General features: G+C 69.3%; 46 protein-coding genes and 6 pseudogenes. 31 read left to right on the top strand and 21 right to left on the bottom strand.

The window, feature by feature from the left end; all coding sequences use genetic code 11:
• Positions 1–429: 429 nt before the first annotated feature.
• Positions 430–2604, bottom strand: a complete 2175-nt coding sequence (locus ACZ4WS_RS44615; protein ID WP_467989477.1) for an ATP-binding SpoIIE family protein phosphatase — start codon at positions 2602–2604, stop codon at positions 430–432.
• 186 nt (positions 2605–2790) lie between these two features.
• Positions 2791–3426: a TetR/AcrR family transcriptional regulator gene (locus tag ACZ4WS_RS44610; protein WP_467989475.1), complete on the bottom strand. Its 636-nt coding sequence runs from the start codon at positions 3424–3426 to the stop codon at positions 2791–2793.
• Between the two features lie 137 nt (positions 3427–3563).
• On the opposite strand from ACZ4WS_RS44610, the gene ACZ4WS_RS44605 reads away from it, so the two are divergent.
• From ACZ4WS_RS44605 to ACZ4WS_RS44585, 5 genes are all read left to right on the top strand, one after another.
• Positions 3564–4709, top strand: coding sequence for a VOC family protein (locus tag ACZ4WS_RS44605; protein WP_467989473.1), 1146 nt, complete (start codon positions 3564–3566; stop codon positions 4707–4709).
• Complete coding sequence (locus ACZ4WS_RS44600) at positions 4706–5644, top strand: fumarylacetoacetate hydrolase family protein (protein WP_467989472.1); 939 nt, start codon at positions 4706–4708, stop codon at positions 5642–5644. The genes ACZ4WS_RS44605 and ACZ4WS_RS44600 overlap by 4 nt, the downstream gene beginning before the upstream one ends.
• Entirely contained in the window at positions 5641–7257 is a 1617-nt protein-coding gene (gene mhpA / locus ACZ4WS_RS44595; RefSeq protein WP_467989470.1) for a bifunctional 3-(3-hydroxy-phenyl)propionate/3-hydroxycinnamic acid hydroxylase MhpA, read from the top strand. Before ACZ4WS_RS44600 ends, mhpA begins: the two co-directional genes overlap by 4 nt.
• A gap of 16 nt (positions 7258–7273) precedes the next feature.
• The gene (locus ACZ4WS_RS44590; RefSeq protein ID WP_467989468.1) at positions 7274–9292 is read left to right on the top strand and encodes an acetoacetate--CoA ligase; all 2019 of its coding nucleotides are present in this window, start codon (positions 7274–7276) and stop codon (positions 9290–9292) included.
• A 314-nt stretch (positions 9293–9606) separates the two neighbouring features.
• The gene (locus ACZ4WS_RS44585; RefSeq protein WP_467989466.1) at positions 9607–10230 is read left to right on the top strand and encodes a malonic semialdehyde reductase; all 624 of its coding nucleotides are present in this window, start codon (positions 9607–9609) and stop codon (positions 10228–10230) included.
• Positions 10231–10447: 217 nt separating this feature from the next.
• Here ACZ4WS_RS44585 and ACZ4WS_RS44580 read toward each other — a convergent pair.
• The 7 genes and pseudogenes from ACZ4WS_RS44580 to ACZ4WS_RS44550 all read right to left on the bottom strand — a co-directional run.
• A pseudogene (locus ACZ4WS_RS44580) lies at positions 10448–10624 on the bottom strand (HoxN/HupN/NixA family nickel/cobalt transporter); the annotation flags it as partial.
• A 467-nt stretch (positions 10625–11091) separates the two neighbouring features.
• Positions 11092–11535 (bottom strand): hypothetical protein, encoded by a 444-nt coding sequence (locus tag ACZ4WS_RS44575; RefSeq protein WP_467989464.1) that lies wholly within the window; start codon positions 11533–11535, stop codon positions 11092–11094.
• Between the two features lie 1259 nt (positions 11536–12794).
• Positions 12795–15020: a glycoside hydrolase family 6 protein gene (locus tag ACZ4WS_RS44570; RefSeq protein WP_467989462.1), complete on the bottom strand. Its 2226-nt coding sequence runs from the start codon at positions 15018–15020 to the stop codon at positions 12795–12797.
• A 93-nt stretch (positions 15021–15113) separates the two neighbouring features.
• The gene (locus tag ACZ4WS_RS44565; RefSeq protein ID WP_467989460.1) at positions 15114–17324 is read right to left on the bottom strand and encodes a glycoside hydrolase family 3 N-terminal domain-containing protein; all 2211 of its coding nucleotides are present in this window, start codon (positions 17322–17324) and stop codon (positions 15114–15116) included.
• Between the two features lie 112 nt (positions 17325–17436).
• Positions 17437–18561 carry a GH12 family glycosyl hydrolase domain-containing protein gene (locus ACZ4WS_RS44560; RefSeq protein ID WP_467989459.1) on the bottom strand — a complete coding sequence of 375 codons (1125 nt, stop codon included), beginning with the start codon at positions 18559–18561 and terminating at the stop codon, positions 17437–17439.
• Between the two features lie 248 nt (positions 18562–18809).
• Complete coding sequence (locus tag ACZ4WS_RS44555) at positions 18810–19832, bottom strand: LacI family DNA-binding transcriptional regulator (RefSeq protein ID WP_467989457.1); 1023 nt, start codon at positions 19830–19832, stop codon at positions 18810–18812.
• Between the two features lie 886 nt (positions 19833–20718).
• The gene (locus ACZ4WS_RS44550) at positions 20719–21528 is read right to left on the bottom strand and encodes a GntT/GntP/DsdX family permease (protein WP_467989455.1); all 810 of its coding nucleotides are present in this window, start codon (positions 21526–21528) and stop codon (positions 20719–20721) included.
• A gap of 145 nt (positions 21529–21673) precedes the next feature.
• Here ACZ4WS_RS44550 and ACZ4WS_RS44545 point away from each other — a divergent pair, with 145 nt between their 5' ends.
• Both ACZ4WS_RS44545 and ACZ4WS_RS44540 read left to right on the top strand, forming a co-directional pair.
• Positions 21674–22096: an SsgA family sporulation/cell division regulator gene (locus ACZ4WS_RS44545; protein ID WP_467989453.1), complete on the top strand. Its 423-nt coding sequence runs from the start codon at positions 21674–21676 to the stop codon at positions 22094–22096.
• Positions 22097–22196: 100 nt separating this feature from the next.
• Positions 22197–22901 carry a hypothetical protein gene (locus tag ACZ4WS_RS44540; protein WP_467989451.1) on the top strand — a complete coding sequence of 235 codons (705 nt, stop codon included), beginning with the start codon at positions 22197–22199 and terminating at the stop codon, positions 22899–22901.
• On the opposite strand, the gene ACZ4WS_RS44535 is transcribed toward ACZ4WS_RS44540, so the two are convergent.
• The 3 genes from ACZ4WS_RS44535 to ACZ4WS_RS44525 all read right to left on the bottom strand — a co-directional run bounded on the left by ACZ4WS_RS44535 (position 22898) and on the right by ACZ4WS_RS44525 (position 25145).
• On the bottom strand, positions 22898–23125 hold the full coding sequence (locus ACZ4WS_RS44535; protein WP_467989449.1) for a hypothetical protein: 228 nt from the start codon (positions 23123–23125) through the stop codon (positions 22898–22900). The genes ACZ4WS_RS44540 and ACZ4WS_RS44535 overlap by 4 nt on opposite strands.
• Before the next feature lie 697 nt (positions 23126–23822).
• The gene (locus ACZ4WS_RS44530) at positions 23823–24236 is read right to left on the bottom strand and encodes an SRPBCC family protein (protein ID WP_467989447.1); all 414 of its coding nucleotides are present in this window, start codon (positions 24234–24236) and stop codon (positions 23823–23825) included.
• A 309-nt stretch (positions 24237–24545) separates the two neighbouring features.
• On the bottom strand, positions 24546–25145 hold the full coding sequence (locus tag ACZ4WS_RS44525; protein ID WP_467989445.1) for a TetR/AcrR family transcriptional regulator: 600 nt from the start codon (positions 25143–25145) through the stop codon (positions 24546–24548).
• Positions 25146–26070: 925 nt separating this feature from the next.
• On the opposite strand from ACZ4WS_RS44525, the gene ACZ4WS_RS44520 reads away from it, so the two are divergent.
• Positions 26071–27084: a serine/threonine-protein kinase gene (locus tag ACZ4WS_RS44520; RefSeq protein WP_467989443.1), complete on the top strand. Its 1014-nt coding sequence runs from the start codon at positions 26071–26073 to the stop codon at positions 27082–27084.
• 821 nt (positions 27085–27905) lie between these two features.
• Here the strand turns inward: ACZ4WS_RS44520 and ACZ4WS_RS44515 are convergent.
• A complete protein-coding gene (locus tag ACZ4WS_RS44515; protein WP_467989441.1) occupies positions 27906–30335 on the bottom strand; it encodes a SpoIIE family protein phosphatase in 2430 nt (809 codons plus the stop codon).
• A gap of 668 nt (positions 30336–31003) precedes the next feature.
• Between ACZ4WS_RS44515 and ACZ4WS_RS44510 the strand changes: the two genes are divergently transcribed.
• Positions 31004–31234 (top strand): response regulator transcription factor, encoded by a 231-nt coding sequence (locus ACZ4WS_RS44510; protein WP_467989439.1) that lies wholly within the window; start codon positions 31004–31006, stop codon positions 31232–31234.
• A gap of 1299 nt (positions 31235–32533) precedes the next feature.
• Here ACZ4WS_RS44510 and ACZ4WS_RS44505 read toward each other — a convergent pair.
• Positions 32534–33241, bottom strand: coding sequence for a hypothetical protein (locus ACZ4WS_RS44505; RefSeq protein ID WP_467989437.1), 708 nt, complete (start codon positions 33239–33241; stop codon positions 32534–32536).
• A gap of 239 nt (positions 33242–33480) precedes the next feature.
• Here ACZ4WS_RS44505 and ACZ4WS_RS44500 point away from each other — a divergent pair.
• From ACZ4WS_RS44500 to ACZ4WS_RS44450, 11 genes and pseudogenes are all read left to right on the top strand, one after another.
• Positions 33481–33726, top strand: a pseudogene (locus ACZ4WS_RS44500) (hypothetical protein); the annotation flags it as partial.
• Between the two features lie 127 nt (positions 33727–33853).
• Positions 33854–33988: a hypothetical protein gene (locus ACZ4WS_RS44495; RefSeq protein WP_467989435.1), complete on the top strand. Its 135-nt coding sequence runs from the start codon at positions 33854–33856 to the stop codon at positions 33986–33988.
• Between the two features lie 10 nt (positions 33989–33998).
• Positions 33999–34832, top strand: a complete 834-nt coding sequence (locus tag ACZ4WS_RS44490) for an AfsR/SARP family transcriptional regulator (protein WP_467989433.1) — start codon at positions 33999–34001, stop codon at positions 34830–34832.
• Between the two features lie 114 nt (positions 34833–34946).
• Positions 34947–35426, top strand: coding sequence for a DUF4232 domain-containing protein (locus tag ACZ4WS_RS44485; RefSeq protein WP_467989508.1), 480 nt, complete (start codon positions 34947–34949; stop codon positions 35424–35426).
• Between the two features lie 557 nt (positions 35427–35983).
• Positions 35984–36850: a class I SAM-dependent methyltransferase gene (locus ACZ4WS_RS44480; RefSeq protein ID WP_467989432.1), complete on the top strand. Its 867-nt coding sequence runs from the start codon at positions 35984–35986 to the stop codon at positions 36848–36850.
• 222 nt (positions 36851–37072) lie between these two features.
• Positions 37073–37786, top strand: a complete 714-nt coding sequence (locus tag ACZ4WS_RS44475) for a transposase (RefSeq protein WP_467989431.1) — start codon at positions 37073–37075, stop codon at positions 37784–37786.
• A 541-nt stretch (positions 37787–38327) separates the two neighbouring features.
• Positions 38328–38924: a hypothetical protein gene (locus tag ACZ4WS_RS44470; protein WP_467989429.1), complete on the top strand. Its 597-nt coding sequence runs from the start codon at positions 38328–38330 to the stop codon at positions 38922–38924.
• Positions 38925–39081: 157 nt separating this feature from the next.
• Positions 39082–39540, top strand: coding sequence for a transposase (locus ACZ4WS_RS44465; protein ID WP_467989427.1), 459 nt, complete (start codon positions 39082–39084; stop codon positions 39538–39540).
• Between the two features lie 148 nt (positions 39541–39688).
• Complete coding sequence (locus ACZ4WS_RS44460; protein WP_467989425.1) at positions 39689–40276, top strand: hypothetical protein; 588 nt, start codon at positions 39689–39691, stop codon at positions 40274–40276.
• Between the two features lie 696 nt (positions 40277–40972).
• The gene (locus ACZ4WS_RS44455) at positions 40973–41419 is read left to right on the top strand and encodes a GNAT family N-acetyltransferase (RefSeq protein ID WP_467989423.1); all 447 of its coding nucleotides are present in this window, start codon (positions 40973–40975) and stop codon (positions 41417–41419) included.
• A 187-nt stretch (positions 41420–41606) separates the two neighbouring features.
• Positions 41607–41951 (top strand): annotated as a pseudogene (locus ACZ4WS_RS44450) (hypothetical protein); the annotation flags it as partial.
• A 63-nt stretch (positions 41952–42014) separates the two neighbouring features.
• Here the strand turns inward: ACZ4WS_RS44450 and istB are convergent.
• A complete protein-coding gene (istB, locus tag ACZ4WS_RS44445) occupies positions 42015–42785 on the bottom strand; it encodes an IS21-like element helper ATPase IstB (protein WP_138359593.1) in 771 nt (256 codons plus the stop codon).
• A complete protein-coding gene (gene istA, locus ACZ4WS_RS44440) occupies positions 42782–44134 on the bottom strand; it encodes an IS21 family transposase (RefSeq protein ID WP_467989422.1) in 1353 nt (450 codons plus the stop codon). The genes istB and istA overlap by 4 nt, the downstream gene beginning before the upstream one ends.
• A gap of 372 nt (positions 44135–44506) precedes the next feature.
• On the opposite strand from istA, the gene ACZ4WS_RS44435 reads away from it, so the two are divergent.
• The 3 genes from ACZ4WS_RS44435 to ACZ4WS_RS44425 all read left to right on the top strand — a co-directional run bounded on the left by ACZ4WS_RS44435 (position 44507) and on the right by ACZ4WS_RS44425 (position 47685).
• Complete coding sequence (locus ACZ4WS_RS44435; protein WP_467989420.1) at positions 44507–45472, top strand: transposase; 966 nt, start codon at positions 44507–44509, stop codon at positions 45470–45472.
• Position 45473: 1 nt separating this feature from the next.
• Entirely contained in the window at positions 45474–46031 is a 558-nt protein-coding gene (locus ACZ4WS_RS44430; RefSeq protein ID WP_467989418.1) for a DoxX family protein, read from the top strand.
• A 403-nt stretch (positions 46032–46434) separates the two neighbouring features.
• Positions 46435–47685, top strand: a complete 1251-nt coding sequence (locus ACZ4WS_RS44425; RefSeq protein WP_467989416.1) for an FAD-dependent oxidoreductase — start codon at positions 46435–46437, stop codon at positions 47683–47685.
• Here ACZ4WS_RS44425 and ACZ4WS_RS44420 read toward each other — a convergent pair.
• Positions 47593–48138, bottom strand: coding sequence for a P-loop nucleotide/nucleoside kinase family protein (locus tag ACZ4WS_RS44420; RefSeq protein ID WP_467989414.1), 546 nt, complete (start codon positions 48136–48138; stop codon positions 47593–47595). The two genes, ACZ4WS_RS44425 and ACZ4WS_RS44420, sit on opposite strands and share 93 nt — an antisense overlap.
• Before the next feature lie 100 nt (positions 48139–48238).
• Here ACZ4WS_RS44420 and ACZ4WS_RS44415 point away from each other — a divergent pair, with 100 nt between their 5' ends.
• The 6 genes and pseudogenes from ACZ4WS_RS44415 (at position 48239) to ACZ4WS_RS44390 (ending at position 51429) form a co-directional block, all read left to right on the top strand.
• Entirely contained in the window at positions 48239–48409 is a 171-nt protein-coding gene (locus ACZ4WS_RS44415; RefSeq protein WP_467989413.1) for a hypothetical protein, read from the top strand.
• A 27-nt stretch (positions 48410–48436) separates the two neighbouring features.
• A pseudogene (locus ACZ4WS_RS44410) lies at positions 48437–49034 on the top strand (transposase); the annotation flags it as partial.
• A gap of 152 nt (positions 49035–49186) precedes the next feature.
• A pseudogene (locus ACZ4WS_RS44405) lies at positions 49187–49531 on the top strand (helix-turn-helix domain-containing protein); the annotation flags it as partial.
• Between the two features lie 130 nt (positions 49532–49661).
• The gene (locus ACZ4WS_RS44400) at positions 49662–50135 is read left to right on the top strand and encodes a carboxymuconolactone decarboxylase family protein (protein ID WP_467989411.1); all 474 of its coding nucleotides are present in this window, start codon (positions 49662–49664) and stop codon (positions 50133–50135) included.
• 159 nt (positions 50136–50294) lie between these two features.
• Positions 50295–51218, top strand: a complete 924-nt coding sequence (locus ACZ4WS_RS44395) for an RNA polymerase sigma-70 factor (RefSeq protein WP_467989409.1) — start codon at positions 50295–50297, stop codon at positions 51216–51218.
• Between the two features lie 43 nt (positions 51219–51261).
• Positions 51262–51429, top strand: coding sequence for a hypothetical protein (locus ACZ4WS_RS44390; RefSeq protein ID WP_467989407.1), 168 nt, complete (start codon positions 51262–51264; stop codon positions 51427–51429).
• 699 nt (positions 51430–52128) lie between these two features.
• Here the strand turns inward: ACZ4WS_RS44390 and ACZ4WS_RS44385 are convergent.
• On the bottom strand, positions 52129–52719 hold the full coding sequence (locus tag ACZ4WS_RS44385; RefSeq protein ID WP_467989405.1) for a TetR/AcrR family transcriptional regulator: 591 nt from the start codon (positions 52717–52719) through the stop codon (positions 52129–52131).
• Between the two features lie 154 nt (positions 52720–52873).
• On the opposite strand from ACZ4WS_RS44385, the gene ACZ4WS_RS44380 reads away from it, so the two are divergent.
• Positions 52874–53893, top strand: a complete 1020-nt coding sequence (locus ACZ4WS_RS44380) for an aldo/keto reductase (RefSeq protein ID WP_467989403.1) — start codon at positions 52874–52876, stop codon at positions 53891–53893.
• Positions 53894–54158: 265 nt separating this feature from the next.
• Positions 54159–55034, top strand: coding sequence for an LLM class flavin-dependent oxidoreductase (locus ACZ4WS_RS44375; protein ID WP_467989401.1), 876 nt, complete (start codon positions 54159–54161; stop codon positions 55032–55034).
• Positions 55035–55241: 207 nt separating this feature from the next.
• Here ACZ4WS_RS44375 and ACZ4WS_RS44370 read toward each other — a convergent pair whose 3' ends face one another.
• From ACZ4WS_RS44370 to ACZ4WS_RS44360, 3 genes and pseudogenes are all read right to left on the bottom strand, one after another.
• Positions 55242–55679, bottom strand: coding sequence for a cytidine deaminase family protein (locus ACZ4WS_RS44370; protein WP_467989399.1), 438 nt, complete (start codon positions 55677–55679; stop codon positions 55242–55244).
• Positions 55591–56177: pseudogene (locus ACZ4WS_RS44365) on the bottom strand (helix-turn-helix domain-containing protein); the annotation flags it as partial. The gene ACZ4WS_RS44370 and the pseudogene ACZ4WS_RS44365, both read right to left, overlap by 89 nt.
• 33 nt (positions 56178–56210) lie before the next feature.
• On the bottom strand, positions 56211–56717 hold the full coding sequence (locus ACZ4WS_RS44360; RefSeq protein ID WP_467989397.1) for a GNAT family N-acetyltransferase: 507 nt from the start codon (positions 56715–56717) through the stop codon (positions 56211–56213).
• Positions 56718–57035 lie beyond the last annotated feature (318 nt).

Below are 57035 nucleotides of genomic sequence, written 5' to 3'. Positions count from 1 at the left end.
AGGGTCTTGGTGAGCGCGGAGCCGACAGGGCTGTTGGCCGCGCGGAGGAGGATGCAGCGGGCGGCGGCGTTTGCCGCGACGGCTGGACATCACCGGAGGGCGACAGCCGGGTCGCCCGCCGACGCGGGGGGCGTCGAAGGCAACCAGACAGTCCTTGCCGACGTGGCGAAGGTGCCGCTGAGTGACGACATGAGGCGTCGCGGGCAGAAGTTGCAGGGCCATGTGGTGGCGGATCGCGCGCGGCCCGACGGGGCGGGGCGACCGGGCAGACTGCCCACCGACAACCCGCAGCACATCAAGAACTGGGCACGTTTATCGGTACGTGAACCTGGGCGCGTTCAGGGGTACGCCGACAGGTGCTGCATCGTCAGCCGGTCGAAGCCCCCGAGGAACCTCGCGATCGACCCGGCGGGCCGGGCGAGATGGTGCTCATACGACCCCAGGAATACCCTCCACGTCCAGCGCTGCCGCGTCCGAGAAGAGCTCCGGCGCGGCCAGGGCGCACTCCGCCCAGACCGTCTTGCCACTTCGGGCATGGCGCGTTCCCCAGTGCTCGGTGAGTTGGGCGACGAGGAACAGACCTCGCCCGCCCTCGTCGAAGACACGGGCCCGGCGCAGGTGCGGAGTCGTGCTGCCGGCATCCGCGACCTCGCACATGAGGGTGCGATCGTGGATGAGACGCAGCTGGATGGGAGGCCGGCCGTAGCGGATGGCGTTGGTGACGAGTTCGCTGACGACCAGTTCGGTGGTGAAGTCGAGTTCCTCCAGTCCCCAGGTGGTCAGCTGCTCGGAGACGCTCGCTCTGGCCCGGGCGACCTCGGCCGGGTCGGCATCCACGTCCCAAGTGGCGACCTGACGGTCTCCGAGGGTGTGGGTGCGGGCCAGGAGGAGTGCCACGTCGTCGTGCGGTCGGTCTGCGGGCAGCAGCGCTTCGAGGACGGTGTCGCAGGTCGCCTCCAGGGAGGCGGAGGACTGCGCGAGGGCGTGGCACAGTCGGGTCAGGCCCGCCTCGACGTCGTGGTCGCGGGCCTCGATCAGGCCGTCGGTGTAGAGGGCGAGGAGGCTGCCCTCGGGCAGGTCGATCTCCGCCGCCTCGAACGGCAGGCCGCCCAGACCGAGTGGCGGGCCGGCGGGCAGCTCGAGGATGTCGGCGGTTCCGTCCCGGGTCATCACGACGGGCAGGACGTGGCCCGCGCGGGCGAGGGTGCAGCGGCCGGCGACGGGATCGTAGACGGCGTACAGGCAGGTGGCCCCGATGTCCCCAGCGGATTCGGTGTCCGTTTGGGCAGAGACTTCGGCAGACAGGCGGATGACGACGTCGTCCAGGTGGGTGAGGAGTTCGTCGGGCGGCAGGTCGATGTCGGCGAGGGTGCGTACGGCGGTCCGCAGCCGGCCCATGGTGGCGGCGGCGTGGATGCCGTGGCCGACCACGTCGCCCACCACGAGGGCGACCCGGGCACCGGACAGCGGGATGACGTCGTACCAGTCGCCGCCCACGCCGAGCTGGGCGGCAGCAGGCAGGTAGCGGCAGGCGACCTCCACGGCGGACTGCGCGGGTGTACCGCGCGGGAGGAGACTGCGCTGGAGGGCGAGGGCGGTGGCGCGCGCGTGCGTGTATCGGCGGGCGTTGTCGATGGCCACCGCCGCCCTGGCCGCGATCTCCTGGGCGAGGAGCAGGTCCTCGTCCCCGTACGCGTCGGGCTTGTGGTGGCGGAAGAACTGAGCGACACCCAGCGTGGTGCCACGGGCGCACAGCGGTACCAGCAGCATTGATGCGGACGGGCCGAGGTGGTGCCGTGAGGGTCGGCCGGTGACCAGGGCGCGAGCCGGTGGTGATCCGTCCGGATACCTGTGGAGCTGCTGCGGCCGAACCGACGATTCCCCGTAGATCGCTTCCAGGCTCGTCGTCTCGGGGTAACCGTCCGTCACCGACTGCTGGGCAACCCGGCGGACCACGAGTGTGCCCTTCGCGGGAGGGTCGTCTCCGAAAGGCGTTTCGAGGAGGTCGACGGTGCCGGCGTCGGCGAATCGCTCGGTGGCCAGGTCCGCCAACTCCTGGGCGGTACGGGCGATGTCCAGGGTCGTTCCGACGCGTGCGCTCGCCTCGTTCACCACCGACAGCCGCCACTGCACCCGGCGATCCCGCTCCTCCTGGAAGGCCAGGACGCCCGTCTCCGATATGCGGTCCATGTACTCGGTCGCCAGTGCGATCAGCTTGCGTGTCGCCGCGTTGATCGGCTCGGCATCGCTGGTGAGCCGGGGCAGCTCTCCGAGTAGCCGGTCGAGGACGAGGCCCTGCGCGAGCCGGAAGGCGCGCAGCATCGCTGTGACCGGCTTCCCGCGCTGAGCCAGCCGACGCGCGCGCTCTGCGTCGGCGGCCGGCGGATCGATCCGCCTTGGCTCGATGTCGTGCTCGATGCCGAAAAGTAGGGCGACTACGTGCTCGGCGACGTTCTCCCCCGTCATCTGTGCGATGTCCGGTTCGTCCCACAGTTCGGGGACCTCGCGCCGCAGGCATTGCTCTACGTCGTGGATCAGCTCGTCCGCTCGCGGGCTGAGTTCATGTGCGGCACGGGACAGAAGACTGTCCGCGGTGAAGTCCACTCTGACGACGTTACGCCGCCCTGGTGGACCGCGAAGCCTCAGCCGGCCGCATCTGGCTGCGCGGCGTCCGGGAGGAACCCGGTCTCACGGGCTGGGTGTGGTCGAGGGCAAGGGTCCGCGCGGCCACCGGCGGAGGCGCCCACGGCTTTCCGGTGTCCACGGGGCCTGGCGCAGCCGGTGCTCGGGTCAGTCGAGGTCGGGCAGCGGGCGCCGGGTCACCTGATGGGCGTCGTCCGGTGGGACGCCGAGCATGCGCAGGACCATCTCGGCCAGGTCGGAGGCGGACTCGTCGCCGTCGAGGTCGGGGCGGGCCAGCCGCAGCGCCACGAGGGACAGCAGGGTGCCGCCGAGGGCGGACAGGGCGGTGGTCGGGTTGGAGCAGGTGAAGCGGCCCGAGGCGATGCCGATGTCCAGGTCGCGCAGGGCTCGAGGGGCGAGGCCCCGGTCGGTGTGGATCTGGGCCAGACCGCGGTCACGCAGGATCCGCATGAGTTCAGGGTGCGAGTCGGCCATGCGGGCGGTGAGCCGGAAGCCCGCGGCGACGAGCTCGGCCGGGTCGTCGATTCCTTGTACGCGCTCGTCGATGACCTGCCCGAACTCGTCCAGGGCGTCTGTCACCGCGGCGTCGAACAGCTCCGTCTTGGACTCGAAGTGGTTGTAGAAGGAGCCGAAACCGACGTCCGCGCGCTCGGCGATGGCCTGGATGCTGGCGCTGGTGTCCCCGGTCTCCGCGAGGATCTGCCGGGCCGCACGGACGAGCGCCTGGCGGGTCTCGGCACGGCGCCGCTCGAAGCGGTTCTTGGGCGGGGCTGACGTCGGCATGCGCCGAGTGTAACAACCGGCGCGATGAGTCTGCCATTACTGATGAGATCATCAATTATTTGGGTCCACCCTATTGACGATGGGTAACGGCAAAGTTGATGATTTCCTCATTACAGCAGTGTTGCTTGGAGGACACCATGTCCCACACCCCCGTTAACAGGGCCGCTCCCCAGACGCCCCACCAAGACCTCCACAGTGAACAGGGCGCCCTGCGCGGAGAGCACCCCGGACGTTCCCGGAACCCCGTGATCAAGGCGGCGGACCTGGCCTGGCTCGAGTTCGAGAAGCCGGACCTGGACCGGGCCGAGGTCTTCGCGCGTGACTTCGGGTTCGCGATCGCCGCCCGCACCGAGGGGGAGCTGTGGCTGCGCGGTACCTTCGCGGGCTCACCCTGCATGGTCATCCGGCGGGGGCGTGCGTCCCGGTTCATCGGGCCGGCGTTCCGCGCGGCCGAGCGAGCCGACCTGGACCGGCTGGCCAGCGCCACCGGCAGTACCGTCCGGGACATCGGCGTACCGGGCGGTGGGCAGTCGGTCGCCCTGCTCGATCCTTCGGGCCTGCCGGTCCGGGTCGTGCACTGCGCCGAGCAGCTGCCCGCCCTGCCCGAGCAGGAGCCGCTGATCCTCAACTTCGGTACCGATCACCGTCGTACGAACGCCACCCAGCGTCCGCCCCGGGAGCCGTCCCGTATTCAGCGGCTGGGCCATGTGGTGCTGGAGACACGGGTGTTCGCCCGCACCCTGGACTGGTACCTGGACACCCTCGGGATGATCGTGTCCGACTTCCTGTTCCTGGACGGGCAGCGCGGGCGCGGGCCGACGATGGCGTTCATCCGGTGCGACCAGGGGAGCGTGGCCGTCGATCACCACACGCTGGCCCTGCACCTGGGGCCCGGAACCGGCTACGTCCACTCCGCCTACCAGGTCACCGACCTCGACACGATCGCCGCCGGTGGGGAGTACCTCGCCGAGCGCGGCTACAAGCGCAGCTGGGGCATCGGCCGGCACGTCCAGGGCAGCCAGCTGTTCGACTACTGGCGCGACCCCGACCACTTCATGCTGGAGCACTTCGCCGACGGCGACCTCTTCTCCTGCGACCTGGACCCCGGCTGGGCCCCGATGTCGGCGAGCGGCCTGGCCCAGTGGGGCCCGCCCGTCACCCGAGACTTCCTGGGCGCCAACCCGTCCCCCGCCAAGCTGCGCGAGGTCATGACGGCCCTGCGTGGCGACAACGAACTCGACCCCGCACGCCTGCTGGGCCTGATGAAAGCGATGAGCTCATGAGTACCAACATTCTGCGCACCACCGACGGCTGGTGGGTCGTCCGGGACGAACGCGCCGTCCGCGTCGAGACCAAGGCGGCCACCACCGCCGAACTGCTCGCCGACCGGGACGCCGTCCGCGAAGCCGCCGCCTCCACCGAGAGCGGCACGCCCGTCGCCGACCTGGTGGCGCTGCCTCCGGTCACCACCCCGTGCCGGGTGGTCGCCCAGATGGTCAACTACCGCAGCCACGCCAAGGATTCGGGCTTCACCGGCGACATCCCGCCCACCTTCTTCCGCAAGGCGTCCGGCTCGGTCAGCGGCCCCCATGACACGATCATCCGCCCCGCGCACGTGAAGTTCCTCGACTACGAGGTGGAACTCGGCCTCGTCATGGGCGCGACCCTGCCCGTGGGCACCGTCGTCGAGGAGCAGGACGTGCCGCGCTACGTCGCCGGCCTCGTCCTGACCAACGACGTCAGCGCCCGCGACGTCCAGCTGACCAAGACCCAGTTCTACGAGAGCAAGTCCTATCCGACCTTCACCCCGACAGGGCCGTACCTGACCCTGCTGGAGCCCGAGGACTTCGCCCATCTGCTGAACCTGCGGCTGCGGCTGTCGGTCAACGGCGTGTCGCGCCAGGACCGCACGCTGGCCGACATGATCGTACGCCCCGCACAGGCGCTCACCCTGCTCGCCCGCTTCCAGACCCTCGACTCGGGCGACCTGCTGCTGACCGGCACTCCCGGCGGCACGGCCCTGAAGGCCCCGCCCAAGGCGGCCGAGAAGATCGCTGCGCTGCTGCCGCCCGCCCTGAAGTGGAAGGCGTTCTTCAAGGGCCAGGCCAAGAACCCCAAGTACCTGCGCAACGGCGACCTCATCACCGCCACGATCGCCACCCCGGACGGACGGATCGACCTCGGCGAGCAGCGGACCCCCGTTACGGACGCAGCATGAAGGCCGCATCCCGGAGACCGGTGGTGATCATCGGTGGGGGACCCGTCGGGGTCATGGCCGCCCTGCTGCTCGCCCGGCACGGAACGCGCAGCTTGATCCTCGAACGCCACCGGGACATCTACCCCCTGCCGCGCGCCGTCGTCGTGGACGACGAGATCCGCCGGATCCTGCAGAGCGTCGGTGTCCACGAGGAGTTCGCCGCCCTCGCCCGCCCGGCGCCCGGGCTGCGGCTGCTGGACGCCCGGCGCCGCGTGATCACCGAATTCCCGCGGTCCCTGCACGGACTCCACGGCTTCCCGCAGCTGAGCATGTTCAACCAGCCCGAGCTGGAACGCCTGCTGCGTGACGCCTTGGCGCGCCGCCCGGAGTGCGAGCTGTGGAGCGGGGTGGAGGTCGTGTCCGTCACCCAGTGCGACACGCAGAACACCGACGCACCCGACGATCCGACGGGTCCGGTCCGGGTCACCTTCCGGCGCGACGGCAGCGACGAGGAGGAGCACCTGTGGGCCGATGCCGTCCTTGGCTGCGACGGTGCGGGCAGTCTCACCCGTGACGCCATCGGCACCGACTGGGAGGACCTGCACTTCCAGGAGAGCTGGCGGGTCATCGACGTGCGCACCAGCCGCCCGGTGCGTACCTGGGAAGGCGCCGAGCAGATCTGCTGCCCCACCCGGCCGGCCACCTTCATGCGCATCAGCGAGGACCGCTACCGCTGGGAGTTCCGGCTGGCCGACGACCAGAACCTGGACGGCCCGGACGGATGGGAGCGCCTGCGCGAGCTGGTCGCCCCCTGGGTGGACCTACCAGCCTCGCAGGGCGACGACTTCGAGGTGATACGGCAGGCGCAGTACACCTTCCAGGCCCGTCTCGCCGACCGGTGGCGCAGGGGGCGTGTCTTCCTGCTGGGCGACGCCGCCCACCTCACCCCGCCCTTCGTCGGGCAGGGTCTGTGCTCGGGCCTGCGCGACGCCCACAACCTCACCTGGAAGCTCGCCCGCGTGCTCCAACAGGGCGCACACGAGGGGCTGCTGGACACCTACGAACGCGAGCGCAAGCCACACGCCCGCCATGTGATCCGCGTGGCGGTCGCCGTCGGCTGGGCCATGACCGGCGGGCAGGACCGCGGTGCGGCGTTCCGCCGGGCCGTGGTGGGCGCGGTCTGTCGTATCCCTGGCGTGACCGAGGCGGTGAGCCGTGATCTCAGCCCCGCCCTGACCGCCGGTCCACTCGTACGGCGCCGCCCCAGGCTGACCGGCCGTGTGCTGGCCGGCACCTTCTGCCCGCAGCCCTGGGTGCGGCATGACGGCAGGCGAGTGCGCCTCGATGAGGTCCTCGGGGACTCCTTCGCCGTCCTGACCGCTGTGCCGCCCACGGCGCAGATGACGGCCGTGGCCACGGCACTGGGCGCCCAGACGATCCACGTCGACGACCTGGGCGACGACGGCACCGTGGCCGGCTGGCTGACCCGCGGCCGTGCCGGCGCCGTCCTGCTGCGCCCCGACCGCGTCGTGATGGACACCGTCCCGGCCGGCACCGGCGACTTCACGGACACCGTCGCCTGGGCCCCCCTGCTGCACACGGCCCGCCGTACCGCCGACGCCCGGCCCGCCTGACGAGGAGCACCACACCATGACCACCCCGCACCCCGCGCCGTATCCGGAACCCTTCTTCACTCCCGACCCCAGGTCGGCTGCCCACAGCCGCATCGCGGACTTCGCCCGATGGGCGGCCCGGAACCGGGGCGCAGGAGGGATCCAGGACCCCACGGACTACCGAGCCCTGCACCAGTGGTCCGTCACCGACCTCGAAGGGTTCTGGGCCGCGGTGTGGGAGTACTTCGACATCGACGCGACGACTCCGTACGAGCAGGTGCTGGCCGAGGAGACCATGCCCGGCGCCCGCTGGTTCCCGGGCGCCACCCTCAACTACGCCCATCACGCGCTGCGCAACCTGCAGCCGGACGCTCCCGCGATCACCGCCCTGGACGAGACCGGAGCCGGCTATGAGATCACGGGCCGGGAGCTGCGCGCCCAGGTCGCCTCCGTCGCTGCCAGCCTGCGCGACCTGGGCGTCGGACAGGGCGACCGGGTGGTGGGCTATCTGCCCAACACCCCCCACGCCATCGTCGCCTTCCTCGCCACCGCAAGCCTGGGCGCGGTGTGGTCGGTGTGCGGCCAGGACTACGCACCCAAGGCCGCCGCCGACCGTTTTGCCCAGCTCGAACCCACGGTGCTCATCACCGCGGACGGCTACCTGTTCAACGGCACCACCCACGATCGCCGCGCCGCCTCGCTCGAACTCGCCGCCGCCCTGCCGACGCTGAAGGCCACGGTGCTCGTGGACCACGTGGGCCTTGCCTGGCCCGAGGGCGGGAACTCGGGGCTGACGGTGCCCTGGGAGGACGCGGCCACCCGCGTCGAGTACCTCACCATCGCCCCGGTGCCGTTCGACCACCCGCTGTGGGTCGTCTTCTCCTCTGGCACCACCGGACTGCCCAAAGGCATCGTCCACGGGCACGGCGGGGTCCTGCTCGAACACCTCAAGATGCTCGGCCTGCACACCGATCTGGGCACCGGCGACCGCCTGCTGTGGTACACCACCACCCACTGGATGATGTGGAACCTGGTCGTCTCCACCCTGCTGACCGGTGCCACCACCTGCACCTACGACGGCAGCCCGGGACCGCAGGCGCGTGCGGACGTCCTGTGGGAGCTGGCGGCCCGTCACAGGGTCACCGTCTTCGGCACCAGTCCTCAGTACCTGCTGGCCATGGCCAAACTGGGCATCGAACCCTCCGTGCACGACCTGTCGGCCATCCGCGTCGTCGGCTGCACCGGCTCCGCTCTGCCCGCATCCGCCTACCCCTGGGTCCGCGACCACGTGGGCGCCGGCGTCCAGCTGGCCTCCACCAGCGGCGGCACCGACATCGTCTCCGGCTTCGCCGGCAGCGCCTCCACGACCCCTGTCTGGGCGGGGGAGTTGTCCGCCCCCAGCCTGGGCGTGGCGCTGGCCGCCTACGACGCGACGGGCACCCCTGTCCTCGACCAGCTCGGCGAACTGGTCGTCACCCGCCCCATGCCGTCCATGCCGCTGTATTTCTGGAACGACCCCGACGGCAGCCGCTACCGCGACGCCTACTTCGGCGCCTACGCCGGTGTGTGGCGGCACGGCGACTGGATCACGCTCACCTCGCACGGCTCGGTGATCGTGCACGGCCGCTCCGACGCCACCCTCAACCGCAACGGCGTGCGCCTGGGCAGTGCCGACATCCACGACGTCGTCGAACATCTCCCCGAGATCACCGAGGCCCTCGTCATCGGCGCGGAGGAACCCGACGGCGGCTACTGGATGCCGCTCTTCGTGGTCCTCGCCGACGGGGTCGGCCTGGACGACTCCCTGCGCGACCGGATCCGCGACGCGATCCGCGCCGGCGCCTCACCCCGCCACGTGCCCGACGAGATCCTCGCCGTACCGGCCCTCCCGCACACGAAGACCGGCAAGAAGCTCGAGGTTCCCGTCAAGCGCCTGCTCCAGGGTGCCCCCGCCGAGCACGTCCTGAACCCCGCGGCGGTCGACAACCCCGACCTGATCGCCTACTTCGCCCGCCTGGGCGCGGAGCGGAACAAGCGGTCAGCACACGACACATGAGTCGGCCAGGGAACCACAGGCCCACGTGACAGCACCGGGTCCTTGTGCCCCGCCCGGCTCCGCAAAACCCCGTCCCCACGGGGTGGGGGGGGGGGGGGGGGGGGGGGGGGGGGGAGGAGGGAGGAGAAAGAAAAAAGAAGAAGAAAAAAAAGAGGAAAAAAAAAAAAGAGGGGCCGAAAGGGAAAAAATAGACCAGGGGGCAAGGGGGGGTTCCTTTCCCCCCGTCTGCCCCAGAAAACCCCCCCCCCCCGGGGGGGGGGGGGGGGGGCCCCCCCCCCCCCCCCACCACACACAACCGAAGTAAGAGAGAAACGATGAGCATGACCGACCGCGAACCGCAGGCCCTCGATGTCCTCGACGACGCCGGACGAAAGGTGCTGTTCACCGAGGCCCGCACCGCGAACACCTTCGCCGAGGTGGCCGTTGCCGACGACGAACTCGCCATGATCTGGGAACTCGCCCGCTGGTCGCCGAGCGCCGCCAACGGCCAGCCTCTGCGCGTGCTCTTCGTGCGTACCCACGAGGGCAAGGAGCGGCTCGTCCGGCATCTCGACGAGGGCAACAGGGCCAAGACGCTCAGTGCGCCGGCCGTGGCGATCCTGGCGTACGACGTCGACTTCCACGAGCAGATGCCGACAGTCTTCCCGGCCCGCGGTGACATGCTGCGAGCGGCGTTCGCCGACCAGATCGACACGCGCGAGAGCATCGCGGCCTACAACTCGGCACTGCAGACCGGGGTCTTCCTGCTCGCGGTCCGCGCGGCGGGGCTCGCGGCCGGTCCCATGGTGGGCTTCGACAAGGCCGGCGTGGACGGAGAGTTCTTCGCCGGTAAGAGCTGGCGCTCGCATCTGGTGGTCAACATCGGTCACCCCGGTGCCGACCCGTGGTTCCCGCGGCTGCCCCGCGTGCCCGTCGAGGACGCCGTCGCCTATGCCTGAGGGCACTGACGCCGCCTGGTAGGTGAGAGGCGCCATGCCGTGGGCGCCGGTGCTCTTCCGAGTACCGGCGCCCATTTTTACCGAGGTGGCTGTGACGGATTTTCTGCAGAGGTGTCAGGGCACGAGAACGAGACCAGGGCGCCGATCGGCACCGTGACAATAAGTGCGCCGTCCTGCCGAGCTCACGCATCACCCGCTGTCAGTCGGCCTGTTGCTCGGCGGACCGCAGCCCGGCGGTCCACTTCTCCACCCCGATGCCGATCCCGAAGCCCTTGGTACCCAGGCTGTAGTGCTCCGGGGCCACGATCGCCACCAGCGTGAACCACCCGATGACGTGGAGCGCGATGATGAAGGCGGCCATCCCGCCTGCGCGGCCCCACTCGGCGCGGCTCATCGAGCCGGATATGCGTCGCCATCGGGAGCGGAGGCCGCCGGTGGCCGTGGGCGCGGCTGTCATGCGCGGTCTTCCCTCACTTCTGAAAGAACGTGATCAAGGTGCGCGGCTCTCGCCGGGCAGCAGCCGTTCTCACCTCGTCGCCGGCCGCGGCTCCCGTCGGTGCTGCTGCCGACTCCGACGAGCAGACCCGAGCCCCCGCCCAGGGGGGTCCTCCGGCCGGGCGAAGTCGGCGCGGACATTTCATACGCTGTACGGTATCACCTGTTCCGTACGTCGTATGGAATGCCGACAGGTGCAGGCAGGAGGGTGTCGTTGAGCCCCTCCTGCCTGCCTCCCGGGTGCGGTCAAGAGTCGCTGATCCCGAGATCAGCGTCCGCCTCCCTACCGCCAGCGGTTGTCACGGCGACGTGCACGGTCTGAGCCCACCCGTGCCGACGGCGCCTGTCTCACCGGTTGTCGCGGCCTCAGTCGTTGTCGGACCGCTTCGAGTCGTGGTCATACCGCTTCGAGTCGTGGTTGTACCGGTCCCAGTCGCGGTCGTACCGGTTCGAGTCGCGGTCGTTCCGGTCCCAGTCGTAGCGGTGGTTCCTGTCGTGCTTCCAGCTGCAGTCCTCGTCGTCCCAGTAGTAGAAGTGACCGCGGCGGTCGTACCGGTCCGAGTCGGTGAAGTGGTCGCTGTGCTGGCGGGCGCGGTATCCGTCCCGGCTGTAGTCCTCCTCGGAGTTGTGCCGGTAGGTGACACCGCGGTCCCCGCGGTAGTCGTCGGCCTTGACGCTGACGGCCGGGCGCTGCACGTGCGCAGACTCAGGAACCGCGGCCGAGGCGGTGCCCCCGGCGCCGAGAACGGCGCCACCCGCGACCGCGGCGGAGGCGGCAGCGAGAGAAATGCGCTTCGTGAGCTTCCTCATGGTTATCTCCTTCGTGTTGGCGTCGTCCGCAAACCCAGCGATTGCTCTGCAGGTGATGCGGTGCGCCCCATCTGTGTCGAAGTCGTATCGGCGAGTTCACCCCTCGTGAGGGTGCAGCCGGCGACCATCAGTCGAAACGGAGGACGCCGATCCGGCGGCACTCCGCTGCGTTCCATACGCTGTATGGAACTACAGTGATATCAGAGAATGTCCGGAAATGTCGAATGCACGGTTCGCGGCGCTGAGGTGCAGCGCACCGGATCTGGTCGCGGCCTGGGCGCGCCGGCCTGCTGAGCGGCCAAGACGTGGCTTGCGGCGGACCGAGACTCTGCTGCGCAATTCCGGGGGGCTGGGGTGAGCGGGCCGTGGGTGCGGGATGATCGTCTGCGCGGCCGTTGACCTGTCGTGCGGTCGCGGGGGTGGTGTGGATGTCGCTGCGGCCGGAGGGGTTGCCGAAGATCCCGGAGCGGACCGCGCTGGTGGCCCGGGCCGCGTTCCCGCACGGCAGTCTGCCGATACGGGTGCGGGACCGTCTCGCGGAAGTCTTCGCTGACGAGCCGTTTGCCGCGTCGTTCGGCATGCGCCTGGGGCCGCCGCCCGCGTGGCGCCAGCCCCAGGGACGGGCGGGTCCTGCCCGCAAGGAGATCCGTATGACGTCCACCGACGCCCTGAGCTCCCGGGAGCACCTGCCCTTCGCGGCCCAGGCGGAGATCCCGACCGCATCCGACTGGTGCCAGAGGTGGCAGCAGCGCAGGCACTCGTGGCGGCACGTCAGCGAAGGAGGCTTCGACGCCCGCCGCTATGAGGTGGAGCCGCTCCCCGAGGGGCCGACGGGCGTTGGTGCGCTCGCTGCCCGGGTCGCGGCCGCCCTGCTTGGTCGAGCGAAACGGGGTGCGGTGCGCTTTGGAGGCCGCGACGCTCGGCGCGTGCACCCCACACTCCTCGCAGTGGCGACACCAGTTTGCTCGCGGGCAGACCCAGCTGGGGCTCGACGACTGGCTTCGGGCCCATGCCGAGCCGCGTCCGCCCGGCCAACCCTGCCAGGGGTGCCCGCGAGTTCCTTGGAGGACACGGTTGGTCGGCCCGTCTGCCGGGCAGGCGAAGGCCCCGAATTCCCTGAGGGAGCTCGGAGGCCGGGGCGGCTGTCGGCGAGGACGGCGTTGTGGACGAAGAGTGGGGTCCTCGCCCGCTCGGGGCGTGTGCCGACCGGGCGGGCGAGGACGTTCGGGCTGCGCCGGCAGGTGCCCGGCGCGGGTGGGTCAGGCGGGCGGGGCTCCCCAGGCTGGCGTGGTACCGAGGTACGCGGGGATCGCTGCGGCGTCGGTGTATGTAGTGGAGGTGCCGCGGCTGTAGTCGCCGACCTCGTCGAAGTTCGACCAGTCGGACTTGCTCATCCGCAGTTGCAGGTCGCCGGTGTTGTGGCCGACGGCCAGGGTGCCGCCTGTGAAGCCGACTTCGAGGTAGGCGTCGGCTCCCGGCACGGGCGTGGTCAGGGGTACGACCTTCAGGCTGACGTTGGAGCAGCCGACGGCCGCGTAGTCGCACCAGGCGTTTACGGTGGGCGAGCCGCCGTCCCGGGTGAAGTAGTAGCGGGCCGTGACCTTGGACAGGTCGAGGGAGCCGCTGCCGGTGTTGACGATCTGAAGGCCTGACCGGATGGCGTTGTCGGTGGCCGAGGAGTCGTTGCTCTTGTAGAGGACTTTGAGGCCGCCCGAGGGGTCCGGCGTGCCGCCGGACGTGTCGGTGGTGACGCTCAGCGCGGCGGAAGGCGCCGAGACGTTCCCGGCGGCGTCACGGGCGCGGACGGTGTAGCTGTACGCGGTGCCCGCGCTGAGCCCCGTGTCCGTGAACGCGGTGCCGGCCACCGGCGCGGCCGTGACCTTCGTGCCGTCGCGGTAGACGTCGTACCCGCTCACGCCCGTGTCGTCGGTGGACGCCGTCCAGGACAGGGAGACGCTGGACGCGGTCTTCGCGGTGGCCTTCAGGCCGGTCGGCGCGGTCGGCGCGGTGGTGTCACCGCCCGGGGTGCCGCCACCGTCCGTGGGCACGGCCGGGTAGGCGTTCCTCACCAGCATCGCGAACTGCTCGGGGAACCAGTGGCCCGCAAGGGGGGCGTTCGGCAGTGCGCCGGTCTTGTTGTTGCCCGCGTTGGGCGCCGTGTACGTCGGGTCGCACATGGGGTCCATGCGCTTGCCCTCGTCGTTGGGGATGTCGGAGCTGGCGCCGTCCGACTCGCCCGGCGGCTTGATCCACAGGAACGCGTCGAGGTGGGAGTCGGGGTAGCCGGAGGGCGCGGCCTGCGGGGGCAGCCCGAGTCCGGCGTCGCTGACGTTGCACCACAGTCCCCGGTGTGCCCGTCGGTCGACGCGGGATTCGTTGACGTAGGTGTCGAGGGTGGTGCTGGTGCTCTCCGCGGTGGGACGTCCGGTGCCGCCCCATCCGTTGCGGGAGGTGTCGATCACCATGCCCGTCGACGCGGGCCAGCCGGCCGCGACGAGCGCCCGGTGGACGTTCCCGGTGAAGTCCGACTCGTCGAAGTTGGGGTTCCACTCGTAGAACTTGCCGGACTTGGCCATGTTCCCGCCGACGGTCTTGTCCGGATCGGTCAGGAACGGCTCTTTGAGCGGCGTGTAGTTGGCGACGTTGGTGATCAGCCCGTCGACGCTGGCGAACCCGGCCGCGGTGCCCTTGGCGACATCGGTGTAGAGCTGCACGGTCTGGGACAGGTTGTTGTCCCAGCCGAGCCAGCCGGAGTGCGCGAAGTCCAGGTACGTGTAGACGTTGGGGATGGCGTGCAGCTTGTCGAGGGCGTACTGGATGCCCTTGACGTAGATGCCGCTGCTCTTGGCCTGGGCGCACTCCGGGTCGGCCGTGTTGGTCACGAGGTTGGGCAAGCCGTCCGGCTCGATGACCGTCGTGATGCGGATGTCCTGGTACTTCGGGTTCTTGAGGACGTTCGCGATGGCGTTGATGTACTCGCTCTTGTAGCGGTCGAGACCGGCCTGGGTGAGCGGCAGTTCGCCATTGGAGGCGAGCGCCGCGCAGTCCCGGTCGGGCAGGTCGTAAACCACGAACGTCGCGGTGATCGGCTGCCCGGGCTTCTTCTGGGCCAAAGCCAGATCGAGGTGGTCGGCGAGGCTCTTGCGTCCGGCGTTGGCGGCACCGCCCGTGATGGCGGCGATGCGGTCGAGCCACACCGCGGTGGGATAGGTCCCCACCTTCTGCATCCTGGCCTTGAGCGTGGCGTCCGAGGTCTGCGCCACCGAGGTGCCGACGAGGTCGGTGTAGTCGGGGTTGACGTAGAAGCTCGCTCCGGCGAACGGGTTGTCGGCGTGGGCCTCGGCGGCCGCTGCCGGGTGCCCGGCGAGCTGCCCTGCCAGGCTTAGTGCCAGGGCGGCGAGCGTCGCGGCCAGTGAGGTCGTCCGGCGCCGTCGACGGCCCGGTCTCGGCCGGTGTTCCGGTGCTCGGCCGGTTCGGTGTGTCATGTGCCCTCCTCGTGGGTGATCTGCGGGTGGTACGAGGTGGTGCGGGGTGGAGCTGCAGGGTGTGGTCCGTGGGGCACGGGGGCCGGCTTGCGGTCAGCTGCCCGTGCAGTGCAGGGCGGGTGTGCCCGCGGTGCCGTTCGCGGTGAAGCCGAACGAGGTGGTGGCGCCGGGGAGCAGGGAGCCGTTGAAGGCGGCGTTGCGGACGGTGGCCCGGTCCTGGGCGGTGGTCAGTGAGCCGTTCCACAGGCTGGTGAGGGTGGAGCCGGCCGGATCCCAGTCGACCGACCAGCCCGTCAGTGCAGCGGAGCCGGTGTTCTCGACGGTGACCTCCGCCTGGTAGCCGCCCTGCCAGGAGGAAACAGGGTGGAACTGCGCGGTGCACGCGCCCTGCGTCGGGATCGGAGTGGGCGTCGGCGTCGGGGTCGGGTCCGTGGCGTCGTACGTCAGCCCGTACCCGTACGGGAAGAGCGCAGCCTTGCCGTCGCCGTCGTTGATCGGCTCCTGCGAGGCGCTCTTCATCCAGGTCACCGGCACCTTGCCGGTGGGGGCGTAGTCGCCGAACAGTACGTCGGAGACGCCGGCGCCCTCGGTGCCGGGCAGCCAGGCGGCGAGCAGCGCCTTCCAGTCGGGCAACTGGGCGGAGATGTCGAGCGGCCGGCCGGAGACCAGGACCACGACGACCGGCACCCCGCTCGCCTTCAGCCGGGCGAGGGTCTGCAGATCCTCCTGGTCCAGCCCCATGCCGTTCGGCCGGTCGCCCTTGCCTTCGGCGTACGGTGTCTCGCCGACGACGGCGGCAGCGGCGCCGTAGCTCGCGTCGACGCCGTTGCCGTAGCGGTCGTAGGTGACCCGGGACGGGTCGGTGACGGCGGCGCGGATGCCCTGGAGGACGGTGGTGCCGTCGGTGACGGGACCGCTGCGGCCCTGCCAGCCCACGGTCCAGCCCCCGCTCTGGTTGCCGATGTCGTCGGCGGACTTGCCGGCGACGAAGAGCTTCGCGGACTTGGGCAGCGGCAGGATCCCGCTGTCGTTCTTCAACAGCACCTGGGACTCGCGCACCGCCTGCCGGGCAAGGTTGCGGTGCGCGGCCGACCCGACCGTGGCAGTGTACGAGCGGTCGGTGAACGGCCGCTCGAACAGCCCGAGTTGGAACTTTTTCGTCAGGACGCGGCGGTTGGCGTCGTCGATCCGGGACTGCGGGATCCGGCCCGCAGTGACCTCGCCGCGCAGCAGGGTCAGGAAGTTCTTGTAGTCGTGCGGCACCATCACCATGTCGACGCCCGCATTGACGGCCGTGCTGATCTCGGCGCCGGTGAAGCCGTTCTGCCCGTCGAGCTGGTCGACGGCGGCCCAGTCGGAGACGACGAACCCGGTGAAGCCCAGTTCCCCCTTGAGGACATCGGTCACCAGGTACTTGTTCGCATGGGACTTGATGCCGTTCCAGCTGCTGCACGACAGCATCACCGCCCCCACGCCGCGGCGTACCGCCTCCTTGAACGGCGGCAGGTGGATGGCCCGCAGCTCGGTCTCGGACAGCTCGGTGTTGCCCTGGTCCACGCCGCCGGTGGTGCCGCCGTCGCCGAGGTAGTGCTTGGCGGTGGCGAGCACGGAGGCGGGGCCGGCTCCCAGGGTCTCGCCCTGCAGGCCGGTGACGAACGTCGTCATGGCGGAGGGCAGTTCGGGTGTCTCACCGTACGACTCGTAGGTACGGCCCCACCGGTCGTTGCGGGCCACGCACAGGCAGGGGGCGAAGTCCCAGTCGATGCCGGTGCCGGACACCTCCTCGGCGACCGCCAGTCCGATGCGCTGGACGAGCGCGGGGTCACGGGTGGCGCCGATGCCGATGTTGTGCGGGAAGAGGGTGGCGCCGCGCACCGCGTTGTGGCCGTGCACGGCGTCGATCCCGTAGATCATCGGGATGCCGAGCGGGGTGGTCAGCGCGGTGCGCTGGAGGCTGTCGTACGTGTCGGCCCAGGTCTGGGCGTTGTTGGGGCTGACCGTGGAGTCGCCCCCGGACAGCACGGACCCGATGCGGTACGTGGCGAGGTCGGACTGCGGGACGAGGGCGTCCTTCTCGATCTGCGTCATCTGGCCGAGCTTGTCGTCCAGCGTCATACGCGACAGCAGGTCGTCGACGCGGTCGGCGGCCACTGGTAAGGAGGCGTCCTGGTAGGGGAGCCCGGCGGCGGACGAGGTGGCGGCGGGCTCCGGGACGGTGGCGGCCGGCCCGATGAGGGGCAGAGCGGCGGCGCACAGGGCCAGGGCGGCCGTCGCCGGGCCGCGGCGGGCGGTCAGGAGGCGCATGGGGGTTGGCCTTTCCGGGAGGGGGCCGGGAAGCGGGGCGGCGCCGAGCGAGGGCCGGGGCCCGCCCGGTCCGCGGCGGGAAGGCGGGCGGGTCCCGGAGTGAGCGGAGGTGTCAGGCGGTGGTGCAGGCGGCGCCGTTCAGGCCGAAGCCGGCGGCCGCGGCGAAGGTGCCGGCGTAGGTGCCCTGGAAGCCGAAGGACACCCGCCCACCGGGCGCGATCTGCGCGTTGTACGCGGGACTGCTTGCCGTGACCGCTCCAGATGACGGGGAGACGCCGGCGTTCCAGCTGCTGGTGATCTGCTGTCCGGCGGGCAGGGTGAACGCCAGCTTCCAGCCGTTGACGGGGGAGGAACCGGTGTTGGTGACGGTGACGTCGGCGGTGAAGCCGCCCTGCCAGACGTTCGTCGCGTAGGCCACCTTGCAGGCCGTGGGGCTGCCGGGGTCACCGGGGTTGCCGCCGGTGTTGACCGTGGAGGAGAACGAGGTCACGGCGAGGCCTGCGCCGTTCTGCCAGGGCTCGAAGCCTGCCTGAACGCTGGTCAGGTACCAGCTGTTCTGCGCCAGCCCGCGGGAGACGGCCTGCCGGGCGAAGTCCATGACGTCGAAGTTCCAGCTGGTGATCGCCGACGGTGCGACGAAGGACAGCACGTCGTTGGAGCCGTTGTTGCCGGACCACACCTGCCACTGACGCCCGGCCACGGTGGCCGTGCCGACCTGCGAGCCCACGGGCTGAACGGATCCGACCTTGTTGAACCAGACCATGATCTCGGTCCGGTTGACGCCGTCGGTGCGGGGCGTGGGGTCGAGCCAGATGTCGTACGCGGCGTCGTACATCGCGTTGCTGACATAGCTGTAGGAGATGCCGGTGGGCGCGGTGGAGATGGTGCTGAGCTGGGCCGGAAGGCTCGTGCCGGGCGAGCAGTTGGTGTAGTGGCAGCCATTGTAGATGGACGGGTAGGACTTCGGGGCGCCGTTCGTGGGTACCGAGCCGTCGGCCTGAGTGATCCTGAATCCCGAGTCGGTGGCGGTGATGCACTGGGTCTCGCTGGTGCCCCAGCGGTTGTTCTGGACGACGTAGCGGCCCTGGATCGTCGTCGACCCGAACGGTTCGCAGATGGTGGTGTCGGCCTGCGCCACCGAGGCGGTGGTCAGCAACGCGGCCAGCGAGACGAGCGCGGTGAGCAGGACGCCGAACAGGCCACGCGCGCTACGGACATGGTGCGGTGACGGTCGCATGCGGATCCTCTCCGAAGGGAGCGGGGAGTAGGTACGGGAGCGCTCCCACGCCATGAAAAATGGGAGCGCTCCCATTCCCTCGGTTTCGGCAGGGACTTTAGGGAGGGTTCATGCTCCTGACAAGACGGGGGACGTGACCCGTCGAAACTTTTCGAAAGACGCCAGATCAGAGGGGAGAGGTGCGCGACGCGCCGTTGTCGGACCCTGGTTTGGGAGCGCTCCCAAACCGCTGTGCTCGCCGACGGCGGTCAGGCCGACTCGCGCACCACCAACTCCGTACGGAGGATGACGTGGCGCCAGGCGATGGCAGGCTCCTCCACCTCCTCGAGGAGCAGCCGGACCATGGCCCGCCCGATCTCCTCCAGCGGCTGACGAACCGTGGTCAGTCGCGGTTCGGTCTGCTGAGCCAGCGGAAAGTCGTCGAAACCGATCACGGCGACGTCCTCGGGCACCCGGCGTCCCGCCGCGCGCAGCGCCTGAAGAGCCCCCGCCGCCGTGGTGTCCGACGCGGCGATGACGCCGTCGATCTCCGGATGCCGTTCGATGAGCTCGGCCATGGCGCGGCGCCCGCTCTCTTCCGTGAAGTCACTCTCGGCGACCCGAGACGGCTCGCCCCTGAGACCCGCCATCGCCAGGGCCTCCTGGTAGCCGCGCAGTCGGCACTGGGCGACGTGCATATCGAGTGGCCCGGTGATGGTGGCGATCGCTCTGCGGCCCCGTTTCAGCAGGTGGGAGACGGCGCTGCGGGCACCGCCGACGTTGTCCGCGTCGACGTAGCTGACGTACTCGTCGCCCGAGCGGCGTCCCAGCAGTACGGTCGGCAACCCGGCCTCGACGAGCATGTCCGGCAGTTGATCGCCGGCGTGCACGGACACAAGCAGGGCTCCGTCGACCCGGCCGCCACGCGCGTACTCGAGGAAGCGCTGCCGCTCGGCGTCCGAGCGGACCAAGGTCAGCAGCAGTTGCATCCCGGTGTCTGCCAGCGCGTCCCCGAGCGAGCGGACGATCTCGGAGAAGAACGGCTCCGCGAACTGCCTCCAGTCCGGCTCCGTCAAGACGAGGGCGACGGCGTCGGCCCGCTGCCCGGCCAGGGACCGGGCGGCGAGATTGGGCACGTAGCCCAGTTCCTCGATGGCTTGCCGCACAGCCCGGCGCGTCGACTCCTTCACACCGGCCGCGTTGTTGATGACGCGGGAGACCGTGCCCCGTCCCACCCCGGCGTGGGCGGCCACCTCCTCCAGCGTCGGCGCGCCAGGGCGTCGCCTGCCCATGACCACCTCCCCACGAGATCACCGATCTTACGGCCCAAAGGAACCGAGCACCCAGCTTCTTCAGCGGCGTGGCCGCACGGCTGAGGGGCCTGGCGCCGGAAAGCTGACTGGCCATGCCATGAGCGGGGATCCACGTCATGTGCCGCCTGTCCAGCCGTAATTACTGCGGAAACCCCATTTCCCCCAGGTCAGCGGCGTGGTGGAATGCATACACCGAAGCGGGATTCGACGCCTTCACCGCGCGCGCCTACACGCCGCTCGGCATCTGGACTATCTGGTCCGGCCCCGGCATCGATCACTCCACCTGGGCCCTCCGCGCCTCCGGCTGCACTCCGGCCGGCCTCCTCGCACACACAGAGGTCTCATCGGTCGAAGTCGATGACGAGTGTTCCCGTTGGCGGGCTCCCCCCCCACGGGAATTCGGCGCGGGCACACCACTACCACTGCCACGTCCACTTCCAAGGGAGCACCGGCCGGGTCTTCGGAACCCGTTGCGCCGTCGGTCCTTACGGCGAGTTCGACATCACCGCGCCGGCCAGCCCCGTGGGCCGAACACCATCCCGGTGGTGAGGCGCTCTGGGACCTGACCCGGCCGCACCGCGACCGGTACTTCGCGTGCATCGCCGCCGTCACCGGCCATGCGCTCCTCGAAGCGCATGGGACATGGTCAGCCGGTCGCTGGCCTGGGCAGCCAGGGTCGAGGGAGCGTTTGAAGGCGGGCAAAAGAGGTCTCCGTGTCGTCGCGGACGACCTGGTGGAAAGTGCCGATCCAGAACAGCGCCTCGCCCTCGCCCCGCACATCACCACGCAACGCACAGGGTGCCCGCCCCGGCCGCCGAAGGCCGGGGCGGGCACCCCCACGTTCACCGATCCGCGCGGTGGAAGGTCACACCAGTGGCCACAGCGCTGCGGTGAGGGCGAAGCCCATGAGGCCCATGGCGGTCGTCTGGACCGTCCACGTCCGCAGGCCGGTGGCGACGTCGAGGCCGGCGAGCCTGGTGAACATCCAGAACCCGGCGTCGTTGACGTGCGAGAGCGCGAGGGCGCCCGCACCCATCGCCAGCGCCACCAGCGACAGGTGACTCGCCGACAGGTCGGCTCGGTCCAGCAGTGGCGTGAGAATGCCCGCGGTGGTGATGAGCGCGACGGTCGCCGAACCCTGGGCGGCGCGCAGTGCCAGGGACGTCAGGAACGCCAGCAGCAGGACGGGCAGTCCGGTGCGCTCCAGGACGTCGGCGACCGCGTTGCCGATGCCGCTGGCGACCAGCACCTTCCCGAAGACACCGCCCGCGCCCGCCACCAGGATCACCGTCGCGACGGGCGGCAACGCCGACCCCATCACCTCGGCGATGCGTGCCCGGTTCCAGCCACGCCGGGCCCCGAGGAAGTACGCGCACAGGGCGAGGTCGATCAGCAGCGCCACCATCGGGGCTCCGACCACGGTGAGCACGGACCGCAGGGCCGAGTCCGCGGCGAGGGTGTTCTGGCCGATGGTGCCGAGGAGGATCGGCAGGACGATCAGCGTCAGCACCATGCCGAAGGAAGGCGGGCGCACGTCGGTACCCGACACAGCCGGCTTGGTCAGGACCTCCGACACAGCCGGCTTGGTCAGGACCGCGGTGCCGTGGCCCTCCGGTGCCACGCTCCCGGTCGTCTCCGCCGGGGCGGGCGCTGATAGCACTCTCCTACTTTCCATACGACGTATGGTACTACTGAACCTGAACAGAGGTTCCGTACGGTGTATGGAACCTCTGCGTATCACCGCATGGGCCTCTCGGGCTCCGGCGGTATCCCTTCCGATGGCCCTCCCCGGATGAGTCGAGGCACCAGGAGTAAGACCAATGAAGTCGTTGAAAACCGTGGTTCGGGGGCTGCCTGTACAGCTTGTCGTCTCGCATGAGACGTCCTTCTCCGCGAGCATGAGGCTGCAGTACGAGCCCAGCGATCCCTACGCTGTCCGCGCCGCATTCACCGTTGTCGGCAGCGACGAGACGGTGGAATGGATCATTGGGCGAGATCTTCTGGCCGATGGCCTGGAGGGTCCCACCGGCGCGGGGGACATACGCGTATGGCCCGCCGAGGAGCATGGCGTCTGCGACCTGCACCTCCTTCTCAATCCGCCGGCCGGTACGGCCCTGCTCAAGGCCCCAGCGCATGAAATCAAGGCGTTCCTGCAGGAAACGGAGGCGGTGGTGCCCAGAGGGACCGAGCCCGGGCACATCGACCTGGACGCTTTGTTGGCGCACCTCAACGCCGAAGGATGAAGGAACCCAGCTGCTCCGCACCGAGTGGCTGGGTCGCTCAAGGGCCCCGCCTCACCGAGTTCTGTTAGCGCGCCCACCCTGAGGCTGGCACACTGAATTTGTGCTTCCGCTGATGGCCGCTTCAGTTCAGGATGTGTTTCCATCGATTCCTGGCGCCGGCGTTGTGTCGGTTTGCGCGTTGATCTTTACCGTCGCATCCTTCTGGTGGATCAACGCCAGGCGAGGGCACCTGAAGTCCTGGGAGCCTCATTCCTTTGCCGCGATTGCCCACGGCTCCATGGCTCGCCTGAGGCTTCCGGTTGTCCTTCACAACACCGGTGCCAAGCCGATAGTCGTGCAGGATCTCAGGTTGGCCTTCCCTGATGAGCGCGCCTCCCATCTGCCATTCCTGTGGATCTCTTCACCGTCCCGTCTCCAACCTGGGCCGGAGGAGGAGCCGAAGTTGCCAGCCGTATTCGCCGTGGCCGGCAGAGAAGCGCAGCAACTCTTCATCGAGTTCGAGGCACCGTTTTCCGGATTCGTTCCGGAGCCTCGCAATTACAAGGTCCAGATTCAGGCGAGGGTCGGCCACCGCAAGGGGTGGCGCACCCTTCTGACGTTCACCTTGAGGGCCGCCAACATCATTGATTGCGACCGGTACACCGTCTACAGCAACGCACCTCTTGAACTGACGAAAGAGGACAGGCGGAAGGCGGATGCCGCGCTCCAGGAGCTGCTGGACGAGCACGAGGACCTCTCCGCTCCGGGGGAGAGGAAGCAGCGGGACTCTTCGAATGACGAGGGCGACACCGGCACGAATATCTAGAGCGGGACGGTCCCGGGCTTCGCCGTGGCGAATGTGTCGGAGTCCCGCCCGCTGCTGTCGGGGCCGGTCAGGCTACTGCCGAGAAGGAGATGCTGCTGCGGCCGGTGGCGGTAGACCGTGGCTCGGCCGTCACCGGAGCGTTCGGTGAACGTGGCGTGGGTGACCGCCCCGGGGTCCGCGCCCAGGAGCTCTGCCGCGGCCTCCCCGCTGTGACGGGGGTCCACCACCTTGGCCTGGCACAGCCGACGCCGGCATCGATCGCATCGAGCAGCACCGACACCCTCGCCCACTGGAAGACGAAGATCGTCCACATCGAACGCGGGTTCGATGTGGAGGTCGCCGAGCAGATTGCCAACGAGCGAGTCGCGAGGTTCCGCGCTCGCGAGAGCACGACAGCGGTCCATCCGTCCGCCCGGGCTTCCTTCACCGTGCGGTGCAGTTCGCGCGCGGCCTCGACCGGTCGGGTGAGGTCCACGCCGGCTACTCCGCGTAGCCGCCCGTCGAACTAGGCGGCGAACTCCGGTCACCTCGTCGTCGCTGATCAACGGCCCTGGGGCCCGTACCAGGCCGCTGACAGCCCGATCTCGACGTCGGCCGCCGCCATCGCTGCCACGGGGAACTTGGTCGGCAGCGACTCTTCCAGCAGCCCCTGCCTCGTTTACCGGCGCAACGACTCGAACATCTCGTGATGGGAGTGACGGAGCGTGGAGTGCCGCATCCACACCTCGGTGACCGGACTCGCGTCCTGCTTCGCGCCACTGGCCCCAAGGGGCCGAGAGCGGGTAAGCGATCGCTTACCGCGACCCTACTCGCTGCGTGTCGGTGTTAGCCAGCCCCAGGTATGCAGCACTCTGCTGCCCCGTCAAAGAGCACGCTCTCGAGCTGCCGCGCCGACGGGTCGTCCCTCATGCTGAAGCGGTGTCAGCGTTCAGCGTCTTCCGCCGCTTGCTTAATGCCGCGCAATGCCTCGTCGAGCCCGTGGTCGATCTGCTCGCCTTCCGCGTGCTCGGTATGCAGCTCCACAGTAAGGCGGGAGCTGCCGGCGCCCTCACCTTCGTCGACGTGCAGCCGGCCCCGGTAGTCGTGCGGTCCCGGCGCGCCCCACTCCAGGCTTTTGCCGTCCCTCATTACGTGGATCCACGCCTCGCTGGTCACGTCCTGTTCCGACGCATCAGGGGGATTGATGTGGGCGGTGACGGTGACCCTGTCGCCGTCATGAGGGCGCGCGGACGTCAGCCGCGGCATGTACGACGGCAGATGCTGCAGGTCGGACAGGTAGGCAAAGAGCCGGTCCGGCGACACCTGCACAATGATGCTCTCGCTGTAGTCACCCATAGCCCACCTGGTCCCCGAAGCGCTTGGTGACCAAACGGAACAACCAGGGATCGCCCGTTTCGCGCAGAAGTCATCCATGGCGCGCCTGTGCACGCCGCACAGAAGCCGGACAGGACCGGGAGAGCGCCGTCGGCGCCGACATGCGCGGCACCAGCCGGCACAACCGCGCCCACCCGTTCACGTTCTGCGCCGCCAAGACGATCCGCAGATGACGAGTCCCTCACGTGCGCACCACCACGCACGGGCGTACGGGCCCGATCGATGCCCCGGGCTCCGCGACGGGTAACGGGCGTAGCAGCGGGGGACTTGTCAGACGGTGGGAACGCCGAGGGCGGGGAGGATCCCGGCGTCGATGTAGGAAACGAGGAAATCCTGCGTCGGCGGCAGCTCGTCGATCAGCGTGCGGGTGGCGAACCCGCCGAGCACCATGTGCACCACATACTCCAACGCCGGGTTGTCCGCACGCACTTCACTCTGGTCGACGGCGCGTTGCATCACCAGGCGGAACTCGTCCAACTCGGGTTCGACGAGCAGTTCCTTGAACGCCCGCAGGAGATCCGGGTTCGTGTGCGTCGCCATGGCCAGACCCCGCATCAGGGCGGCGTACTGCTCTATCCAGCAGTCGTCCTCGCGCTGCACGAGGGCGTGCAGGTCGCTGCGGAGGGATCCGGTGCCCCCGTCGGCGATACGACCCGGCTTTACGTGCCGCATCGCGCTGGCCACCAGCTCGGCCTTGCCGCCCCACTGGCGGTAGAGCGTCGCCTTACTGGACCGTGTGCGAGCGGCCACGGCGTCCATGGTGAGGGCGTCGTAGCCGACCTCCCGGAGCAGGTCGAGCGCGGCCTCGTACAACTCGGCCTCACGCTCGGGCGTGATCCGACTGCGCCGCGCCGTTGCGATCTCAGTCATGCCACTCACCCTTCCCACTCCGAACGACACTGTTTCGTAGCTCGACTTTTTACATGAATCTAGCGCAGGAGTTTGCGAAACGAAACCGTTTCGTACGTGTTCTGGGTCACCCCTCAGCCACCCCTGAGCCACCCGCCCCCAGGCGAGGACGTTCGGGCTGCGCCAGCAGGTGCCCGGCGCGGGTGGGGCAGGCGGGCGAGGCTCCCCAGGCGGGGATGGCTGGGGCATCGGTGTACGTGGTGGAGGTGCTGCGTCTGTAGTCGCGGACTGCGGCGGCCGCCGGGTCGCCGAGCGCGACCACCTGACGCGCCAGGCCGCCCGGCTCAACGCCCGCCGGTGTCGCTGACGGGTCGCGCTCGGACTTTCCCGCGGCACTTGGCGCGGCCCCGTGGACAGAGCGGTCGCCTCAAAGTGAGTAGACGGGTCGAGACCAGCTGCACGACGCGTTGCCGGCGGGGAAGCTCAGCGGCGACGACATGCGCGCTGGAGGCGTGGTGTCTCAATAGACCCGGCCGATGAAGTGCCCGGTGAAGGTGACCCATCTGCGACGGTTCGGCTGCCTGAAAAGCGGCTCACCCAGACTCATCTGCGAAGAGCCGGATTGATGCCGAGGGCTGGTGTTCCCCCCAGTGTTCGCTCCGGCTGATGCTGCCGGGGGGAGTGGTGCTGCTGGGTGGTGGGTCGGGCGGGTTGGCTGTGGGGTGGGGGTTGATCTTAGTCAGGCGATTGTGGGGATCGATGGATAGGATTTGAGCATGGGTGGGCGGTTTGTCGGTTTGACTGTGCCGGGATGTGTCTTCGAGGCCGGTTCCGGTGGTGTTCGTGTGGCATGCGGGCGTGCGGGTGGGGTGTGTGTTCCGGTGGTCCGGCTGATGGCGGGTGTCTGTTCAGTGGCTGCCGCAGGCATTGGCGTGGGGGGTGCGTGATGGCGTCGGAGGCGTCGGGTGTGTCGGATGTGTATTCGGGTCGGGCTTCGGGTCTGATCGGGAAGCGGATTGCGGGTTATCGGGTGGAGCGTGAGATCGGTCGTGGGGGCATGGCGGTGGTGTATTGCGCGAGGGATTTGCGTCTGGACCGCACGGTTGCGCTGAAGCTGCTGGCTCCGGAGATGGCCCGTAATGACACGTTCCGTCGCCGTTTCACGCATGAGTCGCGTGTGGCTGCCGCGATTGATCATCCGCATATCGTGCCGATTTTCGAGGCCGGCGAGATGGACGGTGTCCTGTATATCGCGATGCGTTATGTGTCGGGGCTGGATCTGCGGGCTCTGCTTGACCGGGACGGTCCGTTGACGGTGGAGACGGCGTTGCGTATTGCTGGGCAGGTGGCGTCGGCGCTCGATGCCGCTCACGAGCATGATTTGGTGCACCGGGACGTCAAGCCGGGCAATATTCTCGTGGCTCAGGGCACGGACAGTGATCATCCTGAGCATGTGTATCTGACGGATTTCGGGCTGACGAAGAAGTCGTTGTCGCTGACCGGGTTCACGACGGTGGGCGAGTTCGTGGGCACGCTTGACTATGTGGCTCCGGAGCAGATTTCGGGCCGTCCGGTGGATGGCCGGTGCGATCTTTACAGTCTTGCCTGTGTCGTGTACGAAACGCTTGCGGGTGGGCCGCCTTTCCAGCGGGATGAGGACATCGCGCTGCTCTGGGCGCATCAGTACGATCAGCCGCCTGCGCTGAGTGAGAAACGGCCGGGGATCGAGCCTGGGTTGGACGGTGTGCTGGCGAAGGCGCTGGCGAAGGTTCCCGAGGACCGTTACGGCTCCTGTCTGGAATTCGTCGCGGCTTTGCGCGCCGCTGCGAGCGGTGCTGGCGGTCCGCGTCCGCCGGCAGCGGTGGAGTCCGGGGGTGACACAGGCGGCGGGCAGCGGCCGGGGTCGGCTCCGGAGCCGCCTGTCTGGGCGCGGCCGGTCTTCGGGCGTCTGCCCGGTTAGGTCTGTCCGGCGGACCGACCGTGCTGGGGCTCGTCGTGGTGGTCTGCCTAGCCGCTGCTGCCGGGGGAGGCAGAGTGCGGGAGAGGCGGCCGTCGGTCTGTCGGCCACGGCTCGGGAGTTCTTTGCTCAACGGGGTGGCCGGGCTGGATGCTTTCCCGGGCAGCATTGGGTTGTCGTTGAAAGCCGGGGTCCGCCGATCCTGGTGGCCCGTGATCCGGGCGTGTCGCGGGCCGTTCTTGTGTGCGCGGCCGGCCAGGGGCCAAGACAAGATCTGGTCCGGTGCGCCGCCGGTTTCGCGCACCTGCCCGACGGAAGGGTGGCGACGCCCCGTGTACGGCGGCTGCTGATCCGGTCCGGATGCGGCTGGGCCGGGCAGCGTTGCGCAGACGGTATCCGGCCCGGGTCCGGCCGGCCCGGCGGTGTGGCGAGGCCGCAGCACCTTCGGCGGGGGCTTTGGGGTGTGCAGGTGCGTGATCGCGTCGGGCCGGGGTGCCCGGGGGCAGGATGGGGCCCGTGTACGGGTGAGGGAGCTGGACGGTTCTCGGCCCGTGGTGGGGGATGGTTTCGGGAACGACTCCTGGCCCGCCTGCGGGCGGGTGTCGGCCCCTGCTCGGGTTTCCGGGAGTCGGTTCCATCAAGTTCTGGCTCCACCCTCACCGGGCCAGAACCCACGAGGTGGGGTCAGTTCAGACCGGGCGGTCAAGCCTCTCCGAGTCCCCAGGGCGGGGCCGAGTCCGGCCCGAAGGTGGGTCCAAGGCCCGTTCCTGAAGCCAGGGGAAGGGCCGCGTGGGCAGGGTTGAGGGCCTGGGTCTGGGTGGTTTTCAGTCTGTGGTGAGGAATTGTTCGGCCCAGACGGTTTTGCCGGTGGAGGCGTGCCGGGTGCCCCAGCGCTGGGCGAGCTGGCCGACGAGGAGGAGGCCGCGTCCGCCTTCGTCGAAGGTGCGGGCGCGCCGCATGTGCGGGGCGGTGCTGCTGGAGTCGAAGACTTCGCAGATCAGGGTGCTGCTTTCGTGGATGAGGCGGAGCTGGATGGGGGGCTTGCCGTAGCGGATGGCGTTGGTGACCAGTTCGCTGACCACCAGTTCGGTGATGAAGGCGGCGTCGTCCAGCCCCCAGGTGGTCAGCTGGCCGGTGGCGTGCTGGCGTGCTTGGGCGACGATGGCGGTGTCGAAGGCCAGGTCCCAGACGGCGACCCGGTCGGCGTGCAGGGCGCGGGTGCGGGCGATGAGCAGGGCGATGTCGTCGTCGGGGCGGTGGGTCAGCATGGACGTGAGGACCCTGTCGCAGACCGTGTCCAGCGTCCTCGCGGGGCGGGCGAGGGCGGCGAACATCTTGTCCAGGGCTTCGTCGATGTCGTGGTCGCGGGCTTCGAGCAGACCGTCGGTGTAGAGGACCAGGAGGCTGCCCTCGGGCAGTTCGATCTCGAAGGCTTCGAACGGCAGGCCTCCCAGGCCCAGCGGCGGGCCGGCCGGGACATTGAGGAAGCGGACGGCACCGTCCGGGGTGACCACGGCGGGCGGGGGGTGGCCGGCCCGGGCCAGCGTGCAGCGGCGGGAGACCGGGTCGTAGACCGCGTATAGGCAGGTAGTGCCGATGCCCCCGGCGGTTTCGGCGGCGCCGTCGGCGCCGCCCTCTTCGGCGGACAGGTGGATGACAAGGTCGTCGAGGTGGGTGAGCAGTTCGTCGGGCGGCAGGTCGACGTCGGCCAGGGTGCGTACCGCGGTGCGCACCCGGCCCATGGTGGCGGAGGCGCGGATGCCGTGGCCGACCACGTCGCCCACGACGAGGGCCACCCGCGCACCGGACAGCGGAATCACGTCGAACCAGTCGCCGCCCACGCCGGCCCGGCTGCCGGCGGGCAGGTAGCGGGTTGCGATGTCCAGGGCCCCCTGGTCGGGCAGGGTCTGCGGGAGCAGGCTGCGTTGCAGGGCCATGGTGGAGGTGTGCTCGCGGGTGGGGCGGCGGGCGTTGTGGATGCTGACGGCCGCTCTGGCCGTGAGCTCCTCGGCCAGCCACAGGTCGTCCGGTTCGAAGGGCTCCGGGCGTCGGTGACGGCTGAAGAGGGCCACGCCGAGCGTGGTGCCGTGGGCCCGCATCGGCACCACCATGACCGAGTGTGTCCCCGCCTCGTGGAGCCAGGCGGCCCGGGGGGCCTGGGCTGCCCACCGGGCGAGGGCGGGGTCGCTCCCCTCGTACAGGGCGCCGTGGCCTTGGGCCAGGCACTGGGCCACCGGTGACAGCTCGGGGTAGAGGGACTGCTCGCCCGCCGCGAGGGGGGAGACGGTGCTGTCGTCGAGGACCGATCGCACAGCGGCGCGGCCCATGGTGAGGGGCCCTGCCGGCGGGACGGGCGGCACCTCACCGCCGTGCTGGGCGGGTTCCAGCAGGTCGACGGCGGCGAAGTCGGCTAGCCGGGGGACGGCGACGTCGGTCAGTTCCTGCGCGGTGCGCCGGCTGTCGGAGGTGGTGCCGATGCGGGCTCCGGCGTCGTTCAGCAGGAGCATCCGCTGCCGGGCGAGGTGCTCCTGCAGCGTGTGGTGCGCGGCCAGGCACACGGCTCGCACCTGGCCGTCGGGGTCTTTCAGCGGGGCCAGCGAGGTCGACCAGCCGTGCTCCGCGCTGACACCCGTGGGGCGGATGTAGGCCTCCACCTGCTGCGGCTCGCCGCTCTCAAGGGCCAGGCGCATCTTCGCCTCGGTCTCGTCGCTCACGGGATGCGGCGCGATGTCCGGCAGGCGCAGTCCGCGCATCTGCTCCTCGGTGAGGGACAGCGCCTGCTCCATGCCGGCGTTGGCCCGCACCAGCCGCAAGTCCGCATCGAAGACCGCCAGGAGGCAGGGGGACTGGCGGAACACCCTTTCGCTCAGCGCTTCGCCCCCAGGCGTGCGCGGCCCGCCTGCCACGGCGGACACCACGAGCCACTCGGCGGTCGCGCTGTCCGGCGTCCGGCGGTGCGCGAGCAGTGCCCGCTGGAGCCGGTGACCTTCCCGGTGCCGCAGCGCCACGGTGCCGCTCCACCGCTGGCGCCCGGCCGCATCCCGCCGTGCCGTCTCATCGACGTCATCGGCGAGCAGGCGGGCGGCCCGCTGTCCCACAATCTCCGAGGACTCGTAGCCGAGCAGCCGCCGGGCACCTTCGCTCCACCCGGTCACGATGCCGTGCTCATTGACGGTGGCGGTGGCCGTGTAGGCCGATTCAGGCAAGGCGTCCGCCTGCGCCTGCTCACCGGGAGGGGTAGGAAGTCGCTCCATCGCCGCTCATCTCGCCCTTCGGGAACCTGCACGGCCGTGGCCCTCCTGACAAGCATGATCCTGAGGGGCGCGGAGCACCAACCCAGCGCTGCCACGAGGGGCTCTGTCGCAGGCACCGGCGCCGGCCATGCCCAAGGTGACGTCCGGCGGCTCACCGCGGGCCCGGCACGCTCGCCCTGGCTTCCCACCCGGCCGGGGGCCCGCGGCGCCCGCGGCCCCCGGTGGCGGTCACTGTCCGCGTTCGCGTGAAAGCGCAGCCCGGTACACGCGAACGTGCACAGCGCGCCGTACTCCACAGCGCCAGGGCAGGTTCACGTGTGCGCCGGCAGTCACCCGTTTGTGTTGCCGCGCCCCGGCCCCCGCCCCGCCCCGCCTCGGGGAGGTGGTTACGCCAACTCCGAAGGCCGGTAACGCCGTTGCGGGCTGCGGAGACAGTAAGAGAGGGGGAGGGGGATCATCTCCGTGGCGATACGGCTCTTGTGTGTGAGCGCCCGGCGGCGCGCCCGCGGGTGTGGCCTGTGACACGCCTGTGACAGTCGGCGGACACCGTCATGAAGTCGCCCGGGCAGTCTTTTCGGAACCGGACAAATTGCAGAAATCAGGCATTTGTCCCCTGCTCTCGAGGGTGTGAGCAGTGATGACCGAACCGATCCGTCGGAGGAAGTCCCATGAGCCTCACACTCACCACGCCGCACGCTGAAGCCCCCGCCGCTGAGCTGGCCCCGCGTGAGCGGGAGACGCTGCGACATATCGCCTCAGGATGCACCTACCTGCAAGCAGCTCGTCAGATGGGGCTGTCCAAGCACACGGTCGACGCCTATCTCCGCCGTATCCGGGCCAAGCTCAACATCAACAGCACCGCCGAACTCACCCGACTGGCCATCTCCCTGGGCATGTGACAGCCCGAGACCCGAGCGGGAAGCCGTCAAGGAGGCGATCCGGCGCCCGCGCCCACCCACTGGCACAGCCGCGCTGCACATCCCCGGCACACGCCTCGCCGCACCGCCGCTGCTCACCGGCCCGGGCCGAGTTCCCACCTCGGCCCGGACCAGCAAGCAGCGGCATGTCGGCGCCGTGACACCGCTCGGACGGGGCAGGCGCCCCGGGCCCTGCCCGCCCCGGGCCGGCCCGCCGCCCGGGCTCCCTCCTCGCGCTGTGCCTGGTCGCCGTCCTCGGCGGACCCACGTCCCTGGCCGCCATCGCCCGCGTCGCCGCCGATACCCACTGCGGCCTGCGCGAACCACTTGGACTGACCTCCCGCACACGAAACACCTCCACGCCGGGACGACTCCTGTCCCGTCTGGACGACGACGCCCGCGACGACACCGTGGCGCCTGACTCGCCCCGTATGCCGCTGATCCGGTCGACGAACCCGGCGACAGGCTGGTCGGCCTGGCCGTCGACGGCAAAGACCGTGCGCGGATCCCGCACAGACGGCGAGGTGGTCCATCTGCTCGCCGCCGCGCCGCACGCCTGCCAGACCGTGGTCGCCCAGCGCCAGGTCGCCGCGAAGCCAGCTCGGAAGAGGGTTTCAGATCCGCCCGCAGCGAATTGACCTTCCCACGCGCTGAGTGATCCGCAGCCCCGCTGGGCGGGGCGGAGCCTCGACTACAGAACCACCAGGGCCGCACACCCAGAGCGTCTACGAGAACGATCTGTACTGGCGCACCGCCCAGCCGAGCGACACCGCCGCGGTCACCGCGAACCCGCTGTTCCCCTCGGGCTCCCCGGTCCTCGGCGCCGGCGCCTCGGTCGCCGACGGATCACCCGGGACTACTTTGGGAACCCGGTGCCGACTTCCCCGAACCTGGGAGCGGACCAGGGCCGTGGGACCCGCCACCGGTGATCCGGCCGCGCTGAGTTTCCGCGCAGGGCAGCGGCGATGATCAGGTCCTGCTTGGTGGGCCACCGCCGGTAGATGGCGGGCCTACTTACCCGGCCCGTGCGGCAACGGCGTCCATCGTGACGGCCCCGATCCCCTGCTCGGTGATCAGGTCGACGACCGTCTTCAGAACCGCCCCTGTGACCCACTCCTCCCGCGGTCGCCCCGGCCCCGTGCCGCCTCGCGCGGCTGTGTACCCACCATGTGCCGGGCCTACGTACTCCACCGGACAAGGTCGGACCGGGGGCATGCGCGCGACTTTGGCGCCGATCTCCTGCGCATGACGCACGATCCGGTGGTTTGCGGCGGCCGGTTCTCAGGCGAGGACGTTGACGGCTCGGGCGATCACGAGTCCGAGGATGAGCAGGGAGACGAGGGACTGGACGGCCATGGCGATCTTGGCCCAGGGGGCCAGTGGCATGACGTCGGTGGGGCTGAAGGCAGTGGAGTTGGTGAGCCCCAGGTAGAGGTAGTCGATGAAGCGGGGGCGCCAGTGTGTGGCGTTCAGGTCGGGGCTGAGCTGCTGAGGGAAGGCGAGTTCGGGGGTGGTGGGCATGCGGTGGGCCCGGGCGGCAGCTCCGCCGCTGTCGAGTTCGAAGTACAGCAGGGAGAAGGCGAGGACGGTGGAGGCCCAGACGCTGCCGCCGGCCTGCAGCAGGCCGGCGGCGGAATTGGTCTCGGTCCCGCCGTGGATGAGGTCGTCGATCAGCTGGACGGTCGACCAGATGGCGCTGACCGCCAGCACGCCGGCCAGGGCGATCGACACCGCACGCAGGGTAGCCAAGCGGCGGCTGATCCGCCCCGGGTCTCCCGCGATCAATGTCACCAGGAGCAGCCCTTCGACCAGTGGGAGCAGCCAGCGGGGCCCCAGGCGCAAGTCGTCGGGCAGCAGCAGGGTGAGCGCCATGGCGGCGACCACGGCCACGGCCATCGGCCAGCGGGCCTCGCCGTACGCCGGCTGGTGCGGCTCCGGCTCGTGCGGACTGCTCGGACCGCCGGGATCGGTGGGGTGACGTCCTGTCATGTTCGGCTGCCGCGCGTGGTGCCGTCACGCCAGCTGGACATGGGGCCGTCCGGCATTTCCTCACCCCAGTCTCCTCGGGGGCCGGGCGGTGCGGCCGCCCTCTTCGTCACTGAACCTACCTCGATACCGGGCGGGGGCACCTCCTGACGGGCGCGCGCCCCGTATCCGACCGACGCGAGCCTGTCCGCCGCCCCCATCCGTTGTCGCCCTGGGTGAGATTGACGCCGGTGGACAGGTGGATGCTGACGTACGCGAACCATCTGGGGTTGTACTCGGAGGAAATCGACCTGTCAGGACGCCAGTTGGGCAACTTCCCGCAGGTATTCACCCATCTGGCGGAATCCTCTGGCTCGCCGACTTGCCCCCAGAGCCCGTCCACGAACCCGGGGCCACTGCCCGCTCCCGCGCCCGGGGCCCGGACCGGCTGGCGGGCCCGACAGTCTCGGCCTCCTCTCGCCTCGCTCTGGCTCTGCTCTTTGTCCTGACGGTTCGTGAGACCGCGCCACACGGCCCGGCCCGGACCCTTTGTCACCCCCACGACACCCCCGATATCCTGGGACTTCTTCCATACCTCCGACTTCGGGTGCCTCCCACCTGGAAGGGAATGCGCCCGTGGAGTTCCGGCTGCTCGGCACCGTCTCCGTCGACACCCTGGTGGGACCGCTGCCTCTCGGCCCGGCCAAACGCCGAAGCCTGCTCGCCGCACTTCTGCTGTCCGCCAACACCCCGTACCCGTCGCCCGCCTGACGGACTGCCTGTGGAACGACACACCACCCCTGCACGCCCGCAGCGTCATACAGGGACACGTGTCCCGGCTGCGCGCGCCCTGCTCGCAGGCGCCGACGCGAACGCCTACGGGGTGGAACTGGTCACGCTCAGCGACGCCTACACCTTGCAGTCACCCGAAACCCTGCTGGACTCGCAGCGGTTCGAGGAACTGCTGACGCTGGCGCGGAAACAGCACACCCCCGACGACACCGTGCTGATGTTCAAGGAGGCCCTGTCCCTGTGGCAGGGCCCGGCGCTCGCCGGCGCGTTCCCCGGCCCACCGCTCCAGGCGGCCGCACACGCGCTGGAGGAATCACGACTGGCGGCGGTCGGGCAACTGGCCGACGCCTACACGCAACTGGGGGAGCACGACCGGGCCGCAGCCGTGCTGCGGACGGAAGCGGTCGCGTACCCGATGCGGGAACCCCTGGCAGCAGCACTGATGACCGCGCTGTACCGGGCGGGGCGTCAGGCGGTTGCGCTGGACTGGTTCCACCGCACCAGGCGACTGCTCGCCAGCGAACTGGGCATCGACCCGGGACGCGAACTCGCCGATGCGTACGCGCTGATCCTGAGCGGCCGGCCCGCACCGGACAGCAGACGAAACGAAGAAGCAGCCGCCGTGCCGGTACCGGCGATCCGCAGCCGGAGCCGGCCCGGCCGACGACAGCGCGAACACACCGACACCCCGGCCGCCGTCGCCGCCCGGACAGCGACCAACGGGTCACAGGTGGGCGCTGCATCGGCCGACTGGTCAAGCAACCCGGCCGGCCCGGCCACGCCCGCCCCGGCCCGCACGGACAGTACCCCCGGCCCGCCCTGACGCGGCCCGTCGCCCTGCCGCCCCTGGCCGGCCCGCCCTACCCCACCGATCTGCTGCCCCGCGCACCCCGCGGCTTCACCGGACGCGGCACCGAACTGACCGCACTCACCCGGGCTGCCACCGGCGAGGCACCCGTCTGCCTGGTCACCGGACCGGCCGGCGTGGGAAAGACCGCGCTCGCCCTGCACTACCAAGGACGTCGCCATCAGCGCCGCCTACCAGGACGGCCCGCCCTACACCCACATCGTCCTGACGGCGAAGAACACCTCCAGCCGCAGCTGCCGGCTGAACGGCTTCCCACAGATCCAGTTCCTCGAAAGCCACCGGGAGAACGTGCCGGCCGTCGCCAAGAGCAAGCCGGCCGCCCCCGTCGTCCTCACCGTCGGCGGACCTGCCTACGCCTTGGTGAAGCTGTCCGACGGCGGAACGGACGAGAACACCGAGCCCGTGACGGCATTCTCCGTCACCCTCCAGGGAAGCAGCGGCCTGGCCACCGTCCAGGACCCCGGCAGCGCGGGCATCGCCGTCGACCCGGCGAAGTGGGTGACCGGCTACTGGACGCCGGAACTGCGCAACGGCGCGGACGACTTCTAGCCGGCCCGGTTCCTCCGTCCCCGGCGGCACGGGAACACCCCGGCGTCCTACTCAGCGATCACCCAGGGGTGCGCAGCTCCTCATCAGTGGTCGAGTCGTCGTGTGGACCGGGCGGCCAGGTAGAGCGAGCCATCGCGGGCAACCAACCACAAGCCTTACCCGGGCCACTGGATCTTCCGGACCCTACGACAGCCCATCCGACCCACCAACAACGTAGGACCAACCACATCGCTGCCGGTCTGGTCGGCAGGGGGATTCCACTCGTCGACCGACGTCGCCTGGCGGCCTTCCCCGAAACCGTCGCGCTGACATAACTCGTCCTCGATCCACCCGCACACCGCATCGAACCGAAAGACCTCTACCTGGCGACCACAGCCGAACTCAGCCGTCGACTCTCACGGATCTGCACCACGCTGGGAACCCGGAACCCCCCTTCACCGGTACCTCTGCCAGACGTGTTGCCCCTTCCGTGATCCAAGCGCCTCAACCCCGATCAAGCCGTGGAATCATCGGGCCGCCGGATAGGAACGTGATCTCTGTGAGGGTGGTGGGTGGATATGGCTGCCAACTGGGAGTGGGACGACACGCTGTTCTCGGGTACGGCCGCCTACTACCAGCGCGGGAGGCTCCCTTACGCCCCCGGGCTGGCGGACGTGCTCGCCAAGGTTCTCAAGCTCGACGGGCGAGGACGCCTCATCGACGTGGGATGCGGACCGGGCACCCTTGCCCTGAGCCTGGCGCACGTGTTCAGCGAGGTCGTCGGCGTGGACCCGGACAGCGGGATGATCGCCGAAGCCACCCGCGAAGCCGCCGAGCGCGCAGTGAGCGGGAAACAGGAGTGGGTGCAGGCCCGGGCCGAGGATCTGCCCGCTGCCCTTGGAACGTTCACCGTCGCGACCTTCGGCCAGTCCTTCCACTGGATGGATCGCGACCTGGTGGCGGCAACCATCAGGGACATGCTCCAGCCCGGCGGGGCGCTGGTGCACATCTCCGATTTGAAAACGGAGATTCGATCCGTCGACGGTCTTCCGCATCCGGCGGTGCCCTATGCGGCCACGGAGGAGCTGGTCAGGCACTACCTAGGACCGATCCGACGAGCCGGCCGCGGGGTGCTGCTGCATGGAACACCCGGCGGTGAGGCAGCGGTGCTCACCCGGGCGGGGTTCTCCGGTCCCCAGCGCCATGTCGTTCCCGGCGGGCAGGCGCTGGAACGCACGGCTGACGACGTCGTCGCGGGGGTGTTCTCGATGTCGTTCTCGGCTCCACACCTGTTCGGCACCCGTCGCGACGACTTCGAGGCAGATCTGCGTCGACTACTGCGGGAGGCCTCCCCGTCGGGCCGGTTCTCCGAACGCCAGCCGAGCACCGAGGTCTTCATCTGGCGGAAAGGCCCCGACGAACCGGCACCTTTGCCAGCCGCGTGATCCCTTCCGCGAAGGCCAGCTCATTTGAAAATGACGCCAGACCGCCTTCTCAGACCATCTGGCAGCCCAGCAGGTCAGAGACTCAGAAGCCGTTGTCGTATTGATCGACGGGCTTACCCGGTCGAACAGGTGTCCTGTTCGGGTGACCGCGGAGCGATCCGTGCATGAGGGCAGGATCTGATCGCCGAGTTCCGCGACCGGCTGTGCTCGCGGGTGCGCCGGATGGAGGGCCGCTCGACGGAGCCGACGGCCGCGATCGTGGACTCCCAGTCGGTGCGGGCGCCCGACACCGTCGGCGCCGGCTCACGTGGCTGGGACGGCGGGAAGAAGGTGTCCGGACGCAAGCGCCATCTGGTGGTGGACTGCCTCGGCCTTGCGCTGGTGGTGCTGGTCACGGCCGCGAGCGTGCAGGACCGCGACGCCGCACGGCCGGTGCTGGAAGACCTGCGCCGCCTGCACCGCACGGTCACGCGGGTGTGGGCCGACGGCGGCTATGCGGGCTGGCTCGTCGACTGGGCCGCCCTGCAGGGCATCGATCTGACCGTCGTCAAACGCAGCGACGGTATGTCCGGGTTCGCCGTGCTGCCCCGCCGCTGGGTCGTCGAACGCACCCTGGCCTGGCTGATGCACAACGCCCGGGCAGCGCCAGGATGCGGTGATCACTTCCGGGTGGGGCCGGTACAGCCGAAGGATCAGGAACCATCTGTCCGTTCCGGAGGTGGGGAGCCAGGTCTTCTTCCGGCTGTCGTATTCGGGCCACGCGGTCCATGGGGTGTTCGTGTCCTGCGGCCGGGAGGCGTTCTTCGAGGGGCACGTTCAGGCGCTGTCCGTGCTGGGCGGCGTCCCGCCGGCATGACTGTCCTGCGGGAAGGGCCGATCAGCGTGGCCGACGCGGCCGGAAGCTTCACCCAGGTGTGCGTGCAGATCTGGCAATAGGTGGATCCTTCCTTGGCCAGCCCGGTCGCCTCAGCCAGTGAAGAGTTCCTTTATCGGGCCGCAGAGACCTTCACGGCATTGACCAGGGCCGAGTGGACCTTCATCGCCGTGGCGCAACCCGTAGTCGTGGACGACGGGACAGGGGCAGGGCCGGATGCCTGAACACCGTCAGATGCCGCGGAGACGGGGCCATCACCGTCCGGGAGCCGGAGCTCGCTGAACGCAGCCCAAGGCAGGTAGTGGGGTGTGCGCGTTCGTCGGCAGCATTCTTGTGGCCTTTTACCTGATGTGTGCGGATTGGTCAAGCCACGACTTGTCGGAGCGTGACCGTGGCGGGTCCGTCGGGCCTACTTGAAGTGCGGGCCTCACCGGAAAGGAAATGAGGCAGCAGGGTAGGGCGGAAATCCTCACCGAGGTTATCGCTTTCACCGGTCCGCAGTTGTTCCGGTATGGCGGTTCCGGTCTGAATCGGTCCGTCGGCAATCATCCAGAATTCCTGGGGCGCGTCAAAGAGCCCCTCTGTATCGCTAGGAGAAAAACCATGACTCGTATTGTTCACACCCACAGTGATGTCCGTCCCCGACGTCGGGGCCTGCGTTTTGCGACGCTCTTCGCCTCGGCCGCGGTGATCTCGGGGGGCATTCTCCTCCCGGCGTCCTCCGCGATGGCCGCCCCGATGCCGGCCTCGCACGTTGTGAGCTTCGTTCACGGCGGCGGCGTCGGCGGTGACGGAGGGGATGGCGGCGGCGGCCTCATCGGCGGTGGCGGCGGCTCCGGGGGCTCTGGTGGCGGCAGCGTCCTGGGCGTCGGCGGTGACGGCGGCAAGGGCGGCAATGGCGGCAACGGCGTCCTGTCCGGCGGTGGCGGTGGCGGCGGCGGTGGCGGCGGCGACGGTGTCATCGGCGGCAACGGCGGCAAGGGCGGCAACGGAGGCACCGGCCTGTTCGGCGGCAACGCCGGCGGTGGCGGTGGCGGCGGCGACGGCGTCCTGCAGGGCGGCAACGGCGGCAAGGGCGGCAACGGCGGCGACGGTGTCTTCCAGGGCGGCAACGGAGGCAAGGGCGGCAAGGGCGGCCTCGGTGGTCTCTTCGGCGGCCTGGGCGGCGGTGGTGGCGCCGGAGGCAGCAGCATCTTCTGATGCTCCCGCGCCGGCGGCCCCGAAAAGGGGCTGCGGCGTCCGGGCCCTGGTGGCCCGCCTCGACGGGGTGGAGGTCCGAGTGGCCTCCACCCCCCACCCCCCACCTCCCTCAATTTTCACCTCGTGTGACACCTCGTGACGGAAACGGAGAACCCCCATGTCCAGAAGGTTCTGGCAGCGTCCCCTCATCCTGGCGGTGGCCTCGGTGGCCCTCGCCACCGGCACCGCGTGCGCCGCGCAGGCGTCGCCGAGTGCCACGGCAGGCACCAGCCGCGTGGCCCTGGCCGACCAGTCCTCCCACTGCGGCAAGGGCGGGGAAGGCGGGAAGGGCGGGGAAGGCGGCAGGGGCGGTGAGCCCGGCCGGCCGGGTGAGCCCGGCAAGCCCGGCACGTCCGGCTGCTTCCGGTTTGGCGATCTGCCCGACAAACCCAAGTCGAAGCTCACGGTGTTGGACAAGATACGGATCGTGATGACGGTGGAGTCCGGGCAGGCGAAGAAGGCCGAGGTCGCCAAGAAGTACAAGGTCTCGGAAAAGGAGGTCGGCACCTGGATCAAGCAGTTCCGCGACGGTGACTGGGCCGCGCTGATGGGAGTGAACTTCCTCTTCGGCTCCTGAGGGGCCTGGGGCCGGGCTGGCCTGCTCGATACGGGGTCCGCCCGGTGGCCCCTTCCGTTTCTTCCGTACCGTCCTCGCGGACGGACCGGAAGGGGCGGGAAAAGGAAACCGCGTCACGGAAACGAATTCTTCGGGAAGGGAGAATTTCATGCGTATGAGCTCTTGGAAAATCCGTCTCGGTCTCACGGTCTCGACTGCCCTGACCGCTGGTCTGGCGGCCGGCGCGCTGGCGCCGGCCGCGATGGCGGCGCCGATGCCGCAGGGGCACGTGGCCACGGCGCATGCCGCCCGGCATCTCCCGGCCGCGGACGGCGGGGGCACGCAGCCGGGCGGCACTGCGCTCGGCCGCACCGGGGCGTTGGGCACCATCAAGGTGGGAGGCGGCAGCGTCCGTGTCGGTGACCGGGTGTGCGCGGGCAACTGCAACGGGACGGTCAACGGAACCAGTGGCGCGGGCGGCGGGATCTGTGCCGGGATCTGCAACGGCAGCGCCAATGGCGGCAACGGCACGGCCGGCGGGCCGGGTCGAGACGGGACAGACGGCGGGGGCGGCGGGATCTGCGCCGGGATCTGCGGCAACAGCGCCAACGGGGGCAACGGCGGCAATGGCGGGGACGCGGTGGGCTCCGGTGACGGCGGTGGTGGCGGCAGGGGCGGCAACGGCGGGATCTGCATCGGCGCCGGCTGCCAGAGCAGCGGCCAGGGCGGTCGCGGCGGCAACGGGGGAGCCGGCTGAGGTCGACCGGCGCGTGCCGCCGTCGCGCCGGCGGCCTGGGTGGTTTTCAGTTCGCGGTTTCGTGAACGGCTGTCGGCGGAGTCTCGATGCGTCGGCAGCCAGCTGGCGCTGGTCTCTCGTTCGGTAGCGGTGACCGTAGGGCATGCTGTCGCGGTGAGCGACTCCCCATCCGAGTGGCAGGCTTGGCTGAACAGTCTGGACGCGGCCCGAAGGACAGCAGCCGAGTCGCTGCGTGCCCGGTTCGAAACACTCGGCGCGGCCGATACTGTCGGCTGGGCCAGGTCGGAGATCTGCGAAGACCAACCGCATCTGGCGCGGTTCCTGCTGCTACGAAGCCTGTGGCGCGGCCCGATCCAGCCGACGTCGACACCCGAGACGCGGGTTGACCTGGAAATCCACCGATTGCGGTGTCGGCGGCGACTGAAGAGTGGACCAGTAGCGAGGCGCGTCGTGGGCCTGCGCTGTGCCGTCGCGGCGGTCGTCACTGCCGTAGGCCTGCTCGCCCGGCTTGAAGATCTCCCATGGTGTGCGGGCCACGTCCCACGGCGCTGTCCCTCACGGCCAACGCGGGCAGCAGGGCAACCCGTCCGCGCGCTGACGCCGGAGGCGGATCCCTGCGTGGCCGCGCTGACTGCGGTGTCGGCTGGTTGAGGGCCCGGTGGGTCGGGTCAGAGGGCTCCTGGCATGCTTTCCGGCATGATCTTCCGTACAGCGACTCGGCGGGACCTGCCCGCGATCATTGCACTTCTCTCTGATGAGGACACCGTGGTGGATCCCCGGACGGTGGAGGTCGACGAGGCGTATGCGCAAGCCTTTGAGGCCGTGGACGCTGACGGACGTAACGAGATGGTGGTCCTGGACGAGGGCGACGGTACGGTCCTCGGCTACCTGCAACTCACTTATATCCCTGGCCTGGGGCGCCACGGCCAGGAGCGCGCGCTCGTCGAGGGCGTGCGGGTACGCGCTGACAGGCGCGGTGCTGGTCTCGGCCGTGAGCTGCTCATCCGGGCTATCGACCGGGCACGCACCCGTGGCTGCACTTTGGTGCAGCTGACCAGTAACAAGCGGCGCACCGAAGCTCACCGTTTCTACGGCTCGCTCGGCTTCGCCCCAAGCCACGACGGATTCAAGCTGCCGCTGTAACGCCGACGCCGGTCCCGGCACACAACCTCGGCCTCGGGCGGGACGGCAAGACCGTGCGCCGCTACCTGTCGGCGTACGACCTAAGCTCCCCAGCTGCGTACGGATGAACGTCCCCAGCTATGTCGCGGGAAGCCGCACGGCTGAGATCTTGGTTGAGATCGTCAGGCTGGCCGGAGACACTCGCACGATGAGTCGTAGCGCATCGTCCGAATCGGTTGAACGAGGTTGGGACGGGCCGTGGTACCGGGTTCGCACGGACGCCTTCGAGGCGTCATTCTTGCCTGGCCCGGACGAGGAGTTGGAGACGGTGTGCAACGTTGATGTCTTCGTGGACCTCAAAGACGGCTCCCGGTGGAGCGCGACTGTCTTCACGGTCACCGAAGTCGAACGCTTGATGGAGACCTGGGCAGGAAGCGGCGAGGCTCTCGGCGGCCGCTACTTCTGGGTCTCGGACGGCCTGATCGTCCGGGATCCCGGCATCGACAACATGACCCTTGTGATCGCCGGACTGATCGAGACCGACGAGTTCTCGGGGGATCTTCCAACGACTCGACAGCGAGTGAGCACGCCCTCGGCCGCGATCGCGACGTGCCTGTTAGGCCACGTCTGTATCCCGCTCGATGGCCTTGAGCCGGTTTTTGAGCCGGTAGCTTGGTCCGTTGATGGAGATCACGTCGCAGTGGTGCAGGAGGCGGTCGAGGATGGCGGTGGCGAGGACTTCGTCGCCGAACACCTGTCCCCACTCGCTGAAGGTCTTGTTCGAGGTCAGGATGATCGAGCCCTTTTCATACCGCTTTGAGATGACCTGGAAGACCAGGTTCGCTTCTCCGCGTTCGAGGATCTCGTAGCCCACCTCGTCGACAACGAGGACGCCCGGCCGGAGGTAGGTGCCGAGCTTGTTGGCCAGGCGCCCGGCGGCTTCGGCGGCTTTGAGGTTGCGGACCATGTCGTCGAGGCTGGTGAAGTAGACCGAGTAGCCGGCCCGGCAAGCGGCAACGGCGAGAGCGACGGCGATGTGTGTCTTGCCCACCCCCGGCGGACCCAGGAGAGCCGCGTTGGCCTTGGCCTCGACGAACGAGAGGGTGGCAAGGTCCTTGACCTTGCGCGGGTCGAGGTCGGGCTGGAACGAGAAGTCGTACTCGTCGAGCGTCTTGTGGTGCGGCAGCCGGGAGAGTCGCAGGCCCTGGCGGAAGCGACGGTCGTCGCGGACGGCCAGTTCCTCGGAGAGGACCAGGTCGAGGAAGTCGAGGTAGCCCATCTTCGCTTCGTCAGCCCGGCGGGTGAACTCATTGATGGTTTCCGCGAGGTGGGGCAGGCCGAGCTTGCCGGCCGTAGTGCGGATGCGGTTGCCGGTCAGCTCGCTCAAGACGACTCCTTCGTCGGGGAGTTAGTGGTGAAGGGCCGGGTGCCGGTCAGCTCGTCATAGACCGACAACGGTCGGCGCCCGACCTCGATCCGGGTGGCCGCGGCCCTGTTCAGCAGGGCCTGCAAGGGTCCGGACTCCTCTCCTCGCGGCCGCTCTTGACGAGGCTGGACCGGGATGTCGCCGGTGGTGGTCCGGCGTCCCTGACCGGTGGGCAGGCCGTCCCAATGGGACTCGTCGACGACACGGGCACCGCGGCCGATCGCCCGGGGATGGGCCGCCAGCAGCGTGCTGCCGTGGGCGTCGGAGAGGGTGGAATGCAGCATGACCTGGGACTTCGTTGCCCGGATCTCGACCAGCTGCCGCGGGCGGACCCGGCGGGCCGGCACCGAGTAGAGGTTGCCGTCGAAGGCGACCAGGCAGTCCTTGCCGACGTGCCGCAGCTGCCGTTCGGCCACCAGATACGGGGTCTGCGGCAGCGGCTTGAGAGCCGCGTGGTCCCGCGCCGCCCGCTCCGCGATGACCTCCCGGTGCGTCTTGTGGATCTGGGCCCGCCGCACGGGCACCCAGGAGGTGAACGCGGCGTCCATCTCCTCGACGGAGGAGAAGGACCGGCCGGACAGAACGTGGTCGCGGACGATCAGCACCTGCCGCTCGACCCGGTCCTTGCCCTGCGGGCGGTAGGCGGCCAGGACGTCGATGTCGAAGTCGTAGTGGCCGGCGAAGCCGACCGCTTCCGGATGCAGCGGGACCGCCTCACCGGGGGCGACGTGCCGGCGCACAACAGTCTTGGTCCGGTCGTAGACGATCGTCATCGGCGCCCCGCCGAAGTGCGCGAATGCCCGGCGGTGGCAGTCGAAGAACGTCTGCAGGTCCTGGCTGGTGGTGAAGCAGCAGAACGGGTCCCGCGAGTACGAGAGCGTCATGTGGAAGGAGTAGACCTTCGCGATGCCCATGTGGGCGAGGATCTTGCCCTCATCTCCCCAGTCCACTTGGGCCTGGGCCCCTGGGATCACCTCGAACCGGCGGTGCATCCCCGCCAATTCCTTGGGCGTGATCCCCAGCTCTTCCGCGATCCGGGGCCGGGCCGTCTGAACGTAGAGCTTGACCCGCTGATAGTTCCCGGTGAAGCCGTACTCCTGGGCCAGCCGCTCATGAATGACCGCGGCCTTCATCAGGATCTCGGCCCGGAGCATCGAGTCGATCAGCGGCCCGAACTCGTCAATCACTCTTGCCCGCGACCGCCCGCTCGGGGATCGCCGCGGAGGGGTTGCCGGCCCCGGTGCCGACAGGTACTTGCGGACCGTCTTGCGGTCCAGCCCGGTCTCCCTGGCGATCTCCGACAGGCTCATCGCCCCGGACTCCAGCAGGCCGCGAAAGCGCCGAAGTTCCAGCCAACGCTGCGGATCCAAGACCACTGCCAGCCACCTCCGCCGCCCGAATCGCCCAAGCAGCAGAGTGCCGAGCAGCAAGTCTTACCGCATCAGCAACTGTCCCTTTTCATCCGTACGAGGCTGGGGACGTTCACGTGTACGCCGACACTACCGCGATAGCAGCTTCGAGGTTCTCCTCGCATCCGCCCGCGACCGCAGGAACAGGCCCCTCGACCGGTTCAAGCCTTACCTGCAGGCCGAGTTCGCCGCCGGCAGCACCGATGCACGGAGCTGTATCAGCAGATTCACGAACGTGGCTTCCGCGGCGGGTACTCAACGCTCTTCCGCTACGTGGGGGCCCTACGTGACGGCACGGCCGTGCCGACCCTCGCTCCCATCCCGGCTCCCCGCAAGATCATCGGGTGGACCCTGCGGCCGTGGGAGAACCTCTCACCGCGCGAGGCCGATGCTCTGGAGCAAGTCCGGCTGGCCTGCCCGGACATCACCACTGACTGCGACCTGGCCCGCGCCTTCACCGACCTGGTCCGTCGCCGCCGCGGCCACCTGCTGGGTGAGTGGATCCGACAAGCCGAACACTGCGGCTCGAGGCCGATCCGCTCCTTCGCCGGCTCCCTCCGCCAGCACCTTGATGCCGTCACTGCCGGCCTCACCCTGCCCTGCGGCTCCGGCGCTGTCGAAGGCCAAGTCAACAGGATCAAAAACCCTCAAGAGGGCGATGTAGGGGCGGGCCTCCTTCGAACTCCTCCGCACCCGGATCCTCACGCAGCTGTGACTTGCACCTTGTCGGCGGAAGGTGCTGCGCGCCGTCGACCGCGGCGTGCGAGAGCTGCTGGCGAAGATGCCGAGCGGCTTGCCGTAGTGGGCGGGCTCTGGTTGGCGTCGGGAGGAGGGTGTTGCTCGCAGTGCGGCGAAGACGGCTCGCTGTGCCTTCGGGTCAAAGACGTCGCCGCCGCCCTTTCCGGGAGCCGGCAGGCCGTCGAGGCCCGGGCCGGATGGGGGCAGCTGGGCCGTCCTGCGACGCGGGGCTCGTCGGGACAGTGGTGTCCCGGACGCCGTGTGGCCGCTTCGTCGGCTGGGGCGGCCATGTCGACACCTCTCCCGGTGTCGGTCGTTTGCGGATGCGGTGTTTGCTGTGCAACCGCTGGCGCCCAGATGCATGATCATGGGCGTTGCGGAAGGATCGGGAGGGGTGGTCTGCGCTCTGCGAGGCTGCGCAGGGCTCACCGCCGACCGGTGCCTCGGCCTCTGTCCGAGCTGGGGGTAACGTCCGTTCCGGCGTTCTTACCGGAGCATTGAAATGTATACGAAGCGCATCTTGCACCGTCTTTCGAGTCCTGCGGAATCGCGCGCGCACGTCACCACCGCGCCGACGTCGTCCGCCGCCGACTGGGGCCTTTTGCTCATCAGACTGACCTTCGGACTGTTGATGGCCGCGCACGGCGCTCAAAAACTGTTCGGGCTTTTCGGAGGCGATGGCCTGACGGCGACCGGCAAGGGGTTCGCCGCCCTCGGTTACCACCCGGGAAAACTATTCGCCGTGATAGGTGGCCTGTCCGAATTCCTCGGTGGCCTCGGCCTGGCCCTCGGGCTGCTCACTCCACTCGCGGCCGCCGCCCTGATCGGCGTGATGATCAATGCCATGGCGACCGTCACTGGCGCCCATGGTTTGTGGGAGGCGGACGGCGGCGTGGAGTACAGCGTCTGCATCGCCGTGGTTGCTCTGGCCATCGCGGCCATCGGCCCGGGCCGGCTCGCTGTCGACCGGTTCTTCCGCTGGGGCGCGGGCGGCTGGGGCGAGGCCGCCCTTGCCCTCGGCCTGGGCGGTATCGGCGCTGCGATCACGCTGAGTCTTTGAACCCTGAGGGACACGCCCGCGGCGCAACACAGCCGACGCCTCCTCGGAGGGGCAGCCCTCCGTGCGGTGGTTCGCGCTACGAAGCAGACACTGAAACGACCACTTGTGCTTCGCCGCCGTCGCGCTGCTGCGGCCGCGTGCGTAGGTCGTGCGGGCCGGGCGCCTCGCGGGACGGCTGCGCGCCCGCTCGGAGATCCCCGCTGTCGACGAGTTTCCCGGAGGGTGTGGATCTACGGCACCGGCAGTTGCCGCTTCGTTGCCTGCCGGCGTGTCAGCGGCTGGTCGGCATGGGTCTGCCCCCCCGCAGGTGCGGGAGGGGGCCGTCTGGGGATGGGTTGCGGTCCGGGGGAGTATAATATTCATCGAGTGATGAATTAGGGCTCTCCTGAAGGGCAGGGCTGTGATGGAGCGGACCACGTGTTGTGTGGTGGGGGGTGGCCCCGCAGGCATGGTGCTCGCCCTGCTGCTGGCCCGGGCCGGCGTCGCTGTCACGGTGCTGGAGAAGCACCGTGACTTCCTGCGTGACTTTCGCGGCGATACCGTGCACCCCTCAACGCTGGCGTTGCTGGACGACTTGGGTTTGGCTGAGCGTTTCGCCCGGCTGCCTCAGCGCCGGGTGCGCACCATCCAGTTGCCTGTCGGGACCGGCCGGTCGATGGTCACAGTCGCGGACCTCGCGGTGCTGCGCGGCCCGTACAACTACGTGGCGATGGTGCCCCAGTGGGACCTGCTCGACCTCCTCGCGGACGAGGCCCGGCAGGAGCGGTCCTTCCAACTGCGGATGAGTACCGAGGCGACCTCCTTCCTGATCGAAGGCGGACGGGTGACTGGGGTGCGCTACCGCACCTGCGACGGTCGCGTCGGCGAGCTGCGTGCCCTCCTTACGGTCGCCTGCGACGGCCGCGGATCACTGGCGCGCTCCCGGCCGGAACTGGGACTGCGCCGCTTCGGCTGCCCGATGGACGCCTGGTGGTTCCGGCTGCCGCGGCGCGAAGGGGACCCGCGTGGACTGGTCGGTGGGGCCGGCGACCGTTTCCTGACCGCGATGATCGACCGCGGGGACTACTGGCAGTGCGCCGCGCTCATCCCCAAGGGCACCGACACGCAGCGCCGCGCCGCCGGTCTCGACCGCTTCATGGCCGACTACGCCGCCGCCGTCCCCTGGATCGCAGACCGCACGTACCAACTGCGCTCGTGGGACGAGGTCAAGCTCCTCGACGTACGCCTGGACCGGCTGCGCCGCTGGCACCGCCCTGGGCTGCTGTGCATCGGCGACGCCGCGCACGCGATGTCTCCGGTCTTCGGCATAGGTATCAATCTCGCGGTGGAGGACGCCGTGGCTGCCGCTCGGTACCTGGTCGAGCCGCTGCGTCGCGGGAGCGTGGGTCTGCGCGACGTGCGCGGTGTGCAGCGCCGCCGCCGTCCCACCACGGTCGTCACGCAGGCGCTCCAGCGGATGGCCCATGCCCGTTTCATCGCTCCCGTCCTGCAGGGGCAGCCACCCTTTGGCAGCGTGGACAGGGCACAGCGCATCGCGGGTCTGCTCACCGGGTCACGGTTGCTACGCCGTCTCCCCGCGTACTTCATTGGATACGGCGCGCTTCGAGAGCGTCCACCGGAAGCGGCCAGGCGGAGACTGGTCGAAGAGCTCTAGTTCATCCTCTTCGGGGGCCTCGAAGTGCTCGGCGTACTCTTCGAGCATCTTGCGGGTTACCAGGGCTGTACCCCAGGTGCCGTTTGCGCTCCGGGACTCGATCCGTTTGCACAGCTCATCGAGCGAGGCCGTGAGGTAGTGCAGCTCGACCGCAACCCCGAGCGCACGTGCGGCCAGCCGCTTTTCGTCGCGCTCTGGGCGCCCCCAGAAGCCGAACTCCAAGATCACGCTCTGTCCGAGCCTGAGCAAGTCCTGGGCATGACTCGACAACCGTCTCTCAAGACGGTCCCGCGCAGCCTCGTCGAAGAGGTCCAATCCGAGGTCAGTCATCCACTCGTCCGGGCACAGCCGCACAGCGGGAACATGCTCCGCGAGGCGCATGGCCAGCGTCGTCTTCCCTGAGCCAGGAAGCCCGCAGACAAGAATCAGCACCGGTCGCGCCGTTGAGGTCACAGATCCCCCCTTATGGTCGATTTGGATCCTCGCGCCCTCGTGATCCTGAAGCAGCCGGTACTGAAAAGGGAAACTCTTTCTCGTGGTCGTCGGATCACCGATGGACCACCGACGCGCCGCGGTCGACGGCGGACAAGCCGCCGTGGATCAACTCCTGGAACGGCTCACCGACGTCCCCGCCCCGGCCTCACGGACATCTCGTCAGATCGGAGTTCCCGCCACCGCAACGCTGGTGCCGATCGCCGACACTGGACAGCGCGAGACGGGATAATCTTGACAAATCCGATTCCACAGAACGCCCTGGTGGACGGTTTGGGGCTTCATGGCCCGCTGGGCCGCCGTTGGCCTCATCGGCCAGATCCGCAGCCACCTCGCCGGCAGGATCCGCCGCGAGACGAAAAGGACCCAGAGCGGTGGCCACCGTGATCGACTCCCAGAGCGTGAAGGCCGCCGACACCGTCGGCAAAGCCTCCCGCGGCTACGACGGCGCGAAGAAAATCAACGGTCGTAAGCGGTACCTGGTGGTGGACACCCGCGGCCTTCCGCTGCTGGTCATGGTCACCCCCGCCTCGCTCAGCGACCGCGACGCGGCCAAGGAAGTCCTCTTCCGCCTCCGCCTGATGCACCCGGAGATCACCATCGTCTGGGCCGCCTCCGCCTACGCCGGAAAACTCGTCAGCTGGGCGAAACTGCACCTCAACCTCGCCATCAACACCGTCAGCCGTCCCAAGGACACCTCCGGATTTGTCGTGCTGCCCCGCAGGGTCGCTGAGCGGAGTCTCGCGCGGATCATCCACCCTCGCCGTCACACACGCGACTACGAGCGCCTGGTCCAGCACTCCGAAACGCTGATCACCTGGGCGGAGATCACCCTGCTGACCCGGCCTCCGACCCGCGAAGAAGTCGCGTATCGACACGGGAAGTTCAAGGCCCAGCCGACCGCCAAGACGCGATGAAGGGACAGGATTCCGCTCCACATCCAGCCTCACGGACGCGCGAGACCAAGGGCTGTCCCGTAAGTGATCTTGATGTGTGATGATCTTGCGTCATGGCTGGCGTGATCACGGGGGCGGAGTCATCCTGGACAGCCCCGTTCACCGGGCTGAGCCCGCGCGCCTTCGGGAAGTTGCCGGCTCAGCTGCGCCGCGAGGGCGCCGACGTGCCGGGCCGGGGTCGGCCCTGGAAGCTGTCGCTGGAGGACCGGGTGCTGCGGGCGGCCGTTTACTGACGTACCAACCTGACGCTGCGGCAACTGGCGCCGTTGTTCGGGGTGTCGAAGTCGGCCGCCGACCGGGTCACCGCCCCTCTCGGGCCGAAGCTCGCGCTGCAGCCCCGCAAGCGGTTGGCCAAGGACGCGGTGCTGATCGTGGACGGCACGCTGGTGCCGAACCGCGGGTGACGCCGAATTCGTCGGCTGACGTGCGCCGACGGCCGAGACGCAGGTCACATTCGTCCATGTCACAGGGGGTCGGGCTACCTCGTCTCAAGGGGTGTAGCCACTGACGAACACGGAGGAGCACACCATGGACGCGCGACTGAACTACTTCGCCAGCCCGACCGCCGGCAAGGCCCTCAAGTACTTCATGTCGATGGGCAAGGCGCTCAAGGACTCGCCGCTGCCGACCGCCACGCAGGAGCTGGTGGCGCTTCGCGTAAGTCAGATCAACGGCTGCGCCGTCTGCATCGACATGCACACCAAGGAGGCTGCCGCTGCCGGCGAGACCTCGGTGCGGCTGAACCTGGTCGCGGCGTGGCGGGAGGCCACAGTCTTCACCGAGGCCGAGCGTGCCGCGCTGGAGCTGGCGGAGGAGGGGACCCGGGTCGCGGATGCGGCCGGTGGGGTCAGCGACGAGGTGTGGGCGTACGCCGCCAAGCACTACGACGAGGAGCCGCTCACCGCCCTGGTGATCCTGGTTTCCTTCATGAACGCGGTGAACCGGCTGAACGTCATCACCCAGCAGCCGGCCGGCAACTACGAGCCCGGGCAGTTCCACTGAACGGCATCAGCAACTGGCTCGGGGTCCGGCTGCGGGCTCCGGGCCCCCGGGCTCGCGGGCGTTACTCTGGCCTGCCGGTGGTCCGGATGATCACCAGAGGATGCCTGCGCCGGCGAGTGCGGCCAGGTGGGAGGGCTTCAAGGGGGGAGGGGATTCGGCGTGAGCAAGGTCGAGGAGTTCGAGGAGCTGCGGCCGCTGCTGTTTTCGATCGCCTATCGGATTCTGGGCAGTGTGGGTGAGGCCGAGGATGCGGTGCAGGAGACATGGCTGCGCTTTGACGGCTCGGCGACCCGGCCCACGTCGACCAAGGCTTTTCTGTCGGCCGCGGTGACGCGGATCTCGATCGATGTGCTGCGTTCCGCGCGGGTGCGGCGGGAGGAGTATGTCGGGCCGTGGTTTCCCGAGCCACTGCTGAGCGATCCGTATCAGGATCCGGCGCGGTCGGTGGAGCTGGCCGACTCGGTGTCGATGGCGGCGCTGCTGCTGCTGGAGCGGCTCAGCCCGCTGGAGCGGGCGGTGTTTGTGCTGCGGGAGGTGTTCGCCTTCGGGTTCGACGAGATCGCCGCGGCGGTGGGGCGTTCGGAGTCGGCATGCCGGCAACTGCTGGTGCGGGCGCGGCGCCATATGGAGGCCGGGCGGCCGCGGTTCGCGGCGGACCGTCAGGAGCGGCAGGAGCTGGCGACGCGGTTCTTCGACGCGCTGAAGGACGGCGATGTGGGCGGGCTGCAGGATCTGCTGGCCGCCGATGTGCAGTTCGTCGGGGATGGCGGCGGCAAGGCCCCGCAGCTGGCCAAGGCCATCATGGGCGCGGATAACGTGGCCCGGGTGTTGGGCACGGTCTTCCCCTGGCTGATCCGGATCGACGTGTCGTTCGAGCCGCACGAGGTCAACGGTCAGCCCGGCGCGATCTTCCGCGACCGGGACGGCAAGGTCCTGCACACCCTGGTCCTCGAGGTGCTCGACGGGCAGATTCAGACCATCCGCGCGGTGGTCAATCCCGACAAGCTCGGCCACATTGGGCCGGTCGCCGACGCCTGGGCCATCGACCGCGAGCTGAAGCAGGCCCGCCGGCAGCCGAACTGACCTCGGGAGTCGTGCGGGCCGCATCGACGGCACCGAGATCCGGGTGCGCCGCCCGGCCGCCGGGCGCAAGGACCGGGACCGTTTCATCTCCGGCAAGAACCAGCAGAACGCCGTCAGGTCCATGGTCGTCACGGACGCCGACGGCAGGCTGCTGTTCTGCAGCCCTGCCGAGCCGGCCGGCTGCGCGGACATCACCCATGCCCGACAGTGAGGCCTGGTCAGGCTACGTGCAGGTGGGCCCGTCGTGGAGATCCTGGCCGACGCCGGTTACCAGGGGCTGGGCGCCCAGACAGGCGGGCGTGTGGTGACACCACCGCACCGCAAGTTCAAGAAGAACGCCCCCGACTGGTTCGAGGAAATCCACGAACGCCGGCGCAAGGCCCCACTCCTCCCGCCGTATCCGCGTCGAGCACGGCATCGCCCACCTCGAGAACTGGCGAGCCTTCGCCCGCCACCACGGCCGCCGCGAGCACATGGCCGACACCATCCAAGCCATCGCCGGACTGCTCTCACATCAGCAGACCGCCACCTTGACGACCGATCAGCAAGTGTGAACACGAGGCGGAACCGGGCTCCTCGACGTGCCACCGCCAACCATGCACGAGCTCGTTAGAGGCTGACCACCCTGGCCGGGACCAGCATTGCCTACTACGCACGCGTTGAGTGCGTCCAGGCGGTCAACCCCAGTCAGTGGCACATCCCCCTTCACCTCCTTGCCGCCAGTGGCGGATGGCTGGCGGCCGACGTGGTCCACTGGCGCCTGGTCGCCCGCGGCGCACTCGTCCTACGAGCCATCCCGCTCCGGCTACGCACCACTTGAGAGAGTGGCCGTAGCGGGGCTGCCGAGAGTCCGCGCCTCGCGCTCATCGCGGCCGGGGTGGCCGGCCTGCATCAGCTGCCTGGCCGATGGTCAGTGCGGTCGGCGTAGTCCTGCGATGAGGAGCTCGACCAGTCGACGTGCGTCGTAGCGGGGATCGCTGTCCGCGCCGATGCAGAGGTTTCCGACGCCGCGCATGAGCTCGTAGGCCTCCAGGTCGGATCGAATCTCGCCGGAACGGGCTGCGGCGTCGAGCAGTTGGGTGCACACGGGCACGAGGCGGTCGAGGAAGTAGGCGTGCAGCGTGTCGAAGCCGGCGTCGTCGGACTGCAGCGCGGCGGCGAGTCCGTGTTTGGTGACCAGGAAATCAACGAAGAGGTTGATCCATTGCCCTAGTGCAGCGTGAGGAGTTGCGCTGGTCGCCAGCAGGGCTGGACCGGCCTCGGCGCAGGCGTCGACCTGGTGCCGGTAGACGGCGATGATGAGATCCGCTCGCGTCGGGAAGTGGCGGTAGATCGTGCCCAGCCCGACGCCGGCCTTGGCCGCGATGTCGCGTACCGGCGCTTCCACGCCTGACGTGACGAAGACCGCGGCGGCCGCGTCGAGCAGAGTCTCCTTGTTACGCCGGGCGTCCGCCCGCTTGGACTGGGCTGCCTGCCCTGCGCCCTCGTCGCTGTCGCTCACCGCGCCGCTCCCTCCGCTACCGAGCTTGCCAAACGGAACAGCGTTCCGTATGTTTCCGGAACAAGGTTCCGTTTGCTCATGATGCCAGAGCAGGGGCCCGACAACCAAGCCACGCATTGCCACCACGCTTCACCAGCAATGGAGGAACACGGTCATGCAGTACCGCACCTTGGGCCGCACCGGTGTGCAGGTCAGCTCCCTCGCGCTCGGCGCGATGAACTTCGGCAAGATCGGGCGCACCACCCAGGACGAGGCCACCGCTATCGTCGACGCCGCTCTCGAGGGCGGGATCAACGTCATCGACACCGCCGACATGTACAGCGACGGCGAATCGGAAGAGATGGTCGGCAAAGCCATCGCCGGCCGCCGCGACGACATCGTGCTGGCCACGAAGGCGAGCATGCCCATGGGTGACGAGCGCAACCACCAGGGCAGCTCGCGCCGCTGGCTGGTCACCGAGCTGGACAACAGCCTGCGCCGTCTCGGTGTCGACCACGTCGATCTCTACCAGATCCACCGGTGGGACCCGAGCACCAGCGACGAGGAGACGCTGTCGGCTCTGACCGACCTGCAACGCGCGGGAAAGATCCGTTACTTCGGCTCCTCGACCTTCCCGGCGTACCGCATCGTGCAAGCACAGTGGGCCGCCCGCGACAACCACCTGAGCCGTTACGTCACCGAACAGCCCAGCTACTCGATCCTGCAGCGCGGGATCGAGACCCACGTCCTGCCCGTGACCGAGCAGTACGGGCTCGGTGTGCTGGTGTGGAGCCCGCTGGCCTCGGGCTGGCTGTCGGGCGCGATCCGCGAGGGCCAGGAAATCACCACCAGCCGCTCGACGTTCATGCCGCAACGCTTCGACACCACCATCCCCTCCAACCGGGCCAGGCTCGACGCCGTCGAGCAGCTGGCCGAGGTCGCCGACGAGGCCGGCCTGACCATGATCCAGCTCGCGCTCGGATTCGTGACCGCGCATCCCGCTGTGACCAGCGCGCTCATCGGCCCCCGCACGCTGGACCACCTGCACTCGCAACTCGCCGCCGCTGACACTGTGCTCTCCGCCGACGTGCTCGACGCGATCGACGCCATCGTCGCCCCCGGCACCGACCTGGCCGCGCACGAGAAGTACGACACTCCGCCCGCCCTGCTCGACCCGTCACTGCGGCGCCGCTGATCATCTGAGGGACGGCCTCCACATCCTCTCCCGCGGCTCTCGCGCCCGCGGGAATCGCGCAGGTGCCCGGCGAGAAGGTGTTCTTCCTCCAGCTCGCCGGCGCCCGCCGAGATGGACGTGCTGCAGCTCGTCGCGGGTGAACGCTACGTCTTCGCTGCAATCGACCAAGCGAATCAAGATCGCATCCTTCCAGAAACATGTTCCGCTTGAACCTCGGTAGCGCGCCCCAGCCGACGCTGCCGGTGTCGAAAGGACCACCGACTCCATGCCGCACACACCCCGGCCCCGTTTCGGGATCATGACCGCCCCCTCGCAGGTCGACTACCACGACATCTTGCGCGTCTGGCGCGAGGCGGACACGATTCCGGAGATCGAGCATGCGTGGCTGTTCGATCACCTCATGCCGATCGGCGGCGACCCGGACGGACCGACCTACGAGGGCTGGACGCTCCTCTCGGCCCTCGCCGCCCACACCCGACGACTGCGGCTCGGCGTGCTGGTGACCAGTAACCGGTTCCGGCCGCCCGCGATGCTGGCCAAGATCGCCACGACGGTCGACATCGTCTCCGGCGGACGGCTCGAGTTCGGCATCGGCGTCGGATCACGCCCCAGCCACCCCCTGGCCCGGCGCGAGTACGAAGCACACGGCCTGCCCTTCCACGACTCCGCGCACGCCGTGGGGAGCCTCGCCGAAGCCTGCACGGTGATCCGGCGGCTGTGGACCGAGGAGGAACCGTTCGACGTCCACGGCACCTACCACCACCTCACCGGAGCGTTCGGCAACCCCAAACCCGTCCAACGCCCCCACCCGCCGATCCTCATCGGCGGACGCTCGTCCGCGACGCTGCGCGTGGTCGCCGAACACGCCGACCTGTGGAACATCCCCGGCGGCGACATCGACGACGTCGTCCGCCGCAGCGCACTGCTGGACCGCTACTGCGCCGAGATCGGCCGCGACCCCGCCTCGGTCACCCGCTCGATCTTCCTGCCCGTCTCCTACGACCGGCCTGGTGCCACCCAGGACGCGATCGGCGAGGCGATCAACGCCGGCTTCCGGCACATCGTCCTTGGGCTGCCAGCGCCCTACCCCGCCGACGTCGCACGGTGGGTCACCGACGAGCTCATCAGCACGTCGGCCTGAGCACCTTTTGAGCCACCATTCCCAGTCCTCGCAAGATCGCGGGCTGGATCATGCGGGACCGTGACCGGCTCACCACGAGCGAAGTCGAGCAACTTGAACAAGTCCGCCTCGCCTGCCCGGACATCGCCCGAGCCTGCGATCTGGCCCGCGACTTCCGCGACCCAGTGCCGCATCAAGCAACGTTCGCCCCGTTGCTGCCTGGCGGTGTCAGCTCGTGCTGAGTGGCGTGGTTTGCTCAGCGTCGAGTTGGTGGTCGGCCCAGACGTAGCTTTCGGGGAGCAGGTCGGTGATAGAGACGGTTCGGAGGCGGTCGCCTGCGCCCACGATGATCTTCAGGGTCGGGAAGTAGTCGAGGAGGACCTGACGGCACCGGCCGCATGGGGGAACAACCCCCCGGTCGCGGTCGCCCACGGCGACGATCGTGTCCAGCTCGTACGCGCCCTGGGCAGCCGCCGCGCCGATGAGGACCAACTCGGCGCACGGGCCTCCCGTGAAGTGGTAGGCGTTCACCGCGGTGACGATCCGGCCGTCCCGGACGCGGGCCGCGGCCGCCATGGTGTGGTTGTCGCCGCGGCATCGAGTGCGCGCGACGTGGGCCGCGGCCTGGATGAGTTCGTGATCGACGCGGTGGGGATGTGTGGTCATCTTCTCTGCCTTCGTGCGGTTTCAGACGGTCGGCGATCACGTAGAGGTGCTCGACGCGCGCCATCTTGGCCGCGTAGTCCGGATCGCGGGAGGCGGCCTTCCAGGTCTTTATCCGTTGAAAGGAGACGTCTTCCTCGCGGAGCAGAATGCGCAGGCCCTCGTGGCTGATGTCGTCGACCACCCCCTCGGCAACCAGGAAGTCCGCGAGTTGGGGCCAGGCTCCAGGTCGAAAACGGCAGGCCGTGCTCGGCAGGCCTGGACTTGACGATCGTCTTGATCTCACGCCGCTCGGGCAGCGTGAAGGTCTTCGGCCGACCGCCTTTGTATTTTGGGTAGAGGGAGTCGAAGCCATCGGTGTTGAAGTTGTGGATCACGTTCCGGGACCCGATCCGCACTGGTGAAGGTGACCTCAGCAATCTTCGCCACCGGCATGCCCTGCGCGGACAGCAACACCATCTGGGCCCGCCGCCAGGTCACCACCGACCCGGTGCCGCGGCGGCGGGGCACCCGCAAAGTGACAGCACCGCGGTGTCACAGCGCCCGGCGCATGCAGGCCCGAGGCCACTGGTCCAGGCCATGTGCCGCCTCGCGTTCGCGGATCTTCCGTAGGCCGGGAGTAAGCCCGCTGTCCTCCAGGAGCTGGAAGCCGCAGCGCGCGTAGTAGGGGGCGTTCCACGGGACCTCGGTGAACGTGGTGAGCGTCAGTGCGGGCGCCCCCTCGCTGGCGGCGTAGTCCGCCAGATGGCCCAATAGGGACCGGCCGATACCGCGGCGCGCACTGTCCGGGTGCACCGACACCTGCTCGACATGGAGGTTGTCGTCGACGCGGTCGGCGATCAGGTAGGCGACCGGGATGTCGGCGTCGTGGACCCCGACCCAGGCCAGCCCGGCCTGGTGGTAGCGGGCGAGCTCGCCGAGCGGGAGCGGCTCGTCATCGGCGATCTCTGGCATGCCGATGTCTCGGAAGCACCGCCCGGCGGCTATCTCGATGTCCTGGAGGAGAGGCAGTTCGTCCAGGTGCACTGCTCGAATATGCATGGACGCATTGTCCAAGGCCGGCCGGATGGTGCCACCGAACATGAGGGTGGGGCAGTCGTCGCCGGAAGTGGCAGGCCGTCCAGGGGGACCCGGTGGCGGCCCACCGGCGTTGGCATGCTCGGCGCGGGCCCGCATCGACAGGCCTGCACGGTGGTCACGCCGGATCGCCATCTACAGCTCGCCCTCCCACATCACAACGGGGCGAACGTTGCTTGATGCGGCACTAGTAGGACTCCGTTACGTCTGCGTCTCGGTCCTGTTTGGGGGCATGTTGGGGGTGTGGACGCACATGAAGTGAACCGGGCTCGGGCGAAGTTG

This window comes from Streptomyces sp. NPDC029292 (assembly GCF_055569295.1).
This window is presented reverse-complemented; position numbering and strand designations above follow the sequence as displayed.

Excerpts from the sequence above, each read along its gene's own strand:
- ACZ4WS_RS44610 (WP_467989475.1), bottom strand. The coding sequence starts at position 3,426 with ATGCCGACGTCAGCCCCGCCCAAGAACCGCTTCGAGCGGCGCCGTGCC.
- ACZ4WS_RS44605 (WP_467989473.1), top strand. The coding sequence starts at position 3,564 with ATGTCCCACACCCCCGTTAACAGGGCCGCTCCCCAGACGCCCCACCAA.
- ACZ4WS_RS44600 (WP_467989472.1), top strand. The coding sequence starts at position 4,706 with ATGAGTACCAACATTCTGCGCACCACCGACGGCTGGTGGGTCGTCCGG.
- mhpA (WP_467989470.1), top strand. The coding sequence starts at position 5,641 with ATGAAGGCCGCATCCCGGAGACCGGTGGTGATCATCGGTGGGGGACCC.
- ACZ4WS_RS44590 (WP_467989468.1), top strand. The coding sequence starts at position 7,274 with ATGACCACCCCGCACCCCGCGCCGTATCCGGAACCCTTCTTCACTCCC.
- ACZ4WS_RS44585 (WP_467989466.1), top strand. The coding sequence starts at position 9,607 with ATGAGCATGACCGACCGCGAACCGCAGGCCCTCGATGTCCTCGACGAC.
- ACZ4WS_RS44575 (WP_467989464.1), bottom strand. The coding sequence starts at position 11,535 with ATGAGGAAGCTCACGAAGCGCATTTCTCTCGCTGCCGCCTCCGCCGCG.
- ACZ4WS_RS44570 (WP_467989462.1), bottom strand. The coding sequence starts at position 15,020 with ATGACACACCGAACCGGCCGAGCACCGGAACACCGGCCGAGACCGGGC.
- ACZ4WS_RS44565 (WP_467989460.1), bottom strand. The coding sequence starts at position 17,324 with ATGCGCCTCCTGACCGCCCGCCGCGGCCCGGCGACGGCCGCCCTGGCC.
- ACZ4WS_RS44560 (WP_467989459.1), bottom strand. The coding sequence starts at position 18,561 with ATGCGACCGTCACCGCACCATGTCCGTAGCGCGCGTGGCCTGTTCGGC.
- ACZ4WS_RS44555 (WP_467989457.1), bottom strand. The coding sequence starts at position 19,832 with ATGGGCAGGCGACGCCCTGGCGCGCCGACGCTGGAGGAGGTGGCCGCC.
- ACZ4WS_RS44550 (WP_467989455.1), bottom strand. The coding sequence starts at position 21,528 with ATGGAAAGTAGGAGAGTGCTATCAGCGCCCGCCCCGGCGGAGACGACC.
- ACZ4WS_RS44545 (WP_467989453.1), top strand. The coding sequence starts at position 21,674 with ATGAAGTCGTTGAAAACCGTGGTTCGGGGGCTGCCTGTACAGCTTGTC.
- ACZ4WS_RS44530 (WP_467989447.1), bottom strand. The coding sequence starts at position 24,236 with ATGGGTGACTACAGCGAGAGCATCATTGTGCAGGTGTCGCCGGACCGG.
- ACZ4WS_RS44525 (WP_467989445.1), bottom strand. The coding sequence starts at position 25,145 with ATGACTGAGATCGCAACGGCGCGGCGCAGTCGGATCACGCCCGAGCGT.
- ACZ4WS_RS44520 (WP_467989443.1), top strand. The coding sequence starts at position 26,071 with ATGGCGTCGGAGGCGTCGGGTGTGTCGGATGTGTATTCGGGTCGGGCT.
- ACZ4WS_RS44515 (WP_467989441.1), bottom strand. The coding sequence starts at position 30,335 with ATGGAGCGACTTCCTACCCCTCCCGGTGAGCAGGCGCAGGCGGACGCC.
- ACZ4WS_RS44510 (WP_467989439.1), top strand. The coding sequence starts at position 31,004 with ATGAGCCTCACACTCACCACGCCGCACGCTGAAGCCCCCGCCGCTGAG.
- ACZ4WS_RS44505 (WP_467989437.1), bottom strand. The coding sequence starts at position 33,241 with ATGACAGGACGTCACCCCACCGATCCCGGCGGTCCGAGCAGTCCGCAC.
- ACZ4WS_RS44480 (WP_467989432.1), top strand. The coding sequence starts at position 35,984 with ATGGCTGCCAACTGGGAGTGGGACGACACGCTGTTCTCGGGTACGGCC.
- ACZ4WS_RS44475 (WP_467989431.1), top strand. The coding sequence starts at position 37,073 with ATGGAGGGCCGCTCGACGGAGCCGACGGCCGCGATCGTGGACTCCCAG.
- ACZ4WS_RS44470 (WP_467989429.1), top strand. The coding sequence starts at position 38,328 with ATGACTCGTATTGTTCACACCCACAGTGATGTCCGTCCCCGACGTCGG.
- ACZ4WS_RS44465 (WP_467989427.1), top strand. The coding sequence starts at position 39,082 with ATGTCCAGAAGGTTCTGGCAGCGTCCCCTCATCCTGGCGGTGGCCTCG.
- ACZ4WS_RS44460 (WP_467989425.1), top strand. The coding sequence starts at position 39,689 with ATGCGTATGAGCTCTTGGAAAATCCGTCTCGGTCTCACGGTCTCGACT.
- ACZ4WS_RS44455 (WP_467989423.1), top strand. The coding sequence starts at position 40,973 with ATGATCTTCCGTACAGCGACTCGGCGGGACCTGCCCGCGATCATTGCA.
- istA (WP_467989422.1), bottom strand. The coding sequence starts at position 44,134 with ATGAGCCTGTCGGAGATCGCCAGGGAGACCGGGCTGGACCGCAAGACG.
- ACZ4WS_RS44430 (WP_467989418.1), top strand. The coding sequence starts at position 45,474 with ATGTATACGAAGCGCATCTTGCACCGTCTTTCGAGTCCTGCGGAATCG.
- ACZ4WS_RS44425 (WP_467989416.1), top strand. The coding sequence starts at position 46,435 with ATGGAGCGGACCACGTGTTGTGTGGTGGGGGGTGGCCCCGCAGGCATG.
- ACZ4WS_RS44415 (WP_467989413.1), top strand. The coding sequence starts at position 48,239 with ATGGACCACCGACGCGCCGCGGTCGACGGCGGACAAGCCGCCGTGGAT.
- ACZ4WS_RS44400 (WP_467989411.1), top strand. The coding sequence starts at position 49,662 with ATGGACGCGCGACTGAACTACTTCGCCAGCCCGACCGCCGGCAAGGCC.
- ACZ4WS_RS44380 (WP_467989403.1), top strand. The coding sequence starts at position 52,874 with ATGCAGTACCGCACCTTGGGCCGCACCGGTGTGCAGGTCAGCTCCCTC.
- ACZ4WS_RS44375 (WP_467989401.1), top strand. The coding sequence starts at position 54,159 with ATGCCGCACACACCCCGGCCCCGTTTCGGGATCATGACCGCCCCCTCG.
- ACZ4WS_RS44370 (WP_467989399.1), bottom strand. The coding sequence starts at position 55,679 with ATGACCACACATCCCCACCGCGTCGATCACGAACTCATCCAGGCCGCG.
- ACZ4WS_RS44360 (WP_467989397.1), bottom strand. The coding sequence starts at position 56,717 with ATGCATATTCGAGCAGTGCACCTGGACGAACTGCCTCTCCTCCAGGAC.